We start from the raw sequence: 57,671 nt of genomic DNA, 5'->3' as shown, positions 1-57,671 counted from the left end.
TTGTCGGAAAAGCTTTCTTGATAAACTGCTGTTATACTTATCATAAATGAGCTGTAATGAATAATAATTGTACGTTGAGGGATGCTATTATTGAGGTGATAATAATGGCTAAAAAAGGGATGAGAAGACCAGACCCTAGAGAACCCCATGGCACAGAAAGCAATCATAAAATGCATTTACCTAAAAACGATATGCCGCCAGTTCCTGAAATTCAAGGAAAAGCTAAAAATAAGTAGGCTTTTGCTCTGAAATCACTAATTTATAACGGCATAAGAAAAGCTCTGCGCGTTTGTAAAACGGCAGGGCTTTTTATTATGTCTCATAGTCCTGTGCGGCATATACTTGCTGATTGGAACGTTTCCTTCTACATAGCTAGTCCGAATTAAATAATAGTTCTAGGTTTTTACATAATGCAACCTGTATTGGAAATACTATTCACATCATCCAATAGGAGGGATTATGTTGAGCAAAGAGCATGACGACCATTCGATGCTGACGAATCGTCAAGGGCATCCTGTAACAAACAATCAAAACGTCCGAACGGTGGGCAATCGCGGACCGACGACACTTGAAAATTATGACTTTTTGGAAAAAATCAGCCACTTTGACCGCGAACGTATCCCTGAACGGGTTGTACATGCTCGCGGTGCAGGAGCCCACGGTTACTTTCAGTCATATGGGACGGTGGATGGGAAACCGATCTCCCAATATACCAGAGCTAAAGTCTTTACGAATACAGAGGTGCAAACCCCTGTCTTTGTTCGTTTTTCTACCGTCGTGCACGGTGGACACTCTCCTGAGACGCTGCGTGATCCAAGGGGCTTCTCCATTAAGTTTTATACCGAGGATGGCAACTGGGATCTTGTCGGCAACAATTTGAAAATATTTTTTATTCGCGATCCATTAAAATTCCCGGATATGGTTCATGCTTTTAGACCAGATCCGGTGACAAACGTTTCCAATCCGGAGCGCATGTTCGACTTTTTAGGCAAAACGCCTGAAGCGACTCATATGCTAACCTTTTTGTTTTCACCATGGGGCATCCCGGCAAATTATCGACAAATGCAGGGCTCAGGTGTTCATGCCTATCGTTGGGTTAATGCGGAAGGGAAATCAGTGCTTGTCAAGTATCACTGGGAGCCGCTGCAAGGCATTCGCAATTTGACGCAAAAGCAAGCGGATGAAATTCAAAAGCACAGCTACGATCATGCTACACTTGACCTGTATGAGGCAATTGAACGCGGTGATTATCCTGAATGGGAGCTCTATGTTCAAATTATAGAGGATCATGACCACCCTGACCTTGATTTTGATCCGCTCGACCCGACAAAGCTGTGGTATAAGGATCAATTCCCATGGCATAAAGTAGGTAAAATGGTTTTGAACAAAAATCCTGACAACTATTTTGCTGAAGTGGAGCAGGTCGCATTTGGTACTGGGGTGCTTGTCGATGGCCTGGATTTTTCTGATGACAAACTACTTCAAGGCAGAACGTTCTCGTATTCCGATACGCAGCGTCATCGCGTAGGGGCCAACTACTTACAGCTCCCGATAAACCGTCCGAGAACTCATGTAGCAACGAATCAGGAAGCGGGTCAGATGGACTACCGTACTGATTTTGGTAAAGACCAGAATAAGCATGTCAACTACGAACCTTCCTTTATTGGCAGATTGGTGGAGGCCGAGAACCCAGGCAAGGAGTTTACGCCTTATATTGAGGGCAACCTGGTACGTGAGACGATTTCACGCGAAAACAATTTTGGCCAAGCTGGAGAAACGTATCGCCGCCTTAGCGATTGGGAGCGTGATGAATTGATTTCCAATCTTGTCGCGAATCTAGCCGTATGTCGGAAAGAGATTCAAGACGCACATATCGCCAATTTTACAGCTGCTGATCCAGAGTACGGCAGACGTATCGTAGAAGGGCTTAAAGCGCTGGGAGAGCAGCCAACGAAAAATGAGGTTGCTGTTCATGAAGCGATGGAGCTTGGCGAGCCTTCTGATCCATATTAATGATCATGGCGACATAGAAACTGACAAATACTTAGCTTAGGCGCCTTCTTGTAGAAATGGTGTATCCTTCTACAAGGAGGCTTTTTGATGTGAATATGTAATGCTATAAATTTGATCTTTTTTCGTCGGGCGCTAGGCACATGTGTAAAGCATGAAGAATACGATATTACGAAAGTGAGGATGATCGTATGACTTGGACGTTACCGATTGAAATAAAAACACGCAAGGCTCGTTTAAGGGAAGAGCTGGTCGTATATTATCCGCAGGTAGTTGGCTTAGCGGATCATGCATGGCAGAAAACCGTTAATACAATGATTGCAAGGCAAGCGCAGGAGCTTGTAGATGAGCAGACAGGCGGGGATTTCTCTTCTATCAGCTATATGCTCGGTTATTATGAGCTGAAAAATAATCAGCGCAATATATTGAGCTTAACGCAAATTAATGAAATATACCGCGAGCATGCTGCACATGGTATGAGGGTGGTGCGATCGTTAACCTTCGATACGAAGAAGAAGCGGGTATATAGTCTTTCCCAGCTGTTTAAGCCGGGAAGTGCATATGTGGAGAGGCTATCTGCACTAGTAGCAGAGCAAATCAAGCAGCGCGACATTGGGTTATTGGCTCCGTTTGAGGGAATATCACCCGAGCAGTCGTTTTATATTGCTGATAAATCGCTAGTACTGTATTTTCAGCTGTATGAGCTAACGCCATATGCGTTCGGCTTTCCGTTTTTCCCGATCTCGGTGTATGAGCTTGCAGACATAATAGACGAAGATGGACCGTTAGGAATTATGGCGGTTAATCAATAGTATGCATATAAAACAAGCCTCTTGCTGGAAAAGCAAGAGGCTTGTTTTATATGCATTATGGCAAAATATTGCCTGCAGCAAGGAAGATTGCATACCATTCCTCGCGCGTTAGTGTAATTTCGCTTGCTTTCGCGCAGTCTGCGATACGGCCAAGGTTCATTGTACCTGTAACTGGCTGCATGTTGGCAGGATGACGCAATAGCCAAGCGATTGCGATTGTTGTATTGCTCACGTTGTATTTTTCAGCAATCTCATTAATTTTTGCGTTCAGCTCAGGGAATTTCTCATTATCGAGGAATACGCCTTCGAAAAATCCGTATTGGAAAGGAGACCATGGCTGAATCGTAATGTCATTTAGTCGGCAGAAGTCTAAAATGCTGCCATCGCGGTTTACTGCAGCCGCATTTTCCATGTTAACGTTAAAGCCTTGGGAGATCATTGTTGCATTCGTGATGCTGAGCTGCAGCTGATTCGCTACAATCGGTTGTTTTACATACTTTTGCAACAGCTGAATTTGCATCGGATTTTGATTGGATACGCCGAAGTGACGAACCTTTCCAGTGCGTTCAAGCTGATCGAAGGCTTCTGCAACCTCTTCCGGTTCTACTAAGGTGTCTGGGCGATGAAGCAGCAGAACATCAAGATAATCGGTCCGCAAGCGCTGAAGGATTCCGTCTACGGATTGCAGGATATGCTCTTTCGAGAAGTCGAACATTCCTTTGCGAATACCGCATTTTGATTGAAGAATCATTTTTTCACGTACATCATCATTCATATGTACAGCATCAGCGAAGATGGATTCACAATTTCCACCGCCATAAATATCAGCATGATCAAAGAAATTGGCGCCAAGCTCCAAGGAAGTTTGAACAAAGCGTTCTGCTTCTTGTTTATCCAATGAATTAATACGCATGCAGCCAACAGCAATAACGGGTACTTCAAGATTTGAGGTGCCTAGCTTAATTGTTCTCATGTTACACACTCCCATTTTAGATATCCTGTACAGCATCGATCTATGCAAGATGAAGGTTTTACTGGACTGTACACTTGTATTTTGCCATATTGCAAACGAACCATGCAATGGCATGAACGATGGTTTGTATGGTATAAAACAAGCATATTTCCATCTTTGACGCATTTTTAAGCGTTATACAGTGTTTTATCAGTCCAACTCAGATATAGCGGAAAATGGTTAGGCTGGAAAATGTTTTTTTGAACAATATGGTGAAAATCCATTAACATCCTGCAAATTTTTGATATGCTGTATTGAGAAGTATTTTCAATTGGATGGAGTGATGGTCTCAGATGAAGGATGTATATGATGTAACAATTATTGGCGGTGGGCCAAGTGGTTTATATAGTGCGTTTTATGCGGGACTAAGAGATCTCAAGACGAAGCTGATTGAATTTCAGCCTCATTTGGGAGGTAAAGTACACATATATCCTGAAAAATTCATTTGGGATGTCGGAGGGCTTCCGGCAACCCCTGGTCATCAACTAATTGAAAATTTAGTTAAGCAAGGCTTGACGTTTCATCCGACGGTGCTGCTGAATACGAAGGTAGAGCATATCTCGAAGCAAGATGACTGCTATGTCTTGACTACCCAAACAGGGGAACTGCATTATTCAAAAACCGTTATTGTTGCTGTTGGCGGCGGTATTATTAAGCCGATGAAGCTCGAGCTGGAAGGCGCAGAGAAATTTGAAATGTCCAATTTGCATTATACGGTTCGCGGCATTCAGCGTTTCCAGGATAAGCGCGTGCTTATTTCAGGCGGTGGCAATGCAGCGATCGACTGGGCATGTGATCTGCTTGAGGTTGCTGCGCATATTACAGTGGTGTATCGCGGAGAGGAGCTTCCTGCCCATGAAGCGCATGTAAAGAAGCTTAAAGATCATGGAGTGCCGATCTATACACATTCCCAGATCAAAGCATTAGTCGCTCATCCTAATCGCAGTGAAATCGCAGAAGTGGTCGTAGAAAACCAGCAGACACAGTCGCTTATGACGGTGCAGCCAGATGAAGTGCTTATTAATCACGGGTATAATCGTGATCACTCGCTAAGCTACGATCAAGACATCGAGCCTGAGCGTGATGAGGCTTACAACTATTACATTATGACCAATCCAAAATGCGAGTCGAGCGCGCCTGGACTGTACGCAGTCGGCGATGCAGTCGAATATAATGGAAAGGTACACCTGATTGCAGGCGCATTTCAGGATGCAGTAAATGCGGTCAATTCAGCCAAACGCTATATTGAGCCGGAGGCGCTGGAGTATGGCATGGTATCTTCACACAATGAGCATTTCAAAGCAAAAAACAAAGAGCTGATCAAGCAAGCGCTTAAGGATAAGCAGCCACAATAATGGCGACCTATTAGGCAGTGCCGATAGTAGTGAGAGGGAAATCGTCTTGCTACTATCGGCACTGCTTTTTTAACATTACAAAGCTGGCGGGCTGTGTTACAATCATTAGCAGATATCTTTTAGCACTGAAATTTATGGTAGCGCATACATTTGGTATGGCAAGGAGGAGGTTTATGCATGACGAAGCAGCATATTGCAATGAATCAATTGGGGTACCGTCCACAGGATCGTAAGCTTGCCGTTATTCAAGAGCAGACAGGCGTATATCGCATCGTAAACGAGCAAACAGGCGAGGTTGCATGGGAAGGCGAGACGTCAGCTCTGCAAGCCGATCAGGCGAGTGGTGCAAAGGTATCCCAGCTTGACTTCACAAGTCTAAAAGAGGTAGGACAATACCGAATTGAAGGCAATGGAGATCGTTCATGGACCTTCACAATTGATGGCCGTGTATATGATGATGTTCAGGTTGCCGTGCTGAAAGCCTTTTATTATTTACGCTGTGGCGTAGAGCTTACTTCTGAATATGCAGGACCTTGGAAGCATGGGGCTTGTCATACATCTCCTGTTATTGTATATGATCAGCCAGACAAGACGATCGATGGTACAGGCGGATGGCATGATGCCGGAGATTATGGGAAGTATATCGTTGCTGCTGGCAAAGCTGTAGCGGATATGCTGCTTGCCTATGAGCTCTATCCACATGCGTTTGATCGCAAGGTTCCGTTGCCGGAAAGCGATGAGCGGATGGTGGATGTGCTGCATGAAGTCAAGGTCGAGCTGGATTGGATGCTGAAGATGCAGGATCAAGACACAGGCGGCGTCTACCACAAGCTGACAACATTGCAGTTCCCGCCGCTTGATACAATGCCTGAAGAAGATACAGCAGAATTGTATGCGCTGCCAATTTCGGCGTGTGCAACAGCAAGCTTTGCTGCAACGATGGCAATGGCAGCAAGAGTGTATCGCAGGCTGGATCAACCATATGCCGAACGCTGTCTTGATGCGGCGAAGCAAGCGTGGAAGTGGCTTGAAGCGAATCCTCAAACGCCTGGTTTCAAAAATCCAGTGGATGTTGGGACAGGTGAGTATGGAGATGAAAACGATTGGGATGAGCGCTACTGGGCTGCGGCAGAGCTGTATCGTGCGACAGGAGAAGCAGAATACCATCAGGTGTTGCTGCAAAGTGTAAAAGCTTTGGGTTTTAATCTTACAGCACTAGGCTGGAGTGATATGGGCGGTTATGGTACGATCTCATATTTGCTGTGCGAACATGAACGTGATGAAGCAATCGTTGGCGTGTTGAAGAAGGCGTTGTCGCAGCGGGCGGCAGAGCTTGCTCAAGTGAGTGAGAAGGACGGTTACGGTATATCGCTACTACCAGAGGACTATCGCTGGGGCAGCAATATGGACGTGATGAATCATGCCATGCTTCTGCTGCTGACACAGCATATAGAAGGGCATCATCGCTATGAAGGAATTGCAGCTGCGCATGTTCACTACTTGCTTGGTATGAATGTGAATGAGATCAGCTACATAAGCGGGTATGGTCATACTGCAATGGCTTATCCGCATCACCGTCCATCGGTAGGCGATGGCATTGAAGCGCCTGTCCCGGGAATGGTGTCGGGTGGACCTAACAAAAATTTGCAGGATGAATATGCGGCCAAGCACTTGCAGGGCAAGGCTCCTGCAGCATGCTATGCCGATCATGAGGATAGCTACGCTACTAATGAAGTGACAATCTATTGGAACTCGCCTGCCTTATTTGTACTTTCTCATTTTGTGCATAAATAGGATCACGAACCAGAACACAATTGATGTATTAACCAGCACAGCCGCGAATCACGATATGAAGTGAATCGCGGCTGTGTTGAACATTTACTGTATAAAAAGATAGTGAAAATAAACTTCTGGGACTATAAATCGACATCATATGACATATCCGTTAGCAACTGATTATGTATGCTATGCTAATTGAAGCGGACATTATGCTATTAGTCAGGCATCACTTTTATGATGGCTTTTCTAGTACGTGGTCCATCAAATTCGCAGAAGTAGATCCCTTGCCATACACCTAGAACGAGCTCGCCTTGGTGAAGGATTACAGTAGCGCTTGAACCTGTTGTAATCGCTTTAAGATGGGCGGCGGTGTTGCCTTCTGCATGCAGGTCAAGCTTATGATGCCACGGATATATCTCATCCAGTCTGCGCAGCACATCTGTCACAACATCAGGGTCCGCGTTTTCATTGATTGCAATTCCTGCTGTGGTATGAGGACAATAGATAAGTACTTGTCCTTCTGTTACGCCTGTTGAACGCACATATTGCTTCACTTGGCTGGTAATGTCGATCATTGCATCGTGCTTTTGGGTTGAAATGGTTAACGTGTGGATCATCGCCATAAATGAATGCTCCGTTCCTAGATACGAACAGCGGTTCCGCTAACGGCAACCATTAGCATACCTTCGCGAATAACTTCATAGTCAATATCTACTCCAATGATTGCATTCGCACCTACTCGCTCAGCCTTAGCTTGCATTTCCGCCATAGCAGCATCTCGTGCTTCTTGAAGCTTGCTTTCATAGGCGCCGGAACGACCTCCTACAATATCAGTAATAGAAGCTAAAAAATCTCGAACAACGTTAGCCCCCATTATGACCTCGCCAGTAGCTACGCCGAGATATTGCTTAACGGGATATCCCTCAATGATGGATGTTGTAGTAATAATCATCTTGACTCCTCCTTTATCACAATAATGGTTGATGTATGAATGAAAGTGCAACCTGATCTTACATTAATATAGCATAGGCAACCAAATATACCAAAAAACAATGGCATGATTGTATAGAGGTATAGAACGGAGTGGACAAGCATACATATAGGACATAAATCATGAGATAAGCATGCTTATGACAGTATAAATGTACGGAACGACACTATAGCTGGGTCGAAATGATGGATGATCGGAGAGTGGAAAGATGACAAAGCACGTCAAAAACAAACTTGGATATGAGTCGGCTAATACCGATTATTTGCGACAGCTAGAGCAAGAGAAGCTTAAATTGGCTCGAGAGCTGCATGATACTGCATTGCAGGAGCAGGTTATCGCGATGCGTGAGCTCGACGCCCTATTAGGCGAGCCGATTATGCAAGAGAGGCTTGAGCTGAAAAAAAGATTGATGCGAATTCGTGAGCAGCAAGCTAGCAGCATTTATCTACTGCGTGATTTTTGTCAGACGCAGTACGCGCCCAGATTAGCAGAAGGAGAGTTGAAAAGCCAGCTCGAATTTTTGCTCGACCGGCTTCAGCTTCGCACCAATATTGAGGTGGAGTACGTTAACACCTGGCAACAGGAAGGGCTTGGCGGAGAAAGAGCACTGCATGTATATCGCATTATACAAGAATTGCTCCACAATACAGAAAAGCATGCCAACGCCAAAAGAGTCGAACTGAAGCTGTCTCAAGATAATGGTTATTACAAGCTAGAATATCGCGATGACGGTGTAGGCATGGAACGGATCGATCTGGCGGCCATCGCTAAGCTCGGGTTGAAGGGCATATATAGCCGAGCAGAATGTCTTCATGCAGACATTAAGTTAAGAAGCGGGCAATATGCTGGATTTCATTGCATCCTTCACATTCCGATTTCAACGTTATCGGTTCATCTTGATCGAGCCTAGCTTGCTACAACGAATAGTGTGCGGATACTTGTCTGCGATAGTCGGTAGGAGGCATGCCATTATACTTCTTGAATACACGACTAAAATAAAAGCTATCATGGTAGCCAACGAGCTCGGCCACTTGAGCAACGGTGTAATGTTGAGCTCTTAGCAGCTCCCGAGATCGTTTCATGCGACAGCTTGTCATATAGTGATTCGGAGTCATGCCTGTATAGCGTTCGAATAAATAGGCAAAGCGCCTTCTTTCAATGCCGATGATCTGAGCAATTTCTGTGACAGAAATGGGCTGATGATAGTGCTGATGCATGAATTCGACTGCTTGCTGCATAAGCTCTGATTTTTTCATTCTGGCTTGTTGTTGTGCCGCCTGCAGCATATGCTGAAGAACAAGAAAGAAGCTTGCCTTCGCTTTTATTCTGGTGATCGGTGCAGGTTGTTGGTACAGATTCAACAATGCATCTAGCTGCTGCTGCAAGTCTGCCTGTTTGCCTGTATACAGCACGAAGCTTTGCTCGGATAAAGAAAAAGGATGATGGTTTGATTCCAGATTGCGGTAGTTCAATACGGTGTATTGCCAAGCGGTTATCACCTGGATATTCAACTTTCTTTTCGAAGGCGTATGCAAAATGAAGCCTGGCTCAAGCTTGTATAGTTCTCCATCAATCGTTACAACAGCGCTGCCACCTGAGGTTAATACAAATGAACAACTGTCCGCAGCGGTATAAGAAGGAGTCCAGTTAGAATCCATCGTAATGGAATTAGAATAGCTGTCCACGAAAAGCAGAGGGGCATCTGCAAAATAGTCTACTAGTTGATGAGCGGGTATATTCATCGTCACCTAACCTCCATAAAATCGGTGCGTTCTCAATGATACTGATAATTATTATCAATAAAAGTCTAGCAAATTGGATTCGCATTGTACATGGACTATTTACAAATTAGTACGAAGTTCAATGAAGGAAAAATCAGCACATTAACCTTGTTTGACTGTCTTTTTCATGAACAATTAACGAATAAAATGATTGTAAATCTCGGTGCATCATTGGATGACTCGAGATTTTTTTGTGAGCCAATATTTGCACTGGACTATAACTATTGCATACGAATATAACTATTGCTCTAAGTCATATTTTTTGTCCAACTAAAAAAATGTTGCACTAGTACAAAATTCAACATATACTAAGGGTAATACAAAATCAGGAAAGGGTGAAGGAGATGAAAACATTGCGCAGCAGCGTACTGCTGCTTATGGCGTGCATACTTATTTTATCTGGTTGTCAATCGAATGGCTCTGGCGGAGCTGAAAACAATGACAAATTAAAGGTGGTAGCGACGATCGCCCAAATTGGGGAGCCGCTGAATACAATTAGTGGAGATCTGATCGAGGTGACGAGTTTAATGGGGCCTGGCGTAGACCCGCATCTCTATCAAGCCACAACAGGGGATATTTCTAAGCTTGATCGAAGCGATGCTATTTTTTATAACGGTCTTCATTTGGAAGCTAATATGCTTGCTGTTTTTGATGAAATGAGTAAATCAAAGCCTGTCTTAGCGCTTGGAGAAACCTTGGCAGAGGATCGCTTGCTCAAGGATGAAACGGGTGCAATTGACCCGCATATTTGGTTCGACATTGATCTATGGCAAGCCGCGCTTGAAGCAGCGGTCGATCAATTAATCGAGTTGGTACCTGAACATAAGGAACAGCTAATCGCAAACCGGGATGCATATTTTGCTCAGCTGGCAGAGCTTAAGCAAGAGAGCTCCGAGAAGCTTGCGGCGATTCCGGAAGAGCAGCGCATTTTGGTAACTGCACATGATGCATTTGGATATTTTGGTGCTGCCAATGGTCTACAGGTAGTTGGCTTACAGGGATTAAGCACGGAGGATGAGATCGGTTTAAGCGACATTGAGGACACGATCGATCTACTGATTGAATACCAGGTTCCTGCTGTATTTATTGAAAGCAGCATCAATCCCGACAGCATTAATGCAGTCATTGAAGGTGCCAAGAGACATGGGCTTGAGGTTGCACTAGGCGGAGAGCTGTTCTCTGATGCAATGGGGGCATCAGGCACGGTGGAAGGGACTTATCTTGGTATGTATGCTCATAACGTCGAGACTATATCAAGTGCATTATTAGACAAGGGTGAAGAGTAATGAATGCAACGATTGTTGTTCATAACGTAAGTGCAGCTTATCGTAAAACCGAAGTGCTGTCTAATATCAGCTTTCAGGTCATGCCAGGGACGTTGACTGCAATTGTGGGGCCCAATGGAGCTGGAAAATCAACCTTGCTGAAAACAATGCTCGAGCTTCACTCCAAAACGACAGGGGAAGTCACCTTTCTAGGTCAGCCCTATCGCAGAGCAAAAACGAGCATTGGCTACGTGCCCCAGCGCGGATCAGTAGATTGGGATTTTCCTACCAATGCGCTTGATGTCGTTCTAATGGGGCTGTACGGGAAAATTGGCTGGCTAAAGCGACCGAGCAAAGCGGATCGGGAACAAGCAATGGAGGCGCTTCGTGCAATGGGCATGGAGCAATATGCGGATCGACAAATCAGCCAGCTGTCTGGAGGTCAGCAACAGCGCGTCTTTTTAGCAAGAGCATTAGTTCAGGATGCTGTGCTTTACTTTTTGGATGAGCCGCTTGCAGGTGTTGATGCGGCGACGGAACGAATTATTATGGAGACATTGCAGCAGCTGAAAAATAAAGGGCGCACGGTGATGGTGGTACATCATGATTTGCAGACGGTAGAGGACTACTTCGATCATGTTTTGCTGCTTAATCGAACTGTTATCGCACATGGTGCAACCTCTGAAGTGTTTACAGATGAGAAGCTGCATCGCACGTATGGCGGTACGTTGCGCTGGATGAGAGAGAGGGTGTAGAGATGAGCTGGCTTTCATACAATGCACAGTGGGTGCTGCTTAGCACATTGCTGCTCGGCATGGCGGCAGGGGTGGTCGGTGTGTTGTCTTACTGGAAACGGCAAAGTCTAATGAGTGATACGCTCTCTCACGCTGCACTGCCTGGCGTGGTGCTTGGTTTTATCGCAGCAGGAAGCAAGCAGCTGCCGATTATGCTGCTCGGCGCTGCGATCAGCGCACTTATTGGAGCGGGTCTCGTGCAATGGATTCGCAGCTCCTCAAGAGTAAAGGAAGATGCCGCTATGGGGATTGTGCTGTCCGTCTTTTTTGGGCTAGGCATTATGCTGCTAACGTATGCCAATCGAATGCCAGGCGGTGGTCAGAGTGGTCTTGATCATTTTATATTTGGGCAGGCAGCCTCTATGTTGCGCAGTGACGTCATATTGCTTACTGTACTGGCAGTAATCGTCTTGTTGCTCGTGCTGGTTTTATTCAAGGAATGGAAGCTTGCTCTGTTCGATGCAAGCTTTGCCCGCGGACTCGGCTTATCGGTTAATGCGATGAATGGACTATATACTGCACTGCTTGTCCTAGTTATTGTGATTGGTATTCAAGCGGTAGGTGTCATTCTTATCGCCGCACTAATGATTATTCCTGCTGTTAGTGCGCGGTATTGGACGGATTCGTTCGGCAAAATGGTTATGCTATCAGCTTGCTTTGGCGGAGGGGCGGGGATGTCGGGCACATTGCTTAGTACGTTCGGCAAGGGATGGCCGACTGGTCCGTTTATCGTCATTACTGCAGCAGCTATGTTTATCGTTTCTCTGTTACTGGGCTCAAGCAAAGGTCTGCTCGTAATCGCATATCAGAGAAAGCGTGCGCAATTAAGAAAAGAGAATAGTTTGCAAGCAGGGCAAGTTGTGGAAGGAGGAAGAGGATGAGTTATGCAGCATGGATATTGTTAACCGCTTCGTTAGTCGGAGTGTGCTGTGGTCTTGTCGGCGTTCTGCTCATTCTCAGGCGAATGGCGATGATGGCAGATGCAATCAGTCATACTGTGCTGCTTGGCATCGTCGTTGCTTATCTCATCACCCTGCAGCTAAGCGGCATTCATATGTTCATTGGTGCGATTATCGCTGGCTTGCTGACTGCCTTGCTCGTACAATGGTTTCATCAGCTGGGCGTGCAGCAGGAGGCATCAATCGGGATTGTTTTTACGACGTTGTTTGCGATAGGTGTGATCTTAATTGCGACTAAGGCAGGCAATGCGCACTTGGATGTGCAGCATTCGTTAATGGGTGAAATCACCTTTATACCATGGAATAAAACCGATCTGCCGTTTATTGGGGAGGTTCCGAAGGCGGTAGTGAGCCTGGTGCTTGTTTTAATCGTTATTCTGCTTGTCCTACTGCTGTTTTATAAGGAATGGAAGCTAACGAGCTTCGACCCTGTTTTTGCAGCGAGCATTGGAATTCCTGTCGGGTTGATGCATTATGTATTTATGTCACTTGTTTCGATTACGAGTGTTGCTGCGTTTGACGCTGTAGGGGCAATACTGGTCATTGCAATGCTGATAACACCTGCAGCAGCAGCTTATTTATGGACGGATAAGCTATCCATGATGCTTCTGCTTAGCAGCGGCTTCGGCATCATTGCTGCTTTTCTTGGTTATTATATGGCGGTATGGCTCGATACCTCCATATCTGGCGCTATGGCGCTGTCTACCGGGATTATCTTTATTATCAGCTTCCTGATGGCGCCGCGTTATGGACTGCTAGGCAAATTCATAATCGGAAAAGCAACACGCAACGAATCTAACGCGACAGCAGGCTGATACCGATCATATACAGCAGGAAAAGGCGCTGGCATTCGTATGCCAGCGCCTTTTCCTGTAATGAAGTATGCAATTATCCCTTTGCCCAAAGCGTTTCGATCTGCTCGAGCGGAACGTCCTTTGTTTCCGGAACCTTTTTCCAGGTGAAGAAGAACGTGAAGACAGATAATATTGCAAATATAATAAACGTGGACGATGCGCCGATCGAAGACAGCAATGTCGGGAAAAACTGCGAGATAATATAATCCGCAATCCACAGCGACATGGAGCCAATCGCGGTTGCAATTCCGCGTACGTGGTTAGGGAATAGCTCGGACATGATGACCCATACGACCGGTCCTAATGAAATGGCAAAAGAAGCCACGTACATAAGCAAGAAGATTAACAGCACAACACTATTGGTTTCTTCCATATTAAATGCAATCGAGATTACAAATAGACTGATCGCCATACCAGCAGAACCATACATAAGCAGCTGCTTGCGCCCTACACGATCGATTAGCCATATGGACAAGATCGTAAAGGCGAAGTTGATAAAGCCGATTGCAATGGTTTGGATCAATGCTGCATTAGTGCCTGCGCCAGCAGTTTTGAAAATTTCCGGGGCATAGTACATAACAGCATTAATGCCTGTGAATTGCTGCATCACGGCCAATACAACTGCTACAGTAAGCGCTGCTCTTAAAGCAGGGCTCTTGAACAACACAGAAAAAGTTCCTTTTTTCTGCTTGAACGATTGCTCAATATCCACGATTTCCTCATTGGCAAGCTGCTCGCCGTGGATTCTGTTCAGTGTAGCGTAAGCTTCGTCACGGCGACCCTGCTTCATCAGCCAGCGAGGACTTTCCGGGACGAAAAATAAAGCAATAAGGAAGATAAGGCCAGGGATTGTACCGACCCCAAACATCCAGCGCCATGCGCTTTCAACCTGCCAAGTTGAATCACCGCTGTTGGAAATCCACAGATTGACAAAGTAAACAAGAAAAATACCTGTTACGGTAGCCAGTTGATTTAATGCAACAAGGCGGCCGCGATATTTCGTTGGTGCAATCTCGGCATTGTATAGCGGGCATAGCGTAGACGTGATCCCGATTCCCAAGCCTCCGATAATACGGAACATAACGTAGGTGCTAAAGCTTTCGGGTAGTGCAGAGCCAATACAGCTAATGATAAATAATAATGCAGCAGTAATTAGCACGCGCTTTCTACCGAATTTATCGCTCAGGATGCCAGAAAAAGCAGCACCGATAATACAACCGACAATTAGACTGGAAACGGCCCATCCAACCTGAAAATCATTCAGATCGAATTTCTCACCCATAAAACCTATTGCTCCAGATACAACTGCGGTGTCGAAGCCAAACAATAAACCGCCAATAGCGGCAATAATAGAGACAAGTGTAACAAACTTTAGGCTAGAAGCCTGTTGTGATTGTGTTGTAGTCATCGTGCATCCCTTCCAGCAAATCATGCTTGATTCTATGTTCGAATGTAATTCTAGCATGATGATCGCTGCTTTAGAGACAGAGATTCCTTCACTAATTTGTGTTATTCTAGCACATTTTTAAGTGTGGTCTTCACGATGTTGCGGTTGAGGCGCGATACTCTGAAGGTGTGATGCCTGTAACCTTTTTGAAAACACGGCTGAAGTAGTTCGGGTCGTTATAGCCGACAAGATAGCAGATTTCCTTCAGGCTCATATCCTTATTGCTCATCCACTGCTTGGCATGCTCAATTCGTATGCGCGTAATGTAGTCAATAAAAGTTTCTCCAGTCTGCTGCTTGAACACCTTACTGAAATAATAAGGATTGAGGTGAACCTGCTCTGCGACCTCTTCAAGCGACAGCTCGCGCTGGTAATTGCGTTCGATGTAGGAGGCAGCTGCATCAACAATCGAAAAGGCTTGCTCCTCGCGCTCTTGTCGTATAAGTGCAATCGCCTGCTGTACATAAGCGTATTGCTCAGCTTTGCTTATCAATAGCGGCTGTGTGTTGATCGACTCCATATGCTGGAATTGACTAATGGCATGCTGCTCGGTTGCTGTTGTAGATGCGAATACCGCTTCATAGTAAGAACGCCGTGCCCCATGGATGCCAGTATGAACATTGCCGATTCCTATCAATACAGGTTGGTCAGGCATGGCTTTTTTACAGCTGGAATATATAGAAGCACTGTACGTGTTAGCATAATGCAGAAGCTCCTCGGGCTGGAGTTCTTCCTTGCCCGAAATGAATAGCACGATATGCTCCTTTACTAATGGGCTGCTGAACAGGAAGGTGCGATCGTTGGAATGCCTCTCATGCAGCTGCTGGACATGCTGCTCCAGCTCTTTACGGTCCAGCTTGATTTCTGGAAAGGCAATAACGACAGCACATGCTTGCTCAAGCGGTAGCTGCAGCGATTCTGCTATGCTTAACAGCTCCTGCTCATTTATCGATTCAGCTATGAGTCCGAGCGCAAGCTCAGCTTTAACGAGCGGCAACAGCTTGCTTAGCTGCTGCTCGCGTCCCTTGAGAGCGCTGGTCTCCTGCTGCTCTTGCTTGATGTTGGTCAGTAATCGCTCAATAAGCTCGACAATCTCCTGGCGCTTCGCTGGCTTAACGATGTAATCCTTGGCGCCAAGACGAATGGCCTCTCGCGCATAGTCGAAATAGTCATAAGCGGTTACGAGCACAAAGCGAGCGGTTGGAAGCTCCTGTCGAATGCTGCGTAGGGCGAGCAATCCATCCATGCCAGGCATACGAATATCCATGAACACAATGTGAGGTTTATGAATGCTTGCTTTCTGAAGGGCTTCCCGTCCATTTTCAGCTTCAATAATCTCAAATTTTTCGTCAACCATATTGGAAATGATCCAGCGCATTCCTTCGCGTTCGAGCGCTTCATCATCAGCGATTAAGATGCGATACATGACTGTCAATCCTCCTTGTGCCGTGGTATTCGCAGTGTAATGGATGTACCTGCGCCCGGGCTGCTATTGATGTGAACCTGGTGCTGCTCGCCGTACAGCAGCTGCAACCGACGGAATACATTTCGCGTTCCTAGTCCTGTTGATTGATGGGATTCAGGCATAGCGGTTGATGCAAGAGGGCCTTGCTCATAGAGCAGCAGCTGATTTTTAGTCTGCTCATTCATGCCAATACCGTTATCGATTATTGTAACCCATGTGTACTGGTCATCCCCTTCAATGCGCAGTGTGATTTCTGCGTCTTGCTCCAAGCTTTCTATACCGTGTACAAAAATGTTCTCCAGCAATGGCTGCAACGTGAGTACCGGGACGGTAGTATCTAATTGCTGCTCATCAATTTCAGTATGAAACTGTACGCGATCCCGATAGCGGGCCTGCTGGATATAAAAATAATCGTTGGCATGCTTGACCTCATCTCGCAGTGGAACGGGGGTGTCAAGCTGCTTAAGGTTGTATCGAAGCAAATTTGCCATCGCCACCGTTAGATCACTTGTTCGCTCCGCACCTTCAATTAGAGCGAGCTTGGACATCACATTTAACGAATTAAATAAAAAGTGAGGGTTGATTTGCGATTTCAGTACTTCAAGCTCCATTTCCTTGATTAGCTTGTCCTTTTCAAGTGCTTCTCTTTCGGTTGCAATAACGTTCTTCAATTTATTTTGCATATGCTGGAACGCAGCTCCAAGCACGTGAAAATCACTATGCTTTGGATATTGTACAATGGGTCGTTCCAAGTCGCCTCGAGAAATATGCTCGGCCGTATGGACAAGCTGGCGAATTGGCTCTGATATGGTTTTGGAGATGCCGTAGGCAAACCATAAGCAGAGCAGCGTCACGCCAACAAGCAGTGCAATGCCTGAAGCTCTCAATCGTGCTGCTTCCTGCATTATCGTTTCGTAGCGCTGCTCAAAGCTAGCCAGCTCCAGACTGTTCATCCGGTAGCTTTCCTCAGCAATATAGGAAGAGAGAAGCTCAGCCTCGTCCACATATGCGGCGTATAACAGTGCTTCTTCTACCGACACCTCGATAAATTGCTTTTCAATTTCCATATAACGCTCAATCAATGCCCAAAAGCTTAATGCCTCGGCTTCATGCTGGAGCGGTGGGCCATAGCTGATAAGATGATTGAGCTGTGTGTCTAGCTGAATAGCGCCCTCTTGCATCGCGATGAAAACCTCTGTTGATTGCGTAGACAACCATTGATCGGCCAATTGAATGTTTTGCTGGACGCGTTCGTTGATATGCTCGTACACAAGCAAGCGTTCCTTCAGCTTGGCGAAGCTCTCATTTATTTGGTGGCTGCTGCTTAGCAATAATAGACTGATTGCGCTATTTATCAAAAAAAGCAGCGGGATCACAAGAAAGAGCAAATTTCTAATCCTCATGATCGGCCTCCACTTCTTTTGCCGTCAGCACAGTGGTAGCAATATGCATGTGTTCAGCGAATGGGGCCTTCTCATAGTAGCTATGCAGCGTATCAATCGCTTGTTTCCCGATTTCGACCGGCTGTTGAACGATGCTGCCAAGCATGCGGCCCTCAGCGATCAGCGTTTCTGTATGCAGTAAATTATCAAAGCCGAACACGCTGACGTGCTGATTGTTCAGAGCGTCAAGTCCGTCTACTATTCCTACAGCGTCAAGTCCGCTTAGCCCTACAATAACGTCTATGTCGGGCCTTTTCTCCAGCATGTCAATCGTTGCTTGAGCAGCCTGTACTCGTGATATATTCGATAATCGCACATCCACGACATGGAAGCTTGGAGCTTCCGACAACGCACGTTGAAAGGAGTCTAGACGTTCTGTCTGGTTTTCGGCTGAGCTGCCCATAATCACTCCGATATTCGTGTTGTTATGTGGCAGCTGTGAGAGCAGCAAGCTTGCGAGCTGCTCGCCTGCTAGCTTGTTGTCTGTACCGATATAAGCAATACGCTCACTGCTTGGGGCATCGGTGTCAATTGTAATAACAGGAATTCCTAATTCCTTCGCGCTGGTAAACAGCTCTTCCTGACCAATTAATCCTTGCGTGATAATGGCGTCAGGCTTCGCTGATAAGGCTTTATGCAATAGTCGCCGCTGCTGGGCTGGATCATGGCGAAGAGGTCCTACGTATTGCAATAAATAGTCATATGTATCAGCTTGCTCTCTTGCACCTTGCTCCAACAGCTTCCAATAAGGAGTGTTAAGCTCTTGTGCGATCAAAACAATCCGCTTTTGGTTGATTGCTTCTGAGCGATGATCGAGCTCTGCGACCCATGCATCGATTTTAATAGCAGAAGCAATAAAAAAAAGTAAGGAAACAAGCACACATAGGGATAAAAGTATCGAAACAATGCGCTTGAACATCGTGCTTCACCTCTTGAACATGTCTTCTCGAATTTCCTCTTCCAGGATCATAATGATGCCGTTGCCGTTTCATGTAAACAGACGATGATGATTATACATGGAACGAGGGGAGATGACAAAAGTTCGTTTTCCATACTATGTCCGACTCTGGAAAAGTCATGCGCTAATTGAATAATGGAGTTGGTTGGAGGATTTTTCAAGAACTTGGCAACACAAATAACGCTTTGCCCAAGATAGGCAAAGCGTTATTTGTGTGCTCAAATTATTCTTGAAGGGGGTTGGAAGACAGCTTGTAAAAAACCAATGCTAACCTTAGCTGCATGAGGTGGCTAAGCTTTTTGAAATCCAGACCGAGCAGCTCGCTAACTTTATCGATGCGATATAGCACCGTGTTGCGATGGACGAATAAAGCGTTAGCTGTTTTTGTTACACTTGCTTCGTGTTCAAGGTAAGCGTCAAGTGTTTTTAGAATTTCCGTTCGATAGTGTTCATCCTTATCAAGCAAAGGCTGCAGTAAATTGGAACAAAACTGCGTACGAATGCTGATAGGGATATGCTGAAGCAAGGCATTGAATTCAAGATCAGAGAATTGAACGAATGGCGTTGAAAGTTTGAGCTGCTCGCAGAGTTCAAGGGCTTGAAGGCATTCTTCATAAGCGACTTGCAGCTGCTGCAAGCGCTGCTTCGGCTTACTAATCGCAACTTGCATGGGCAGCAGATGCTCCTGATTATTCGTTAATTCATAGATGGCTTGTTCAGCGTCTTCTAAAAAAGAAGATAGATTCACTTGCTCCACCTGATTGGAACGCTGCATAATAATAGTAGTCAAACGATCATCATCTGCAATATGCGTGCATACCAGCTGATAACGATCACTGATCTGTCTTATTGCATGACCAAGCAGCTGCAGCTGCCCTTGTACCATCGCTACTTGCGGTATGGATCTCGTAACGAGACATATAAAGGATGCGGAACGTAATTCGTCTACAGCTGTGGTCATGAATCCCTCATAGTTTAATTGTTTATGAAGATGCTGCTGTAAAGCGAGCGTCCAGAGATAGCTTTTTTTGGTGAAGTCAGGGTTTAGATAGCGTGCAAGGTGCACGGTTACAATATCTGCCGCTTGGAAATATAACAGCTCTTCCTGAGGATACAATAATTCTCGCTCATGTATAATAAGTACATACCCTAGGCATTCATGATGGTTCATCAATCCGATAAGGAAACAGCCCTGCTCATTTTTGGCATACATATCGGCTGGCGGCTTTGCAGGAATAAAAGCTGTTAGCTTGGCAGTTGACCAATTGCTCGTTGAAAATAGCAGCTCTTTTTTACGACTGAAAACCGCAATGGGCATATTTAATATATAAGCCAATTGATCAAACAACGCGGCTTCCTCGGTTTGCATGGCAAGCTTGATGAGCTGTCGTTGCTTTTCGATAATCGTGAGCTTTTCCGTATGGGATCGAATAGTTTGCTGCAATTGATGCTCCAACACGTCAAGCGGAGCTTCGGTGTTTAGCAGAATGAGTGGAAGCTGCAGTACGTTGCATTGTTCAATTAGTTGCTCGGAAATACCGTGACCAGCAATAACCAATGCGGCTGCATGTTGTTCATCCAATGCGTGTATACAGTGTTCGAGCTCGATTGGGTCCTGAAAAGAGGTAGAAGGAAGAACAATGAGCTCACCGTAGTTAACCTGCTCATGCTCATGATAAGCAGGAAGCGATCGCACATGAACGTCGCATATGCTTCGGTGCAAGCCTTCAGCACCAGCAACAAGCTGTCCGTGTGCTAAAGGAGACAGTTTCAATGCTTCTCCAATAGATAGCGTCATAACTAGACCTCCTCCGTTGTGAACTAGCGACTTATGTATATTTTATGTGATGTTTTCTAACATATCAACAGGAAAATGATTAGATTATTGAATTGTGTTGTGTGTTAACACAAATTCGGATTGTACTTATGTGAGTGTTAACTAATTAGTGTTAATTATTTTGACATATGAAAAGGGTGGAGATTGGAAGATGGCCAGTCAATATATACAATTAATGTGGAGTATGGCTAAGACCGGAACAATTGGATTTGGTGGAGGTCCTTCAGTCGTTCCGCTTATTCGTCATGAAACAGTACAACAATATGGTTGGATGAGTGATGAGGAATTCGGAGAGATTTTCGTGCTGGCGAATACATTGCCGGGTCCGATTGCTACGAAAATGGCGGGTTATATCGGCTATCAACTGAAAGGTGTGCCAGGTGCGATTGCGGCAATCATTGCCCATATATTGCCTTCCTCGCTTGCAATGATCGTATGCATGTCGATGGTTAATTTCTTTAGCAACTCTCCTATTGTTCAGGGGATGATCAGTGCTGTCGTGCCTGTAGTGGCGGTTATGCTTGGTATGATGGCTTATGAATTTGCCGAAAAAGCAGTGAAGGGATTAGGGATAGCTGTAGGGGTGGTTTGTTTTATTATTGCACTGGCACTGCTGCAATGGGTTGATCTTCACCCAGCGATTGTTATTGTCCTATTCATTGGCTATGGTACGGTCCATTTTCGATTGAGGGCTCGCTTGGCTGCTGATAAGCGAAAAGGAGGTCGATCATAATGGATTGGATCGAGCTCATTTGGCTACTGCTTGGTTTTTTAATTGCAAATATATTAGGCTACGGCGGCGGACCAGCTTCAATCCCGCTTATTTACAAAGAGGTTGTAGATCGATATGTATGGGTTACACCTAATGACTTTTCCAATATTATTGCGTTGGGAAATGCGCTGCCGGGTCCAATTGCGACCAAAATTGCGGCTTATGTTGGCTATGATGTAGGGGGTGTGGCAGGTTCGATTATTGCGCTGGCTGCAACGATCGTGCCTTCCGCTGTTGCGCTGATTGTGATGCTCAAACTTCTGCAAAAGCATCGTGAATCCAAAGTCGTAAAAGGAATAAGCTTGCTAGTACAGCCGGTTATTGCAGTGCTTATGGTGATATTAACGTGGGACATGTCGAAAGATTCCATCGCCGATATTGGCTGGCTGCAAACGATCATCATTGCAGCTGTAGCTTGGTGGGCGATGGCAGTGAAAAAGCTGCACCCTGCATTTGTTGTGCTTGCAGCTTTTGTGTACGGGGGGATTGTAATTCCGTTGCTTTCCTAAATCAGGTGCGAGAAATGGATAGTAGCTAGCAGTTAAGGGAGAAGGAGAGGGGAAGCAGAATGAAAGAAATACGCGGTTTTATCATCGATTTGGATGGTACGGTCTATACTGGTCAGCATGCGATTGAGGGGGCGGTTGAGGCAGTGAAAAAGCTGCAGTCGCTTCATATTCCGTTTGTCTTTTTGAGTAATCGCGGTAATTACTCAAGAGAAATGTGTCGAGCGAAGCTGGAGCAGATGGGACTCTCGGTTGCAGCGGATCAAATCCTGCTTAGTTCTACAGTTACCGCGCGTTTTTTGCAAGAGCATTACCCGCAGCAGGCTGTTTGGCCGTTTGGTGATCCAGGGCTGGAGGAGGAGCTTCGTTCTTATGGGATCAATGTTGCGTCGGCTCCTGAGCTGGCGCAGTGGCTTATCATTACATTGCATGAAAGCTTGACCTATGAGCAGCTTAATCAAGCGTTTCGCGCAGTGAGACATGGAGCAGGCATCATTGCAACAAACGAGGATAAAATGTTTCCGACAGAAGCGGGAGATTGTATTGATGTAGCGGGCATGATAGGAGCAATCGTCCATGCAACAGGAGTTTCTGTTTCGCATGTTATGGGTAAGCCTTCGACACTGATGGCACATGCCGCCCTTTCTGTTCTGGACTTGCCTGCAGAGAGCTGCATCGTTGTTGGTGATAGCCTGACCTCAGATGTTGGACTGGGCAAGCGGCACGGCATGACAACTGCGCTTGTACTAACCGGAAATGCAACTGAACAGGATGTGATGAGTGCTGAACTGCAGCCCGATTATATAAGTGAAAATTTGCTTCAGCTTGTAGACTATTATATGGCTGAGCGAGATTCAAGAGAGACTTAAGATATGAAAAAACAGCAACCCCCTGCCAGGTGAAGTGTAGCTTGATACAGGTGGTTGCTGTTTTTATGTTCGATTAAGGATTAGAAAAGGTTGACTGACAAGTTACATGCCTCGTTCGTATTGTGCCGGAGGTGTAATATGTCCAGTCACTTCCTTGATGGCATGAAGTGTCCAGTAAGGATCGTTCAGCATACCGCGGCCGATGGCGATCAGATCTGCCTCTTGGTTTTCAAGCACTTGCTCAGCGATAGCTGCATCTTCGAGCTTGCCTACTGCAATAATTGGCACGCCAGGAAATGCTTCCTTGAACGCCTTGGCAAGCGGGACTTGATAACCTGCATGGTTGCCAGGCTTTACAACAGAAACAGGTCCTTCGCCGCCTGATGAGACGTGGAAGCAATCCACTCCTGCAGCGTGATAGCGTTTTGCGACCTCAATCGCGTGATCGACTTGGTAACCATCCTTCATATATTCCATAGCAGAGATACGGAACAATAATGGCATCGTTGGCGGTATGACGCTGCGAATCGCTTTCACGACCTCTTCGCCGAATAATGCCAGATCTTGTCCGTATTGATCTTCGCGTCTATTGATTCCTGGGGAGTGGAATTGGTGAATCAAGTATCCGTGTGCGCCGTGAATTTCGATGCAATCAAAACCTGCATCAACAGCTCGTTTAGCAGCTTCTTTGAATTTTAGCACCATTTCTTGAACTTCCTCGGTTGTTAGAGCATGCGGCTTCGGTGTCGTGTCATCATGTGAAACGGAAATGCTGGAAGGCGCAACAGGCATCTCAGCATCCTGTGCCTTGCGACCAGCATGCGCAATTTGAATACCAATCTTAGAGCCATAGCGATGAACGGTATCCACGATTTGCTTAAATGCTGGGACATGCTCATCGGACCATAGTCCAAGGCATTGGTTGGTAATACGCCCGCGTGGCTCGACGTTAGTCATTTCCACAATGATTAGTCCTGTTCCGCCGATCGCGCGTGAGGCATAATGAATGTGATGCCACTCAGTAGGAATACCATCCTCGGCTTCCACAGAATATTGGCACATTGGTGCCATAACGACTCGGTTTTTCAGCTCCAAGTCTTTGATATGAAAAGGTTGATCGATATAAGTCAAGCTGTATCAGCCTCCTAAGTGAAATAGTTGGGAACATTTTTACTATAAGCTTTGTTGTTATTAAACGCAATGGAGGGAGGTTGACAGTATGCTTGCTTTGTAAATTCGTAAAGTAGCAAAATTTGAAAAAAATGCGAAACGTGATACAGGCTTGTTCGTAAAACATGAACAGGAGTGTGAACGTGAGAGAGGATTAACATGCTCTAGCACATGCAGCATTAGCATGCGCTAGACATTGGGGAGATTATACGATGTTAATCGAATTGCTGCTTGTGTCGCTGCTTCCTATGCTCATAGCGCTGGATAAGGAGAGCAACAGAACGGCTGCTAGGAAACTGCATAAGATTCGCAAGCATGCCTTGTTTAATGGCATAGCTAGGCTGCTCACTAATTAATTGTTCTCTGAGAACATGCAACGATTCCCTTTCAAGCTCGTTATTGGCGAATTGTATGGATGTAGTGATTTCGCGCATAATATCATCAATTGTGATCTCGTGGGCATGATGATTAAGGTCAGCTTCATTCCTTAAAAACACTGCTCGGGCATGCTCAGCCATGACATTGGTTTTGTCTACAAGACTTTGCGTAAGTGCCACGATATCCACTGGCGTGTCTCGAAAAAGAATGTACTCGCTGTACGTTTTGATAAAGCCCTTCATACATAAGGTTAGATCATACTTGGTTTGGCTGATGCGATCGCCGTATATGGATTCCAGTAAAGAAAGCAATGAATGACTGAATTGCTCATCATAAAAGCTGAATTTTCGAAACAGCTCTTGATTGACATTCCGCATATGTCCTGCCTGATGAATATTCTCCGATATAAAAATCATCGCAAAGCTTCGTTGGGAAGCGATGAATTCAAATATACTGGCATAGTACAAGAATAGCTTGTGCTTGTGATCGACCTCGCTTCTGACCACTCGGTCAATAATGCTTCCGAATTTATTAATGATATAATCAACAATCGCTAGTATGAGCTCGTCCTTTGATTTGAAATGAAGATAAAAAGCGCCTTTTGATATGCCGCATCGTTCTGTTATTTCTTGTATTGATGTGGCTTCATAGCCTTTTTCTGAAAAAAGCTCAATGGCGGCATCGATAATAGATTGTTTCTTAGACATTGCTTTCACCTCGACTTAGGTCCAAGTTGACAACTGACTTGTCGGTCATTATTATAAAAAACAGATATAAAATAGTCAAGAAAGGATAGGTGTGTAAGTGAATTCGATTGTAAACTTCGTTGTGAAAAATAAGCTGGCTGTTTGGCTACTTACGTTAATCGTACTTTTTTCTGGTATGTACTCTTCAACTAAGATGAAGATGGAAACGATTCCGGATATCTCAATTCCATACTTAATGGTAATGAGTGTATACCCGGGTGCAACTGCTGAGCAGGTAATGGAGGATGTAACGATACCGCTCGAGAAAACATTGGAAAACTTGAGCGGTGTTAAGACGGTTATGTCTAACTCATACTCCAGTGTTGCAAGTATTCAAGTTGAATACGATTATGGAACAGATATGGATGAAGCTAACCGTGAAATGAAATCTGCGCTTGATGGTATCAAGCTGCCAGAACATGCACAGGCACCAACGGTTTCTGCAATCAGCATGAACATGATGCCAGTTCTTGCGTTAAGCGTTAGCAGCACCTCTGAGGATATTGTCGAGCTGACAGGCACGGTAGAGGAAGTATTGCTGCCGAAGCTGCAAAAGATCGACGGCGTTGCTTCAGCTTCTATTACAGGTCAGCACATTGAAGAGGTAGAGCTTACCTATAATGAAGAGAAGATGGCTAGTCTTGGTGTAACGCAAGAGACGATTAAAAATCTTATCCAGGCAAGTGATCTATATACATCATTAGGGTTGTTCGAGTTTTCAGAGGCAGAGCAAGCAATTGCAGTAGACGGCAAATTCATGTCGATGGATGAGCTTGCTAACATGATTATTCCAGTGACCCCTACAGAAGATTTTCCTTCGCCAATTGCAAAGCTCAGTGATCTAGTTGATATCGAGCTTGTTGGTAAAGTGCAATCCGTTTCCCGTACGAACGGTGAAGACGCAATTGCGATTCAAATTATTAAAGCACAGGACGCCAATACGGTAACAGTTGTCAAAGCTGTGCAGGATCTAATGAATGAAGAGCAAGAACGTCTTGGTGATCTTGTTGTAGAAACAACGCTTAACCAAGGAAAACCGATCGAAGATGCAGTTCTAACAATGGTCGAAAAAGCTCTATTCGGTGGTCTTATCGCTGTTATTATTATCATGTTATTCCTGCGTGACTTTAAGTCAACGATTATCTCAATTGTATCGATTCCGGTTTCAGTGTTCATGGCATTGATGATCCTTAACTGGATGGACATTACGTTGAATATTATGACGCTGGGTGCCATAACCGTTGCAATCGGGCGTGTTATTGATGACTCCATTGTCGTTGTCGAAAACATTTATCGAAGATTGCATCTGAAGGAAGAGAAGCTTACGGGTCGAGCGCTTATTCGTGAAGCGACGATTGAGATGTTCAAGCCAATTCTGTCCTCTACGTTAGTAACGGTAGCGGTATTTGCGCCGCTTGTATTTGTAGGCGGCATGGTCGGTGAAATCTTTGTTCCGTTTGCTTTAACGATGAGCTTCGCGCTAATTTCATCCTTGATTGTAGCGATTACCATCGTTCCAGCACTTTCTCATTTCCTATTTAAGAAAAAGCTATATGCACCAAAATCAGAGTCCAAGCATAAAGAAACAGGCGCGCTAGCGAAAAAATATCGCGGCATGCTAGAGTGGACGCTAAATCATAAGCTCATTACGATTATCGTTTCGCTTGTCCTGCTTGGAGGAAGTATTGTAATTCCAGTTGCAGGGTTGGTTGGACTGAGCTTCCTTGGAAGCGATGAAGAAAAGGTTATGTATCTCACGTATTCTCCTAAAGCAGGTGAATTGCGAGAGGATACAATCAACTATGTATCTGAAGTAGAGCAAAAACTGCTTGAGCGTGAAGATGTTGATATTGTCCAGCTTTCCATTTCATCAGCAGAAAGTGCAGATATGCAGACGATGATGATGGGCGGAGCAGGCGGCTCGCTTATGTACGTCATCTTCGATCCAGATATGAAAAACTTCCCTAAGGTACGCGAAGAAATTGAGCAGTATGTAGAAGAGATTGGTCACCCAGGACGTTGGTCAAGCCAGAACTTCTCCATGTCTGCACTATCTAGTAATAGCGTAGGCTACACCTTGTATAGTGAAAGCCTGGATGATCTTGAGCAATCTGTGCTAATGGTGGAAGAGGTTATGTCGGACAATGCTCAGCTTGCAGATGTTTCGTCAACACGTGAAGAAAGCTATGAGGCGTTCACATTCCATGTTGATCAAGCAGAACTGCTGCAGCATGGATTGACGACGGCACAAATTGTGATGATGTTGTATCCGGACAACTCGAAGGAAGTACTGACTACAGTTGAAAATAACGGCAACAAAGTAGAGGTTATTGTACAAAAAGAGGTAATAACACCGGAATCTGTAGAAGATTTGCTTGCTTTGCCCGTCCCATCCGCAACAGGTGCGACGATTACACTTGGTGACATCGTAGAGGTTGAGGAAGGCTATGCGCTTAATACTTTAGCGCGCAGCAAAGGTCAATACTATGCAAGTGTATCAGGAACGATTACTGGCGATGATGTATCCAAAGTATCTAATGATGTAGACAAAGCGATCAAAGAGCTTGATTTCCCTAGAGGTGTAGAGCTTGGCAACAGTGGTGCAATGGCTGATATTATCGAAACCTTTACACAACTTGCCGTAGCGATGTTGGCTGCCGTAGCGATTGTATACTTTATTCTTGTGGTAACCTTCGGTGAAGGGCTTGCTCCTTTCGTTATCCTGTTGTCACTGCCGTTTACGGTTATCGGGGTATTTGCTGGTCTGTGGATTGCTAACGAAACGATCTCTGTATCTGTTATGATGGGTCTGCTCATGCTGATCGGTATTGTCGTCACGAATGCGATTGTACTCGTCGACCGCGTCATTCATATGGAACGCGATGGTTTGTCATTGCGCGAGGCTATTCTTGAGGCAGGAACGACGCGTTTGCGTCCAATTCTTATGACGGCGATTGCTACAATTGGTGCAATGATTCCACTAGTATTTGGTGGAGCCGGCGCAGGCTTGATTTCGAAAGGCTTAGCGATTACGGTTATTGGAGGATTAACGAGCTCGACACTGTTGACGCTTGTTATCGTACCAGTCGTTTACGAGATCTTATCGAAAATGCTTAAGAAAAATCGTCGTGAAGTACTGGATAACTAAGTGTATCAACATATAAACAGCATGAGATGCTCATAACGGTAAATTAACTACAAATAAGGCGATCACTTTCCGAATTGCAGCGGAAGGTGATCGCCTTTTGTGCATCATGAATAGGATTAAGCCGGTGGTGCCAAGTGAGAAAACGCAGGCAGGTTTCTAATAATGCCAAAGCTGATTGCAAGAACAAGCATAGCGACAAGCATTCCCTGCGCCAGCTTTGTTTTCTTTTTTCGCTGAAGCAGCCAGTAGCAGCCGTATAGCGGCAGCAATATATAAATCAGGCTGTTGTAACGAAAAGCATCGGCCAAGTCAAGCTGTAAAAGAGCGCTCAATGATCGCGTGCTTCCACAGCCGGGGCAATACAAGCCTGTTGCGGCATGAATCGGACAAGGAATGCTTAGTCCTGTAAGCGGGATCCACACCTTTAGGTAAGCCACTGTCCCGATAGCCAAGAAAGAACCCCACATAAGCTTAGGATTCTTTCTTAACAAATTAGACGATAGAGTTGATTTCATTTTGTACAAGCGCATACGTAACAATTCCGAGGCCGAATATTCCTAATATTAGATAGATGGTCGAGTTGTCATTGACTAATCTACCGCGTTGATATTGTATCGCAGAAACATGCTTCCCGATTTGGTATGCCCATACTAAGGACCAGATCCCGCATGTCACTAGCGTAAGCAAGAAATGCTTTAGTCCTGTAAAGTCAGGGTCTCCGCTTAATGTGCCTACCTCATCGGTAAGCACGATAAACCAATAAATCCCGTAAATACCGCAAGTAATTAGCGTCAAAATAATACTTAATGGAATATTGCGTGGTTGAATCATTCGTATTCTCCTATAACCAAGATTGATTTTATGCCTACTAGTATAGGAGAAGATTGCTCTGTCTGGCAAGATACAAATTTCCTGTTTTTACAAGTGTCCTATGTACGGTACATCATTCATAAGCATGTATTGCATTAATAGAAGGACTTGGGACTAGCTTACAAGGGTATGCCTTTCTTCTTCGCAACGTTGCGAATATAGGCTGCGGCTTCTGCGACCTGTTCATTAGTGGACAGATGTTCAATGATAACAGGGATGTCACGTTTCAAGGCTTGAAGCTGCGTTAGAAGAACGTCATACCGCAAGTTGCCTTGACCCGGTACAACTTCGTCGAGATGAAGTGTTAGCTTTGGTTGAAGCCATATATCTTTCGCGTGGACATTGACAATATGTTCACCTAGTTTTTCGATAAAGTCTTTAATAAGAGCGTCATTGTGATAGTAGCTGTGCGGACTGTTAATAATGTTGACAGGATCGAAGTGAACGCCAAATTGAGGTCGATCGATAGCTTTGAGCAGTGCGGCATAGCTGTCTGCGCTGTTAGGAAAGACCCAAGGCATCATCTCTAATGCGTATTTGGTCTGAGTAGGCTTGACTTGGTCAATGATGGTGCGAACGGTATCGACAATCAGCGCGAAGGTGTCATCAGTCAGATTCAGCTCATGCGGACCATCCCATACCGTACCTCTTGAGCCTGCTATGTTGACGCAGACACGCGCACCGATTTCATCTGCCAGTTGCAGCCGTTCTGCGCAATAGTCGATTGCTTGCCTTGCAATAGATTGATCGATACTGATAGGATTGCTCCAAGCCCCGACTTCTGCAATGACAATATCGTGCTTGCTTGCCTCTTCAAGATAAGCCTGCATCAATGTCGTATCTTTTCCATCAAATGGGCAGGTTGCAGCGCGAAAGCCAGCCTGCTTCATCGCGTGGGCCCACAATGCAGGTTCATTATTCTCCAAGAATACTTGACCGCCTAAACGTAGCATAGTATCATTCTCCTCCTTTAACATGGATTAGCCACAGATTATCATGAACGCGCGTTAATGTAAATGACCGATTATATTCCATCATATAAAGTCATATAGTAGTTGACAAGAGTTTTGGCACATGACTATGATAGAGATATGAACACGTGTTTATGTGAAAGTAGGGTTTTTATTGAAAAAAGTAGAAATCAATAGTATTGAAGTTGCGCGGTTGGCTGGTGTTTCAAGAAGCACGGTCAGTCGAGTCATTAATAACTATTCAAATGTGCCTCAAAAAACAAGAGAAAAAGTGATGAAAGCCATTAAAGAGCTGAATTACTTTCCAAATGTTTCAGCACAGATGCTGGCAGGCAAAAAATCACGTACGATTGGCTTATTTATGGTCAGCTCGGGAGAGATTGCAGTAGACGTACTGACGAATATGATGATTGTTAGTGTCATTGAGAATGCGTCTGATCTTAACTATTATGTGCTGACCTATATTATTCGCGACGTATCAGATGAGGCAGCAATTAATAACGTTCGAGAAATTTTTTATCAGCGAAGAATTGATGGTGGTATTTTCATAGGTACTAAACAGGATGAACCTTTTGTTGATGAGCTGATTGCCGAAGGATTTATTGTAGGGATATTCGATCAGGAGCATACAGGTACCCCGGCTCCAAATCGAATTGTTGCTAATTTCAATAATGAATCCGGTATGAAGCAGGCTATTGCATATTTGCTTGGTCTTGGACATCGTCAAATTGGACTCATTAATGGTGACCGGAGTCGATTGTCCGGAATGGCGAAATATGAAGGCTTCCATGGAGCGATGCGTCAACACGGACTGGAAATTCAACCTGATTGGATAATAGATGGAGATTTCACAGAAGATGCAGGCTATAACGCTATCAAAGAGCTCCTGCAACGTGCGGAGCAGATTCCAACAGCTATCATCGCTGCCAATGATAGTGTAGCGTTTGGAGCGGTTCGCGCCCTGCGCGAGCATGGTATGAAAGTGCCTGAACATATGTCTATTATCGGCTTCGATGATCACGTGCTTAGTGAAAAGCACAGTCCTCCTCTAACAACGGTTCGTGTCGATTTCAAGCATTTATTCAAAGAGCTGATGCAAGCGGTTATTGAACAGATTGAACAGCAAAGTGATTCCATAAAAGAAGTGAGGTATGATTGCACGCTAATCATTCGCGACTCATGCAGACGATTGGATTAATGGCTCGTGGCGCGCGTGCTTATACAATAAGTGGCTCATATAATGATTTGGAGGGATGAACATGTCAGGTTTGTTAGGTACGAATGTAGTTACTCAAATTGGGATTCTGGTTCATGATATTGAGAAGGTAAGCGAAGCGTATGCAGCATTTTTTGGTGTAGAGAAGCCAGCTATTTTTTGGACAGATCCAATGGAGCAGGCTCAAACGGAATTTGAGGGCAACCCTAGTCCAGCACGTGCCAAGCTAGCGTTTTTTGATATGGGGTCATTGCAGATTGAGTTAATTGAGCCAGATCATCATGAAAGCACATGGCGTAATTATTTGAATGAACACGGAGAAGGGCCTCATCATATTGCATTCGGCATTAAAGGAATGAAGGATAAAGTTGAACTGCTTGCTAAGTCAGGATTTCCGCTTCAGCAGAAAGGCGAGTATACAGGCGGCAGATACGCGTATATCGATACCTTTCCTCAACTGAAGGTGCTCGTTGAGCTGCTGGAAAATGATTGAAAACAATAGTTAATACATCTAGGAGGAGAACGTGATGAATGTACTAATTACTGGGGCTAATCGCGGATTAGGCTATGAGCTTGCTGTAGAATCGGTTCGCCGAGGTCATCATGTATTCGCGATGGTGCGTGATGCTGCGGCCAAGGAGCAATTGGAGGCTGGTCTTCATATTCAGGGTTTGTCTGCAAAGCATATTAGTGTACTGCTGGCTGATGTGCGAGATGAACATGCAATTGAAAAAGCGGCTCAGGAGCTGAAAAGGAAAAACGTAAAGCTTCATAGCATTATTAATAGCGCTGCAGTATTGGTAGGAAGACAAACGCCAATTGAACTGCTTGATCTGGAGGATGTTCAGCTAAGCTTCGATGTTAATGTATATGGACCGATTCGGGTAATCAAGCATATGCTTGAGCTGCTTGTAGATGAAGAAAGCTGCATCCTCAATATTTCGTCTGAGGCGGGCAGTATTCATAACGCCTATGCAGGGGATTATTCATATTCCTTAAGCAAATGTGCGCTAAATCTATTAAGCGAGCAGCTTAAACGCTTGTTAGGATCACGTGGCATATATGTCTGGAGCGTACATCCTGGTTGGATGCGTACCGATATGGGAGGGGCATCGGCGCCGTTGTCTCCCCAACAAAGTGCTGTTGGTGTAGCCAACATTATGGAAAGAAAAGTTGCAATCGATACCAATTTCTGCTTTATCGATTACCGCGGAGAGGCAATGGATATCTGATGTTTTTAACGGTTTGTTTTATTCAGTAAAAACAATGACGAAAAGAGGTTTTATGATAGCGAGCTAGAATAAGACAGTATTCGACAAGTATTTTTTTACAATATCTAAAAGTAATCGCTTACAGTTCATTTTTTTGCCTATAATTCGCGCAATACCATTTGTAATTCCACTGCAAAATGGATATGATAAGTAGGTATAGTTAATGGAATCGTATTTAGGAGGAATTATAATGGCATTGGTTTCAATGAAAGACATGTTAAACAAAGCGCTTAAGGAAGGCTATGCTGTTGGTCAATTCAACATCAACAACCTTGAGTGGACTCAAGCTATTCTAGCTGCTGCACAAGAAGAAAATTCCCCAGTTATTCTAGGTGTTTCTGAAGGTGCTGCTCGTCATATGGGCGGATTCAAAGTTGTAACAGCTATGGTTGCTGCTTTGATTGAAGAAATGAATATCACAGTTCCAGTTGCTACTCATCTTGACCATGGTTCCAGCTTCGAAAAATGTAAAGCAGCAATTGATGCTGGCTTCACATCTGTCATGATCGATGCTTCTCACCACCCGTTTGAAGAGAACGTTGAAACAACGAAAAAAGTTGTTGAATACGCTCATTCAAAAGGTGTTTCTGTAGAAGCAGAGCTTGGTACTGTAGGCGGACAAGAGGATGATGTAGTTGCTGAGGGCGTTATCTACGCTGATCCTCAAGAATGTCTTGAGCTTGTAAAACGTACAGGCATTGATACGTTAGCACCAGCTCTAGGTTCTGTTCACGGTCCTTACAAAGGCGAACCAAACCTTGGTTTTGATGAAATGGAGGAAATTTGCAAGCTTACAAATATGCCTCTAGTTCTTCACGGCGGTACTGGTATTCCAACTGAACATATTAAAAAAGCAATCGCTCGCGGTACTTCCAAAATCAACGTGAACACAGAGAACCAAATCGCGTTCACAGCTAAAGTTCGTGAAGTATTGGCTAACGATGCAAATGCATACGATCCTCGTAAATACATCGTTCCAGGTCGCGATGCAATTAAAGCTACTGTTATCGGAAAAATCCGCGAGTTCGGTTCTTCCAACAAAGCTTAATAACACATATCAGACAAGCTGTATAGTCTAGGTGGACTGCCCCTTAATGGTTCGAGATAAGTGATCCGTTAAGGGGCAGTTTTTTTGTGATTACATTCGCATGTACTGAATCGTAGGGGTAATAGGCATGATTTTCGCTAGAAATTGGTAGTTGGCATAATGAAAAGCGGACAATTTGCGTATAATAAAACGTATGCTATATCCGTTCTCGAGTATTGCTTGTAAGAGCGTACACACAAATAATACTTAGTGCACAATGAAGGTTTAGGTTACAATAGAGAAAGTAGCATAAAGGAGTGTTTGCAATGGGAAATGAAGAGTTTGTATTAACGCAAGAAGGCTATGACAAGCTTGTGGAAGAGCTTGAACAGTTGAAAGGTCCAAAACGCCGCGAGGTGGCGGATCGTCTAAAGCAGGCCATCAGCTATGGGGACCTGAGGGAAAATAGCGAATATCATGCTGCTAAAGATGATCAGGCTTTTATGGAAACGAAGATTAAACAGCTTGAAACAATGCTTCGTAAAGCAAGAGTTGTGAAGGTAGAGCGTGCTTCAGGCGTTGCAATTGGCTCCAAGGTTGTGCTTTATGATGAAGAGTTTGATGAGGATGTTGAGTATACGATTGTCGGACAAGCGGAAGCTGATGTGGCGAACAACAAAATTTCCTACGAGAGCCCGTTAGGCAAAAGTTTGATTGGAAAGCAAGTAAACGATGTCATTCAAGTGGAAGCACCTGTCGGTATTATCACATACAAGCTTTTGGAAGTGAAATAGTAACCTGGGCATATACATACCATTTTTCTGCGTTGAGGTGACGTGGAGAAATGGTTTTTTTTGTGCTCACCAATCTATTGTTTGGATGAATAATTAATTTTAATGTTAATGATAAAATTTATGCACATAAGTCCTATGTTTTCGGTTGACTATAGATAAAACTTTGGATATATTAACATTAATAAGTTGACTAATAATTAATAATATAGTTAACTTATTGGTGAGTCAACAAGATGCAACATACAGCAAGAATAAGCTTTATGCAAGCGTTTACTGAAAGCGTTATCAAATGGTGAAGTCAGTAAAATGCTTGCAATATCATGATAAGGGAGGAATTTGCTACATGCAGCGCAAGTCATTGAAAGTCATGCTATGCACGTTTTTAGCAATTGTGATGCTTGTTCCAAGCGGCGCATTTGCAGCAGCTCAAGCAAGCAACCAGCATTGGGCTTCAGAAAGACTAAATGAGTGGGAGCGACAAGATCTGCTTCTTCCAGACTACGGTCCGGATCAGCGTCTGACGAGATTGGATTTCGTTATGCTGCTCAATCATGTATTAGGTCTTCGTGAGCAAAGCGGGGCTACATTTTCAGATGTTGCCGATGAATACGCAGGGGTAATTGATATTGCCGCTACAGCTGGTTACATAAAAGGCTACGCGGACGGCAGCTTTAAACCAGCACAGCCGATTACACGTGAAGAGGTAGCTGTTATTTTATCGAGAGTCTTTGAAGTGACGAATGCTGACCAGACGGTTTCTGTAAAGGACGGCGATCAGCTGAAGTCCTGGAGCAGAGCTTCTATCTATGCGTTGCTAAGCGAAGGCTATCTCAATGGCTATCCAGATGGTCAGTTCAAGCCGCAGCGCAGTATTACAACTGCAGAGTTTGTCACTATGATTAGCAATATTGTTGATGTGATTATTACTGAACCAGGAACATATCGTGAGCTTCACGCTAAAAATATTCTCGTGACGATTTCCGACGTTGTCATTATCGGAAGTGTCGTTGAGCGCAACGTTTATATTAGCAGTGGAGCAGCAGGAGGGCCGATTACGATAGAAGATACCACAATCGGAAGAAGAATCATTGCTGATGTAGATGAAGATGCGATTTCCTTGATTAATACCAGCTTCGGTGAAGGCCCTGCTTCAACCCCTACACCTAGTCCAACACCAACGCCTTCAGCAGCGCCAACTAATCCGCTGCCACCAAGCAACCCACCTAGTCAACCACCAGTAAGTACGCCTGAACCAAACACTCCCGAGTTTAAGGAGGTTTCCGTTCATGATCCAGCAATAGTGAAGCATGACGAGATGTACTATGTATTTGGAACACATGGCAGTGCCGCTGTTTCAGATGATCTAATCAGCTGGAATGCATTCGGCAACGGCTATGCAACAAGCGATAATGTGCTCTACGGTGAGCTGGCAGAAAACTTGAAGGAATCCTTTGCCTGGGCAGGCCAAGATGATTCTGACAGCAAGGGCGGCTTTGCGGTATGGGCACCAGACGTAATCTGGGTGCCAGAGTTTGAACATGAGGATGGAAGCTTGGGTGCGTACTTACTGTACTATTCTGTGTCCTCCACATATATTCGTTCCGCTATTGGAGTTGCGGCATCGAAAACAATTGATGGTCCATACCAATATGTCGATACGATTGTATATTCAGGCTTCACGAACATCGAGGCCTATGATGAAGATAGCGTGATCGACAAGCACTGGGAAAATACGAATATTAAACAGTTGATAGACAATGGTACTTTGAAAGGGGTTTCCTCTAGTTGGTTCAGAGGGAATGGGGATTATAACAACACCATGTATCCGAATGCCATTGACGCTAATTTGTATCGCGATACGGACAACAAGCTATGGATGAACTACGGATCATGGTCAGGAGGCATTTTTGTTCTTGAGATTGATCCAAAAACGGGAAAAGCAATCTACCCCGGTGAGGATGCAACAACCGAAGATGGTCGCATAATTGATCGCTATTTTGGCATTAAGATTTCCGGCGGTTATGCCAAATCAGGCGAAGGTCCATATATCATTTACGATGAAGACACGCAATATTATTATCTATTTATTACGTATGGCTGGCTTGGGATAGACGGTGAGTACAATATGCGTGTATTCCGTTCTACGTCGCCTACAGGGCCTTTCTTTGATGCAAGCGGTCAAAATGCTGTACTTTCCAGTACCGATGCTTCGAATGCTCCTTTCGGAAATAAAATAATGGGTCATTTTTCATTTGATCGTTATGTAGGGGAGCCAGGAAGTGGTTCAGGCATTCAATATGTATCGCCTGGTCATAACTCTGTGCTGTTTGATGAGGATGGCAAGCGCTTCGTCGTATTCCATACTCGCTTCTCTCAACAGGTAGATGGATTCCAGCTTCGCGTTCATCAACTCGTAATGAATGAGGATGGCTGGCTTGTGGCAACTCCGCATCGCTATAGTGGTGAGACCTTGGCGCCTGCAGCAGCATCTGAAATCATAGGCGAATACCGCTATATTAACCATGGCAAGGACAGCTCAAGAACGGTGCATCACTCTGATTTTATTGAGCTTAAGGCTGACGGTTCGATAAGTGGTTCGGTAAGCGGACAATGGAAGCTGATTGATGATTATTATGCTGACCTTACGATAGAGGGCCAGCTGTATAAAGGTGCATTCTTACAACAATGGGACAGCATCTCTCAAGAAAATGTTATGGTGTTTACAGCAATGAGCAACCAAGGCGTAACGATTTGGGGAAGCAAGCTGGAGGTAGAGGTCAGCATTGGAGAGGACATTGTCAATGATCTGTCGCTAGGCAATACAGAGCTGATTGTGACGGATCTAAACCTGCCTACTCGTGCAACACGTGGCGTTGAAATCACTTGGACTTCTTCTAATCCGGCAGTCATTACGAATACCGGAGTCGTGACTCGTTCCTATGCAAGCGAGCCTGAGGAGGCAACGTTGACTGCATCCTTTACAGTCGATGGTGAGCAATATAAGAAGCAATTCAATGTAACGGTTAAGCCGATCCCTCCTGCAGAGGAAAAAGCGCGCTACAGCTTTGAAGGTGATCTTGTTGATTCACTTGATTCAGCGAAAGCAGGTACAGTAGTTGGCGTACGAATTGATGATCAGGATAACGTTGGCAACGCTGTATATCAATCTGGCATATCTGGGCAAGCGCTGTACTTGGATGGCGAGACGGGAGTAGTGCTTCCAGGCGACTTAATTGATAGCTATAACTATTCTGTGGCGCTATGGTTGAATCCGGATGAGCTTAACAGCTACACAACGGCGTTCTTTGGCGCTGCAGATGCCGAGCATTGGATCAGCGTACTGCCAGGCGGAAATGCACTAGCCGATACACAGCTTTGGCATCGCAATGCTTCAACAGATGTATGGTTCGATGCTAAAGGTAAAGGAAGATTGCAGGCTGGTGACTGGACGCATGTAGCCTTCACCGTAGAAGAAGGAGTCATGAAGCTCTATATTAATGGAACCCTTACCTTTACAGGGAGCAGTGTAGCAGATTTATTCTCGGATGGGGATTCTATCTTCTCATTGGCGGTCAATTACTGGGATAAGCCATACAAGGGCTTTGTGGATGAATTGATTGTGTACAACGGTATTTTAACAGAGTCTGAAATTTTAGATCTCGTTTCAACATCTGTAGAAGTGACGGATATTGTTATGCCGATCACCAGCAAGGTGCTATCGCTTGGTCAATCCTATACACCACATCAGGTTACAGTAAAGCCAAGCTTGGCTTCGAATCCAGCTCTTGAGTGGAGCTCAAGTGATGATGCGATAGCTGCAGTGGATGCAGAGACGGGGAAGGTTACGGCCAAAGCAACGGGCGAGGTTACGATTACGGCTACTTCTGTCAGCAACTCTGCCATTTCTCGTTCCTATACGCTGCATGTTGTCGATGGAGCGATCGCTCATTATAGCTTCGACAATGATCTAGGTAATAAAGCGGTAGCCAGCGGTGAGTCAGCCGTATATGTTGGCGATCGCATATCAAGTACAACAGCTGATGCTCCCGTGTTCGACAGCTTCGATGACGGTACAGAGACGCATACAGGTATTGTATTGGATGGCAGTCATGGGTTAGTGCTTCCAAAACACTACTTGAGTGATCAGACGTATACAATCTCGCTGCGTGCATCGCTCGAGACGCTTCCTGAGTTCAGCACACTGTTTTTTGCAGAAGATCCAAGCGGTAGCTGGATAAGCATTGTGCCTGGAGGCATGAGTGCATTCAATCATCGTCTTATGCTGTGGTCCAACCATACGGATGGTTGGTTTGACGGTGTAGCAGAAGCTAATTTATCAGCCAATACATGGACGACTATTACAATTGCAGTAGATAACCATCACTTAAAAATATACGTTAACGGAGTGCTGGCGGGCGAGCACACGAATATGCCGCTGCTGTTTAACTATGATACAGCTAACATGGCAATTGGCGTAAATCATTGGGACCAACCGATCAAAGGCATTATTGATGAGCTTTATATGTTTGATTATGCATTAACTGAGCAAGAAATCGCAGCTTTGCATTAAGCTGAATAACGAAAAGCCCTGCTGAGACAGACTGTATGAACAGTCAGCCTAGCAGGGCTTTCTATATGAAGGATCTGTTACAGCTTGGAAGCTAGCAGACGGAATGCCTTGAATAGCTGAAAGCGAGAGAATCTGACATAAGTACGCAGCCACCTAGGCACGGTGAGTGCTCCGCCTTGACTTAATGTATTGTGTACAATTGCGGCAATGATGATAAGCGTTCCGCCAATTTCAAAGGCGTGAATGCTGTAGCCTTGGAAGGCCACAATAATAAAGGTTGTAATCGGCACAGCGTTAATAAATAGGACGCCATGAGTTGAGGATAGCAGTTGTAAGCCCTTATTCCAGCTAAGCAATGCGATTAATCCAGGTACAAGGCTCATAAAGGCCATTTCCAGTTTAATCGAAGACAATGTTTCTAAGCTTGGAACGTCCAACCAGCCAGCAACAGTGCCTGTTGTAACGACGATGAAGGCTACACCATTGCCAAGCAGACAGGTTAAAGTGGAGTAGCGCAATATCGACCAATCCTTAAAGCGTGCACCGCCCAATGAATAGACGACCCAGCCCGTTACACCGATAAAAATAAGAAGCAGCGGCAATAGTTGACCGTCCTTCATTGCAAAAAAACTAAAATCTCCTCTAGTAATGACTAGCACTGCTCCGATAAACGCAAACACGACGTTGCGAATCGTTGTTAAGCCTGGTTTGCGGCGTGTCGTCAGCCATATGAAAACAATTGTAATCATCGGCATAAGGACCTCCATGATCGAAGCGACGATCGTGCCAGCCTCTCCCATTTGATGCTGACCAAGAAACACACACATATTATAGACGACAAAGGCCATTGAACCGAAAAAAACGAGTGATAGCCCCCGACCCTCCAAGTGAAAGGCTTGCTTGCCTTCCTTAACAAGCAGGATGATCGACAACAGCAAACCTACAATAAAATAACGTATAAATGAGAAGTAAAACGGATCAATATGCTTTAGCGCCTCATGTGCTACAGGAAACATAGCTCCCCAGGACATGCTAGCTAGTAAACAAAGAAATGCACCAATCAAAATGTTTCTACGTGCCACGGTTTACACTCCACCTATCTGATCTTTTCTTTATGTAAAATAGCTCTGTCATTTATATTAGTATGGTGTATTCAACATGTAAAATGATTGAAAATAAACTTAAGTATCATTTATAGTGATATTATGGAGATAGGTTATGAACGATACGGACAAAATTTGACCAGTTAAGGATGAGTGAGATGGAGCTAAATGATCTTATAATCTTTCAGAAGGTAGTGGAATGTGGCAGCATCAGCAAGGCGGCTGCTGAGCTTAATTATGTGCAGTCCAATGTAACAGCGCGCATTAAGCTGCTGGAGAAGGAGCTGCACACCCCTTTGTTTAGTCGACATAAGCGTGGGATGATCATTAACTCGGAAGGAGAACGCCTGCTTGAATATGCAAAAGAGATTACAAGCAAGGTGGAGGAGCTGAAAATGAGCTTTCAGGATAAGGCTGACGCGGTCGGCATGCTCAAGATTGGAATTGTCGAAACCGTCAATGCGCTGCCTGTTATTCTGTCGTCCTTTAATGATCGCTTTCCGAATATTGAAATCTCGCTTATGGCAGGCGTTACCGATCAGCTTGTTCAGGATGTGCTGGATATGAAGCTGGATGGCGCATTTGTAACAGGACCGATCCGACACCCTAATGTTGAACAGCTGTCCGTTATTCAGGAACGGCTCGTGCTGGTATCGAAGCGGGACAGCTTTACGATGGATCAGTTGACGACAACGCCCTTTCTGCTGTACCACAAAGGCTGCGGCTATCGCGGCAGACTGGAAAGCTGGATGAAGGTGGAGGGGATCATTCCGCGTAAAATTATGGAGTTTGGCACATTTGGTACGATTATCGGAAGTGTAGCGGCTGGAATTGGCGTTACGGTCATTCCACAATCAACGGTAACTGATTTGGTAGAGAAAGAGGTTGTTGAGGAGCATCAGCTGCCAGAGCCTTACTGCGATATTACAACGATCTTTATATGGCGCAAGGATGCGTATATTACGAGATCGTTGAATCACTTTATTGAAGAAATTCAAAAGCATGCTGATGCTTTTATTATGGATTCAGATGATCTTAGTGAACGCTAACAAGCAGGAGGAAGTTTCCCCCTGCTTGGATATGCTTCAGTAAATTATTAGTTTACAGATATGAGCTGCCATTGCTGATTTAGATTTCCGCGATACAGGTTTTGCTGGATTAATGCTCCGTTCGCTGTAGATGAATTGGCAACTTCTACAGCCTTCCTGCTGTTTACATTAATAATACTCCAGTATCCGTTGCTCAGCCTAATGATATGAAACCGTTGCGCCGAGTTGGAAAAGTCCTGCATTAATTGGATGGCTTCTCCGTTGTTGGCAGTTCCGTTACGAACATCCATCACTTTTCCATCCGATGAGCTGACACTCCTTAAACGATAAATGTTCGTGGCTGTACCCATATCTGTTAGTAGCCACTGCTGGGCGGTAGTACCGATATCTGTATATTGCTGCAATTGCAAATGACTCGTATTTTGCCCGCCTGGAACCTCCAACACCTTTCCAGATTGACGATTGACTAGCTTATAGGTTGAGCCAGACATAATACCATTCCATATGCCATTCCAAGGATTTAACTGCGCCCGCTCATAATACCATTCAAAAATAAAGCGAGCCATACCGTCGCGCGCGGCGTTGCCATCATAGAGTAGGCCTGCTGTTGGATCGGCAAATGAGCTTCTTGGCCCTGGCTGAAGCAAAAATCCATTCATGTGGACCGCGATGCTTACATTGCCCGCAGCTGTAAATATAGCCTTCGTGTTTTTACCAAAGCCTTCATTGCTGCCGTTAAAAAGATTCCAATATTCCGGATCTCCAGGGAGTCTATTAAACCATGTCGTTTCAGTAATGTTGATCGGGTAATGATCAGCGCATGGCTTAATATTAGTATCCCATTGCTGCTGCAAGGCGGCATAGTTGTTGTTAGCGCCATAGCCCGGATACCAGTGAACGGCGTAACCTATGTTGTTTAACGGATCAGTGAGCGGATTCGTTGCGCACAGCTGATAGTATTGATCCCAACCAAGTCCTGCGGCCCAGATTACATTGTCAGCTCCATTGTTGCGGATCGTTGCTATCATAGAGTTTTGGAAGTCTCGCAATGCGTTCCAAAAGGCTGGAAACTGCGGATCGGAAGGATGCCCGCCCCAGCGACCGTTGGCATAGGATAGGACAGGCTCATTAACGAGTTCGAACATGACATTATCAGCACTTTTAATTTCAGGGAGCGATGAAAGATAACCCCAAATTTCGTTGAACTTGCTTAAATTAGACGGGGTTGTCGCTTGATTGTCGGTAAATGTGAAGTCCAGGCCTAGTGTGACGTACAGTCCTTTCGTTCGAGCATATTGAATATAGGGAATGATGACATTTTGAGTAACCGCTTGCAAGCCGGCAAAGTTGTAAGTTCCAGCTGCCACATCTCCCATATCCTCACGGTCGATAAATAGTCGGACCTGGTTCATATACCAGCCGTGGTTATTGCCGTATTTTGGTGAGGTGTCGGTAAATGTATCCGTTATATCCTTCAGATACTCTAAAATTGCTGCATGACGATTGCCGCCATTGCGATTCAAATAGTAATTACTGCTTTGATACGTCCAGTACGAGCCTGATGGTTGATGCCAGCCACTCAACAGAACGGGTTGTCCATTGCCGTTAACCAACTGATTGCCGCTTACATGAAGCTTTGACATGGGCATGCCTTGCCATGCGTAAGTAGTATCGGGGGCTGGCACTACTAAAACCAACAGCATGGTCATCATAATCAATACCTTTAACCAATTTTTTGTCTTCAACATTTCATATTCACTCCTTGTTAAATTTTTTATTACAATTCCGAGCTATCATTGATATAGCTTGGGGTTGCAATCACAAGAAATTGAATCATTGTTGATAGTCAAGTAGGCAGGCAATCTATGCACTCTTAGTATGACAGCGCTTTCTTTATATAACAATATCCTTTTCTTTACATTTGTAACCATATTTTGTCTTTTGTCTTACGTAGCTTAATTAACTATTAAGTAAATATGAAATATTTATTGTTATATTACTCTATCATTTTTATAATAGATTAATGCATTACATGACTAAAAAGAGCCAACTCAGACTAAGGAGTGTCAGCAATGAAAGTGGCAATTATAGGAAGCAGCGGAGGCAATTTATTTAATCTGGGCGGAAGGCAGCCAGATAAGCTTCTTGGGGAAATCATTGCGCAATGTCAAAGTGCGCAAGTACATATTGCAGCTATACAATTTATTGCTGCAAGTGAATCGATGGATATAGCCAAAGGCAAAACAAGCGCCTCTATGTACAGTTATGATCAAGAGACGATGCGCATTGTACAAAGTGATGTGATGACGCTTGCAGACATTAACGTATTGGCTAAGGATAGCGATCAAAATCTTGCAAAGCAAATCGAGGCAGGCTCTGTTGATGGTTTAATTATAATGAGCGGCGATCCAGAAGGTGTTAATGCTGCTTCAGTTGCAGCAGCTGCGGCAAAAGGCATTCCGGTTGTTGGTACGGGAGGAACCTCAATGGCACATGTCAGCGCGAAGGGCGCAAATGTGATCTCGACATCCGGTACGACAGGAACGACGAACAGGACTCGTGCAGTATCCTTCCTGACAGCATTATGCAAGCATTGGAACATAAAATATATGCCAGTGATCGGTTTGCAATCTGCTGGAGCACAAGCAGATGATGAGAAGTCGAATAACGTATGGAAACGAGTTAATTTTAAAGGCATTATGCAAGCATCATTGCCAGGGTTTATCGCCATGGCGCTTGTATTAGCGCTTAGCAAAATTCCATTTCTCTCGTCCTTATCGGGCGTATTTGATCTTATTATTGGAGCATTGCCAGTGCTTATAGCTGTAATAGCAGCCAAGCAAGTGGCTGAGCTTGATGAAGTTTCGATTGTAGCGGGTGTGATCGCTGGTATCCTGTCCACGGGCGGTGGCATTATCGGCGGAATGATCGGTGGTATTTTGGCAGGTATTCTGGTCCATTATCTGTTTATCAAATGCGTTCAGTGGCGTTTCCCGATGACGACAGTCAATATTGTAGCAGGTGGAATTGCAGGTTTGGTTTCAGGCTTGCTCATGTATTTCCTTGTCTCACCAATCGCGCTGCAGCTAGGCGAATGGATCAAGCAACTCATTAATATGACGATTGCCTTCAATCCTATCTTAGCAGGTATCATTGCAGGACTTTTAATATGGCCAGCTATCATCGCCGGGATCTATCATGCAGCGATTTTACCTATCGTATTGCTTGAAATGGAATCCACAGGCAACAGCTTTTTAGGTGCCGTAGATATGGTTGGGCTTGTGATGGTATCGGCAGGAATTACACTTGCCAACATTATTGGTCCGCGTAACAAGGGTGAGGCAGCAGTGGCGACACCAGGCTTTCTGATCAATGTGGGCTTTGGTACATTTGTCGAGGCAGCCTATCCATTTATGTTTTCCAATAAAGTCGTATTTGCCGGTGCGATTATTGCTTCGGGGATTGGCGGCGGCTTAGTTGGTTTATTCGGTGTTAGAGGTACTGCTTATGTGCCGTCTGTTGCAGCTCCGTTCCTTTCGGATAATGCATTAGGATTTACGGCGGCAATGCTTATGTCATTGATCGTAGCTTTTATCTTTACGTTGATTGCCAACAAAACGGCGAGACAGGCGACCAATGCGTAGATGAAGGATAGCTTATCATTAACATATTCATAGCTTAAATTGGTATGGAAAAACTTGTTTTCAATGCTACAAAAGCTCCGCAAATTGTGATTTGCGGAGCTTTTGGTTTATAGCAGTCAACGCTACGTACAGGAAAGCTTAATGATCATTTATAGATGTTATCGTCTCATTTAAACAATAAAAAGGTAAGTTACTTGCAATTTTATTGCTAATTAGGCACAATGTGTAGTAGAGCTTTAATTATTTTTGGGTAGGATAAGGGTGAATGAAGTAGACGCCTTGCCATATGGTCTACTCAAAAAGTAAGGATCAAATTGTGATGAAATAGACGATAGGAGATGATGATAGATGGAGCTAGGGATATCAACATTTGTAGAAACGAATCCAGATCCGAAGACTGGAGAGCTTATTTCCCATGCGGAGCGTATTAGACAGGTTGTAGAGGAAATTGTGCTTGCTGACAAGGTGGGATTGGACGTATATGGCGTTGGGGAGCATCATCGCAAGGACTATGCAGCTTCCAGCCCGGCAACGATTCTGGCTGCTGCGGCGGCACGTACAACCAATATTCGCTTAACGAGTGCCGTAACTGTGCTTTCAAGTGATGACCCGGTGCGCGTCTACCAGCAGTTTGCAACGGTTGATGCGATCTCGAATGGTCGTGCAGAAATTATGGCAGGCAGAGGCTCCTTTATTGAGTCGTTCCCGCTGTTTGGCTATGATCTGTCCGATTATGATGAATTATTCGATGAAAAGCTGGAGCTGCTGCTCAAGCTTACAAAAGAGGAAATTGTGAACTGGGAAGGTCATCACCGTCCTAGCATTAAAGGTCGCGGTGTCTACCCTCGACCTGTGCAGGATCCGCTCCCGGTATGGATAGGCAGTGGAGGAAATCAACAATCAGTCGCCCGTGCGGGCATACTGGGCCTGCCGCTTGTGCTGGCGATAATAGGGGGTAGTCCGTATCATTTCGCGCCTCTTGTAGAGCTATATAAGCGTGCTGCCGATCGCAGCGGACATGATGCGAAGAAGCTGCCTGTTGCTTCGCATTCACATGGCTTTATTGCAGATACGATGGAGCTTGCTGCAGAACAGTTCTATCCGTCTACAGCAGCTGTTATGAATCAGCTTGGCAAGGAGCGCGGCTGGAGTCCTTATACGCGACAGACCTATGATTATGCTCGAAGTGTAGAAGGGGCATTGTATGTCGGTGATCCGGAGTATGTGGCCAAAAAAATTATCAATTTGCGCAAGCATGTAGGCATTACGCGATTCATGCTGCATATGCCGCTTGGCACGATGCCGCATGAACAAGTGATGCATGGCATCGAGCTATACGGCAAAGTGGTTGCGCCGATTGTAAGAGAAGAAATAGCGAAGTGGGAAAAGGAACAAGGAATCTCTGAACAATAGTTGAGCGATTACAGATGCTTCACCATATGCCAATAGGGCTGCTGGTGAAGCATTTTTTGTCCGGCTTGAACAAAGCCCTTGCGCTCGTACACGTTTAAAGCATGCGTATTATTAACATCAACGAGTAAACTAATCTTTTTAATGCCTGCAATAACCGCATCTTGCTCGGCTTGGAGCATAAGCTTTGCTGCAATGCCTCTGCCTTGATAGCTGCTCGATACAGCCAGCGCATCGATATAGTATTCATCGTACTCAGACTCGACCTGGTGTTTTACGGGCTGCTGTAGATGATCAGAACGATATTGCTCAATCGGGGCATATAATGCTTCCGCTTGTTGTCCGCTGTAGCATAGAATCATGCCAGCAATCTCGCCATCTTGCTCATACACCTTAATAAGCTCTTTGCTGAAACGATTGCCAGACTGCATAAAAAATGTCTCGAGAATAGGTGCGGCTTTTTCTGGTAAGGATTCACCTGTATAGACGACAATCAGCTCTCCGATTGCCGACATAATAAGCGAAACGACTTCTTTAGCATCGCCTGCAACTGAAGTTCTAATCACTAATCGTACACTCCTTTCTGCATACAAGAAGAAGCGCAGGCTATGAGGTGCTATGCCTCAGAACATACGCTCTTCACTAATTATATCAAAAATGCTACGACCACATAACGAGCAGGTGCTACTTTTTGGGAGTAGCCAGGATCAGCACTTCATATGGAGCAAGCGTCCATTGCTCCTTCGTAAGCTCAGGACGTGTACGTGCTACTAAGCTGTATGCCTCGCCAAGCATCGGAATAGGCGCAGCTTCGTTGCTGAAGTTGTGAACGAAAATATACTTAGTTGATTCATTCTCACGAGCAACGGCGTACACAGGCGTTGGAAGCTGAACGGGTAGTGCCGCTTCAAGCTCCAGCTTATGTGCGAGTTCGCTATAGAAATCGTCATAGAAGCCATCTTCAAAATGACTGCCGATATGATAGGCTTCCCCTTGACCAAATGCGTGACGAGTCAATACAGCGCGTCCTGCGTAGAAATCATCACGGTAAGTCATAATGGCTTCCGCACCATCAAGGTGTACAAGATCACACAGCATGCTGCAGCTGTAATTGCCTGATAGAGCGCCTGCAGCCAGAGACTGCTGTACAACGCCATAATTGCGTTCATGGTCGTACAGGCCATCAATTTCTTCGCTAACAAGCCCTAGAACATCTGTTAGCGCATGTGGAGTATCGCCCATGAACATAAGATCGTTTTCGTTAATAACGCCTGTCCAATACGTTGTAATCAGCGTTCCGCCAGCCTCTACAAATTTACGCATCTTTTGCTCGAAGCCTGCGCGAAGCATATAAAGCATTGGCGCAACGAGTACTTTGTAGCCGTCCACATCGCATTCCATATCTACAAAATCAACGCTAATGCCCTTCTTGGCAAAGGCACGATAATGCGCCTGTACTTCCTCAATATAACCCATGTCCTTATTGCGCGGACCTTGAGAGTCCTCCACCGCCCATTTGTTTTCCCAATCATATACGATTGCAACCTCGGCGCGTGCATTCGTTGCTGCGATTTGCGGGAGCTGAGCAAGCAGCTCACCTAGCTGAGCAACCTCCTTAAATACACGAGTGTCGGAACGATCGTTATGGGACACAACAGCACCATGCAGCTTCTCAGAGGAACCACGGCTTTTTCTCCATTGGAAATATTGCACGGAGTTGGAGCCGTGTGCAATTGCCTGCATAGACGACAAGAGGTGCATGCCTGGCTTTTTAAGCTTGGATACGCTTTGCCAGTTTGTGCTGGAAGGCGTGCTTTCCATAAGCAAGAACGGTTGCTTTTTAATAGAACGCATCAGGTCATGCATCATCGCTGTATCTAGTCCAATGGAAAGATCATCGGATTTGTGCCACACCGGATAGTTGTCCCAAGAAATAATATCCACATCGTTTTTGAACTTGAAGTAGTTCAAGCCGTTAAAATAATACATGAAATTCGCCGTTACAGGCAGGTCAGGTGTATAAGGCTTCACCGAAGCGATTTCATGTCTCATAAAGTCCTGCGTTTGATCAGATACGAAGCGTTTCCAATCAAGGTTCATGCCATGAATCGCATTTTCACCATGCGGAGCAGGAGACTCGATTTCAGAAAAGTCGCTGTACGTATGGCTCCAGAACGTCGTCCACCACTGCATATTCAGCTCTTCAATCGTTCCGTATTTGTCCTTAAGCCAGCCGCGGAATGCTTCCTGACACAGATCACAGTGGCATTCACCGCCGTACTCATTAGAAATATGCCATAGCTTTACGGCAGGATGGTTACCATAGCGATCTGCCAGTTTGGCATTAAGAATACCAATTTTCTCGCGATATACAGGTGACGTATAGCAATGGTTGTGGCGGGCACCGAATAGATTGCGCTGACGGTTAGGGGCAACGCGCAGTACCTCCGGATATTTTTTAGCAAGCCAGATCGGTCTGGCGCCTGAAGGCGTTGCCAAAAAAATTGAAATGCCGTTCTTGTGAAGCGAGTCAATGACCTTATCCATCCATTCAAAATCAAACACGCCCTCCTGCGGCTCAAGCTTGGCCCAAGAGAAAATACCGACAGACATTACATTGCTGTTAGTTGCCTTCATATATTCAATATCACGAGCTAAAATTTCAGGGTCATGCAGCCATTGTTCAGGGTTGTAGTCGGCGCCATGCAGCAAACGATCAGAAAATAATTGTTGCATTTGTAATCTCCTCTTCCTCATTGTAATGGAATAATGGACAAGCCGTACTTCAGAAGAAGGACGGCTTGTTTGAAAGTTACAGAACGACTTAGCACTACTTTACAGAACCAAGCATACCTTGAACGAATTGCTTTTGCAGCAAGAAGAAGATCAAGACAGTCGGCAATGTAGATATGACAATCGCTACCATAATAATACCATAGTCTGGATTATACGACGATGCAAGAGAAGAGACAATCAGCGGTAACGTCTTCTTCTCAGGCGATTGCAGTGCGATCAACGGCCATAGGAAGTTGTTCCAATTCGCCATGAAAGTAATGATTGCTGCAGCAGCATAAGTTGGCTTCATGGTTGGGACATAAACGTGCGTAAACAGCTTCCATTCGTTAAGTCCATCCACACGTCCTGCTTGTAGCAGCTCGCGCGGGAATGATTTGGTGTTTTGTAAGAAAAAGAAAATCATAAACGCGGTTGTCATCGTAGGTAGAATGACAGCAATTGCAGAGTTAAGCATGCCCCATTGGCTAAACATTTTGAACAATGGGATCATAATCGCAGCAAAAGGCATCATCATTGATAACAGTAGAAAAGCGAATAGACGGTCTTTTTGTTTAGAACGATAAATTTCAAAGCCGTAGCCAGCTGCCGAGCATAGCAGAAGCGTTAGCAGCGTACCGACAACAGCGATCATTAAAGAGTTCATAAACGCTGCGCCGATATTGGAGCCCTCGAATAATTTCGTGATGTTAGCTCCAAGATTCGTACCAAAAGTGAAGCGTCCCTTCACAATATCACTAGATGTATTCGTCATCCCGATGAGCATCCAAAGGAAAGGAAATAGGGAGACGATTGATGCCAAAATAAGAAATGCGTGTTTACCGATTGACGCAAGTTGTCTCATTATTTCTTTTCACCTCCGATTTTCATTTGGATGAATGCCAGTACAGCTACAATAATTACGATCGCATACGATACTGTTGCAGCGTAACCGAAGTTAGGCGTGTATACGAAGGATAAGTTGTAAATGTATTGCGAAATTGTCATCGTTGAGTTACCAGGACCGCCGTTCGTAATGTTGACAACCTCGTCAAACAATTGCAGCGTACCATTGGTAGAAATAATTGCTGTAAACAAAATAATCGGTTTCACCATAGGGATGGTGATAGAGAAAAATTGACGAATTTTGGAGGCGCCGTCAATGGACGCTGCTTCGTATACGCTTGGATCAATATTTTGCATAGCGGACAGATAGAAAATCATATTATAGCCCGTCCAACGCCATGTTATAGCCGCAATTATGACAACACGAGCCCAAACAGGGTCCATCAGCCACGCAATAGGCTCGTTAATAATATGCAAATTCATAAGCATTTGATTGAAGATACCATCAACTGCAAACATACTCTTGAAAAGAATTGAGTAAGAAACGAGAGAGGTTACACAAGGTAAAAAGATCGCCGTGCGATAAAAGCCTTTGAATTTCAAATTCGGTTGATTTAACAGATGGGCAATAACCAAGCCCAAAAATAACATGATCGGTACTTGAACAATTAAATAAAGAATGGTGTTATATAATGCTTGTCTAAACATTGGATCAGACAACAGTCTGGAGTAATTAGCTAGTCCAACGAATTCAGATACATTTCCTCTTCCAGATTCAAAGCTCAGTATAAACGATTGAATCATCGGATAAAAACTGAACAATAGAATTAATGCGGATGGCAGTAGTACAAACTGCCATCCGATTAGAGAGGATTTATTTAACTTGCCTCCCATTTGATCACCTGCTAACTGTTTATTTATTGAACTTGTTGTTCAAAAAGCTTTTGAATGTTAGCAAGACTCTTCTCAAGATCTGCGCCATTCAAGATGTTAGGAAGTTCATTTTTAAGTGCGTCTTTCGCTTCTTGTGTGTACATGCCTAGAGAAATACCAGGAACTTTTGTAGACCATTCCGTGAAATCAGCGTAGATTGCTTGATTATTAAAGAACTCAGAAGTTTGTTGGTATGCTTCGCTGGAGAAAGCAGGAATGAAGGAACCAACACCGCCAGCTTCCGTTAGGAAACGCTCATAGAACTCGCTGCTGCCGCCAATCGTAGTACCAAGGAAGTCCATTGCTAGGTCTTTGTTAGCAGAATTTTCAAGAACAAACCAGCTAGAACCGCCTTCGTTAGAAGCGTTCACGCCGCCTTCAACGTTCAAGCGAGGTGTAGGAGCTACAGCCCAAAGTCCTTTTTGATCTTGTGCATCCATGATGGAAGCGATTTGCCATACGCCAGATACTACAGTTGCTACGTCACCAGAGTTAAAGCTTCCGACGAATTCGCTCCAGCCCGTAACAGGTTTTGCGATACCAGAATCAGAAATCGCTTTGTAAATGCGAAGTGTTTCAGTCATAGCAGGGTTATCAACAAAGTTGCCTTTGTTGTCAGGTGTAATGTACCAGCTGCCAGCAGATTGAAGCATAACAGATGTTAGAGCCTCATCATTAGGGTTAATCGTAGACATGTATTTGCCTGTTTTTTCTTTAACGACTTTACCAATTTCGATGTATTCGTCCCATGTAATGTTTTCTAGATCTTCAGCTGTAAAACCAGCTTCAGTTAAAAGATCAGAACGGTAGAACAAACCAGTAACACCGATATCGAATGGAATACCGTAAATTTTGCCGTCTACTGTAGCCGCGTCAACTTTGTATTGGGAAAATTGGCTGTAGTCGACAGAGCTGTTTGTAAAGTCAGCGAAAGTTCCAGGGTAAGAATTCACATACTTTTGAACGTTAGGATCATTTACCAAAATGATATCTGGAAGACCTTCTGTTACACCAGCAGCCAAATTCGTATTCAGCTTTTGTTCAAGGTCTGTTTTTGACATATCTACAACTTCAAGCTCAAAATCGGGATGCTCTTGTTGATAAAGCTCAGCTGCAATGTTTAGCGCTTTGCCGTTAAAGGAAGGGTCCCATGCCCATGCTACTACTTTTTGTTTGCCGCTAGCGTTATTTCCGTCAGCTGTGTTTCCTGAATTGCTTGTTGCATTGTTGCTGCCGCATGCTGCTAGAGCGGAAACCATTAGCGCAGAAACGACCAATGTTGAAAGTGCTTTCTTCTTCAATTGTTACAACCCCTTGTCGTTATGTTTTTAGATTACTTCTACATTTTAGAGAAATCAGTTCACACTGTATAATAACTATTTTGTCCTTCTGTGCTACAAATTATAGAGAAATGAAATCGCTTTACTTATGGATAGTATTTATTTTGTATGGTAGTAAAAAATTTGGATAACATGATTTTGCAAAGGTTTCTTATGTACTTGGCTCACGAAATGAATTATGTTAAAGGAATGAATTACCCTATAAAGAAGGTGTTGCAGTTGACCGCATTCCGAGTAATGATCGTAGATGACGAGGCGATTTTTCGGACAGGGCTGACCCATTTGCACGATTGGTCCAAGGAAAGTATAGAAATCGTGGCACAGGCCTCTAACGGTGCAGAGGCGCTTGAACTCATTGAGCTCGTTTCGCCGCATGTCATCATTACTGATATTATGATGCCTATTATGGATGGCATCGATCTTGTAAAAAATGTACGGAAGAAATACCCGGACATCAAAATGATCATTTTAAGCAGTTATAGTGAATTTGAGCTGGTGCGCGAAGTTTTCAAATACGGTGTGGACGACTATCTTTTGAAGCCGAAGGTTACGGTAGAGGAGCTGGTCACGTTAATTCATAGCTCCAGTGAGCCGACAGCACTTAAACGCGAATATTCAGCTCCTCTTTTAAAGGAGCCTTCTATAATAGTAAGTCAATGGTTTGAGCAGGAGGAGCTCGCGCTTACTGATCGACACGAGCTGCTGACGCAGCTGCCGAAGCAGCAATTCAGTCTGCTCGTCACAAGCATTACGATGCTGCAAAGCTTGACGAATGCCAGTCAATACGAGCTGGAGCAGTATATGCTGCAGCAATGCTATGAGCATTTTTCGAAGATCTCGCATATTGCTGTTTTCACGAAGCAATATGTATCGGTTGTACTGAACGTTGATGCGGAAGAGGAATTGCAGCTAAAGCCGCAGCTGGTTGCCTTTATTAAGGCGGTAAATGAGAAATACGATAAGCTGAAATTTGTACACTCCAATAGCATGTACAGCATTGATGAGCTGCAAGCAAAATACGCCAAGCTGCAGCAGCTGCTGACGAAGGCAATCTATTTTAATCAGCGTAGCTTGATTTTAGAAAATGAAGTGAAGCTTGAGCATACCGAGGTGCATTTCGATCACGACGCATTTGTCAATTCGATTAAATGGTTTACCTTCAATCATGCTCGCGAGCAGCTTCAACTATATTTTGAAAACTTAAGCGAAGTTCAAGGGCTGGACGAGTATTCGCTTAAACGATTTATTCAGCACATCATTTATACAATGATGAGTGCGCTGGAGCATTTACGGCTGCCATTTACTGAGCATAGTACGGAAAAATTGTTCTGGTTTAAGCGCATCGATCAGGCCGCTACTCTAGGAGAGCTGCAGCATATCATAAATGAATTTATCGATATGGTTGAAAAGCAAGTAAGCGAGCACAATGAACAAGGCGAGGTCAACACGCTAAATCAAATTATTGATTTTATCCATGCGAACTACGAGCAGGACATATCATTAGCTGAGCTTGCAGAGAAATTTCATATGAATTACAGCTATTTGTCGTGGTATTTCAAGCAGCGGACGAGTGAAAATTTAACAGCCTACATTAATAAGGTACGGATCGAAAAAGCGAAGGAGCTTCTTAAATACACGGATGACTCAATTTCTCTAATTAGTACGAAGATCGGCTTTTCCGAGCATAACTACTTTTCCAAGGTGTTCAAAAAATTTGTTGGGATGACGCCTCTTGAATATCGTCATCAGCAGACTAGGTGAGTTTATGTTTAAGCGCAATAGCATTTTTATGAAGTTTTTTATTGTCGTGCTAGCAGCAACGCTTATCATTTCGGTGCTGTTGACCATCGCTGCATCGCAAATTTCCGAGCGAATATTGCTCGGTCAAACTACGCAGCATGCAAAGGTTGGTTTACAGCAGGTGCAGGGCGAGCTGCTAAAATACAATGAACAAATCGTCAATACAATGGTGCAAATCAACGTTAGCGATGCATTCAAGCAATATTTGACAAAGCCGGCAGACTCAACGCTGGAGCAGCTGAATATTGTGATTAATCTTGGGCGTTATATCGAGACCTACAAGGATTTTTTAAGTCCTGATAATACCCATTTTATTGTAGCTGGCGTTGGTCAAAACAAGTCGCGCAATTATTCCAGCAACGCGCTTAAGTGGGATCAGGTACCACCTAATATTATCGAGGATTTTATGATTGAGGATGGATTGGTCGCTCAGAAGGTCAAGTACCATGGCAGCCAGTATCTGTTTAATGCAACAGTGCCATACGATCATTATATTTTTGCGACGAAGCCGCTCATGGATCGCCGTTCGATGTACGGATATGCGATTGTAATTATGGATGAAGCAACGATCTATGATCGCTATAGCTCCTATCTGACGCCAGGGACGAATATTTCATTCCTTTCGTCGGATGGCTATATCCTTTCCAGCAGTCAACGTGAGCTAATCAGCACGTCTTCCGATGAGCTGCTGCAGCATGCATCAATCGCAGATAATGAGCAGTATTATGGATTGAGTTCAAAAGCAGGATATACGTATTTGTCCTTATATATTCCTGAATTTGATGCCTATTTGCTGCAGGTTATTGATCAGAATGTTGCTTTTGCGGCGCTGAACAATATTGGTCTGCGCATTGCTGTATTTGTAGCGGTGCTTAGCGTTGCTATTATGATTGCTGTGTATATGATTACGCGTCGTATTACAAAGCCGCTGTATGAGCTGGTGGATACGATGCAATCCGCTAAGGTGGATGCTTTGAAGCCCCATCCGCTGCAGGAGAAAACCAGCTATGAGATTAAAGCGGTTACGAAAACGTACAATCATCTTGTGAAAGAAATCGACAACTATACCAATCAGATTATATACGAGCAGAATGAACGCCGAAAGGCCGATCTCAGTGCTCTGCAGATGCAAATAAATCCTCATTTCCTATATAATACGCTAACCTCTATTAAGTATTTGGCTAAAATGAATCGGATTGACGATGTTGATCGTACCATTACAAGTCTAAGCGCCATGCTGCAAAATACGATTGGGACAACAGAGGATATGATTACGGTTCAACATGAAATTGAAAATCTGAAGCACTACGTCTATATTAATCAAATTCGTTATGGCGATCAGATTCAGGTGCATTTTGATGTACAACCAAACTGTGCGAAATTGTATATCCCGAAACTCATAATCCAGCCATTTGTAGAGAACGCCTTCTTTCATGCGTTCCCTGGCGTTACAAAGGGGAATATTTATGTGTTCGTAAGGCAGCAGGAGCATAACCTGCTGATCGAGGTGCTGGATGATGGCGTTGGTGCAGAAGAAGCGGCTAGGACTGCGAAAAAGCGGCCGGTATCGGGCATTGGCATAGAAAATGTGCATCATCGAATCGTGCTGCTGTATGGGCCGAAGTATGGTGTGACCATAAGCAGCAGCAGCGGGTATGGCACGGCGGTTAATATAAGTTTGCCGATCATGAAAAATCCAAAAACTTAGCATCGAAGAACAGTGTGTTTTGCTGTATAATGATAAGGTTGTTAAAAAATTTAGATTAGGGCATGTCTGAAAACCCGTTGAGTCATCACCGCCTGTTCGCCCCTGCTTCGTTCCGCTTGCTTGACGTACCCCCGGTACGCCTTCATAAGCGCGCCTTGCATGGTTTTCGGCAAAATTTGCTGTCTTCTCAGACACGCCCTAGTATTGTATTTCATATATAGATAAAAAAGTGGAGGTTATTATGAATCCTAGATCTCAACAGTTTACAATGCCTGCGGAGTGGGCTAAGCACGAGCGCACCTTTATTTCATGGCCGATTCAAGACTCAATGTGTTATCCAGAGCAATATGAGGACGTATGTGCAGCATATGCTGAAATTATAACCGCGATTGCGGAGTTTGAGCCTGTAACGGTGCTTGTCAATGCAGACGATCAGGCTTCAGTATTAGCGCAGCTTGGAAGTGGACATCCGTGCCCAATTGAGCTGCTTGTGGTTGAGCATAATGATGCATGGCTGCGTGACAATGGCCCAACCTTCGTAACTTCACCAGACGGCAAGCTGGCTGGGGTGAACTGGGGCTTTAATGCTTGGGGCGGCAAGTACAGCCCTTGGGATCTGGACGATGCGGTAGCTCCACAAATTATTCAGCATGTGGGTGCTGTTCAGTTTGATGCACCGCTCGTTATGGAGGGCGGTTCGATTCATACCGATGGCGAAGGAACATTGATTACGACAGAGGAATGTTTGCTTAACAAAAATCGCAATCCTGAGCTAACGCGCGAGCACATTACAGAGCTGCTCAAGCAGTATGTGAACATCGATACGATTATTTGGCTGGAGCGTGGCTTAAGCGGTGATGAGACAGACGGTCACGTCGACAATATCGCCTGCTATGCGGCACCAGGCAAAGTGATCTTACAGGTATGTCATGATCCGGCAGATGAGAACTACAGCATTACGCAGCGTAATCTGCAAATTTTGCAGGACGCAGTTGATGCCAAAGGACGCAAGCTTGAGATTATCCAAATCGAGCAGCCTCCAGCGGCTTACTATGAAGGAGAGCGCTTGACGCTTAGCTATATTAATTTTTACTTCGTGAACAACGGTATCATCCTGCCAGTGTTCGGCGGAGAGGCAGCTGAAGCTGACCAAAAGGCCATCGACGTATTGGCAGCAGCATTCCCGGATCGCCGCATTCGTACCGTTAACGGTATGGGGATTATTCGGGAGGGGGGCAACATACATTGCGCAACCCAACAGCTCCCTTCTGTAGAGGTAGGTTAAACTCTGGACTTTGATGACGATGTAATGCGCTGTAGCTTAGTCGACGTCGAATCTTGAACGCTAGCGAAAACTGCGGTGCTCACGTAGCTTGTGCCTACGCTGCGCTCCTCGTTTTCTACTAGCGTCCAAGCTTCTTGGTCCTGAAAGCCCAGATTTTACACCTTTATTGGAAGCGGAAGTGTAAAAAGTCCGAAGTTGATGACGATGCTGGGCGCTGTAGCTTGTACGACGTCGAATATGACACGCTACCGAAAGTTCCGATGCTCACGTACCCAAAACCGTACGCTGCGCTTCTCATTTTCTAGTATCGTGTCATCTTCTTGGTCCTGAACTCCGAACTTTTTACACCTCGATTGGAAGAGGTAGGTTAAAAGCTGGACTTTGATGACGATGCTGGGCGCTGTAGCTTGTACGACGTCGAATATGACACGCTACCGAAAGTTCCGTTGCTTACGTACCAAAACCGTACGCTGCGCTTCTCACTTTCTAGTATCGTGTCATCTTCTTGGTCCTGAAAGCCCAGATTTTAACCCCTTATTGGAAGAGTCGGTTAAACCCTGGACTTTGATGACGATGTACATTCGGCGTAGCTTAAACGCTAGAGACAGACTTAGCTTACTAATATGTAGCACCCAAGCGAAGCATATCCGTCTCTAAAAGCGACCCTCATTCCAAAAGAATGTTCGAGCGTTAGAGAGGGAAATGCGCAGCG

The 57,671-nt window shown here is 44.7% G+C and carries 47 protein-coding genes and 1 pseudogene (1 of these 48 cut by a window edge); 27 read left to right on the top strand and 21 right to left on the bottom strand.

Annotated features, from left to right (window positions below):
* From ACFP56_RS15615 to ACFP56_RS15600, 4 genes and pseudogenes are all read left to right on the top strand, one after another.
* A protein-coding gene (locus ACFP56_RS15615; protein ID WP_379236193.1) for a diguanylate cyclase crosses the window boundary here: on the top strand, nucleotides 1–21 show its 3' end. It extends 1,014 nt beyond the left edge of the window; the window shows 21 of its 1,035 coding nt (coding positions 1,015–1,035); its start codon lies off the left edge, out of view; its stop codon occupies nucleotides 19–21.
* An 83-nt stretch (nucleotides 22–104) separates the two neighbouring features.
* A complete protein-coding gene (locus ACFP56_RS15610) occupies nucleotides 105–236 on the top strand; it encodes a hypothetical protein (RefSeq protein WP_379236191.1) in 132 nt (43 codons plus the stop codon).
* 229 nt (nucleotides 237–465) lie between these two features.
* Nucleotides 466–2,013: pseudogene (locus tag ACFP56_RS15605) on the top strand (catalase); the annotation flags it as partial.
* Between the two features lie 188 nt (nucleotides 2,014–2,201).
* A complete protein-coding gene (locus ACFP56_RS15600) occupies nucleotides 2,202–2,822 on the top strand; it encodes an RsiV family protein (RefSeq protein ID WP_379236189.1) in 621 nt (206 codons plus the stop codon).
* 55 nt (nucleotides 2,823–2,877) lie between these two features.
* On the opposite strand, the gene ACFP56_RS15595 is transcribed toward ACFP56_RS15600, so the two are convergent.
* The gene (locus ACFP56_RS15595; protein WP_379236187.1) at nucleotides 2,878–3,795 is read right to left on the bottom strand and encodes an aldo/keto reductase; all 918 of its coding nucleotides are present in this window, start codon (nucleotides 3,793–3,795) and stop codon (nucleotides 2,878–2,880) included.
* Nucleotides 3,796–4,127: 332 nt separating this feature from the next.
* Here ACFP56_RS15595 and ACFP56_RS15590 point away from each other — a divergent pair, with 332 nt between their 5' ends.
* The gene (locus ACFP56_RS15590; protein WP_379236185.1) at nucleotides 4,128–5,189 is read left to right on the top strand and encodes an NAD(P)/FAD-dependent oxidoreductase; all 1,062 of its coding nucleotides are present in this window, start codon (nucleotides 4,128–4,130) and stop codon (nucleotides 5,187–5,189) included.
* 177 nt (nucleotides 5,190–5,366) lie between these two features.
* Complete coding sequence (locus ACFP56_RS15585; RefSeq protein WP_379236183.1) at nucleotides 5,367–6,983, top strand: glycoside hydrolase family 9 protein; 1,617 nt, start codon at nucleotides 5,367–5,369, stop codon at nucleotides 6,981–6,983.
* A gap of 200 nt (nucleotides 6,984–7,183) precedes the next feature.
* Here the strand turns inward: ACFP56_RS15585 and ACFP56_RS15580 are convergent, their stop codons facing one another.
* Together ACFP56_RS15580 and ACFP56_RS15575 are read right to left on the bottom strand one after the other, a co-directional pair.
* Complete coding sequence (locus ACFP56_RS15580; RefSeq protein ID WP_379236769.1) at nucleotides 7,184–7,585, bottom strand: secondary thiamine-phosphate synthase enzyme YjbQ; 402 nt, start codon at nucleotides 7,583–7,585, stop codon at nucleotides 7,184–7,186.
* A gap of 23 nt (nucleotides 7,586–7,608) precedes the next feature.
* Entirely contained in the window at nucleotides 7,609–7,920 is a 312-nt protein-coding gene (locus ACFP56_RS15575; RefSeq protein ID WP_379236181.1) for a YbjQ family protein, read from the bottom strand.
* A gap of 247 nt (nucleotides 7,921–8,167) precedes the next feature.
* Here ACFP56_RS15575 and ACFP56_RS15570 point away from each other — a divergent pair, with 247 nt between their 5' ends.
* Complete coding sequence (locus ACFP56_RS15570; protein WP_379236179.1) at nucleotides 8,168–8,869, top strand: sensor histidine kinase; 702 nt, start codon at nucleotides 8,168–8,170, stop codon at nucleotides 8,867–8,869.
* A 4-nt stretch (nucleotides 8,870–8,873) separates the two neighbouring features.
* Here ACFP56_RS15570 and ACFP56_RS15565 read toward each other — a convergent pair whose 3' ends face one another.
* Entirely contained in the window at nucleotides 8,874–9,701 is an 828-nt protein-coding gene (locus tag ACFP56_RS15565) for a helix-turn-helix domain-containing protein (protein ID WP_379236177.1), read from the bottom strand.
* Between the two features lie 383 nt (nucleotides 9,702–10,084).
* Here ACFP56_RS15565 and ACFP56_RS15560 point away from each other — a divergent pair, with 383 nt between their 5' ends.
* The 4 genes from ACFP56_RS15560 to ACFP56_RS15545 are packed head-to-tail and all read left to right on the top strand — an operon-like array spanning nucleotide 10,085 to nucleotide 13,573.
* A complete protein-coding gene (locus ACFP56_RS15560) occupies nucleotides 10,085–11,026 on the top strand; it encodes a metal ABC transporter solute-binding protein, Zn/Mn family (protein WP_379236175.1) in 942 nt (313 codons plus the stop codon).
* Entirely contained in the window at nucleotides 11,026–11,760 is a 735-nt protein-coding gene (locus tag ACFP56_RS15555; protein WP_379236173.1) for a metal ABC transporter ATP-binding protein, read from the top strand. Before ACFP56_RS15560 ends, ACFP56_RS15555 begins: the two co-directional genes overlap by 1 nt.
* Before the next feature lie 2 nt (nucleotides 11,761–11,762).
* Nucleotides 11,763–12,680, top strand: coding sequence for a metal ABC transporter permease (locus tag ACFP56_RS15550; protein WP_379236171.1), 918 nt, complete (start codon nucleotides 11,763–11,765; stop codon nucleotides 12,678–12,680).
* Complete coding sequence (locus ACFP56_RS15545; RefSeq protein WP_379236169.1) at nucleotides 12,677–13,573, top strand: metal ABC transporter permease; 897 nt, start codon at nucleotides 12,677–12,679, stop codon at nucleotides 13,571–13,573. The genes ACFP56_RS15550 and ACFP56_RS15545 overlap by 4 nt, the downstream gene beginning before the upstream one ends.
* A 73-nt stretch (nucleotides 13,574–13,646) precedes the next feature.
* Here the strand turns inward: ACFP56_RS15545 and ACFP56_RS15540 are convergent, their stop codons facing one another.
* From ACFP56_RS15540 to ACFP56_RS15520, 5 genes are all read right to left on the bottom strand, one after another.
* Nucleotides 13,647–15,020 (bottom strand): sugar porter family MFS transporter, encoded by a 1,374-nt coding sequence (locus tag ACFP56_RS15540; protein ID WP_379236167.1) that lies wholly within the window; start codon nucleotides 15,018–15,020, stop codon nucleotides 13,647–13,649.
* A 130-nt stretch (nucleotides 15,021–15,150) separates the two neighbouring features.
* A complete protein-coding gene (locus tag ACFP56_RS15535; RefSeq protein ID WP_379236165.1) occupies nucleotides 15,151–16,485 on the bottom strand; it encodes an AraC family transcriptional regulator in 1,335 nt (444 codons plus the stop codon).
* A 5-nt stretch (nucleotides 16,486–16,490) separates the two neighbouring features.
* A complete protein-coding gene (locus tag ACFP56_RS15530) occupies nucleotides 16,491–17,927 on the bottom strand; it encodes a sensor histidine kinase (protein ID WP_379236163.1) in 1,437 nt (478 codons plus the stop codon).
* Nucleotides 17,917–18,885 carry a substrate-binding domain-containing protein gene (locus ACFP56_RS15525; protein ID WP_379236161.1) on the bottom strand — a complete coding sequence of 323 codons (969 nt, stop codon included), beginning with the start codon at nucleotides 18,883–18,885 and terminating at the stop codon, nucleotides 17,917–17,919. Before ACFP56_RS15525 ends, ACFP56_RS15530 begins: the two co-directional genes overlap by 11 nt.
* Nucleotides 18,886–19,147: 262 nt before the next feature.
* Entirely contained in the window at nucleotides 19,148–20,722 is a 1,575-nt protein-coding gene (locus tag ACFP56_RS15520) for a helix-turn-helix domain-containing protein (protein WP_379236159.1), read from the bottom strand.
* Between the two features lie 190 nt (nucleotides 20,723–20,912).
* Between ACFP56_RS15520 and ACFP56_RS15515 the strand changes: the two genes are divergently transcribed.
* Genes ACFP56_RS15515 through ACFP56_RS15505 form a run of 3 tightly spaced genes read left to right on the top strand, consistent with a single transcriptional unit; the run spans nucleotide 20,913 to nucleotide 22,908 of the window.
* Nucleotides 20,913–21,494 carry a chromate transporter gene (locus ACFP56_RS15515; protein ID WP_379236157.1) on the top strand — a complete coding sequence of 194 codons (582 nt, stop codon included), beginning with the start codon at nucleotides 20,913–20,915 and terminating at the stop codon, nucleotides 21,492–21,494.
* Nucleotides 21,494–22,042 carry a chromate transporter gene (locus tag ACFP56_RS15510; protein WP_379236155.1) on the top strand — a complete coding sequence of 183 codons (549 nt, stop codon included), beginning with the start codon at nucleotides 21,494–21,496 and terminating at the stop codon, nucleotides 22,040–22,042. The genes ACFP56_RS15515 and ACFP56_RS15510 overlap by 1 nt, the downstream gene beginning before the upstream one ends.
* Before the next feature lie 59 nt (nucleotides 22,043–22,101).
* Nucleotides 22,102–22,908 carry an HAD-IIA family hydrolase gene (locus ACFP56_RS15505; RefSeq protein ID WP_379236153.1) on the top strand — a complete coding sequence of 269 codons (807 nt, stop codon included), beginning with the start codon at nucleotides 22,102–22,104 and terminating at the stop codon, nucleotides 22,906–22,908.
* Nucleotides 22,909–23,010: 102 nt separating this feature from the next.
* Here the strand turns inward: ACFP56_RS15505 and ACFP56_RS15500 are convergent, their stop codons facing one another.
* Both ACFP56_RS15500 and ACFP56_RS15495 read right to left on the bottom strand, forming a co-directional pair.
* A complete protein-coding gene (locus ACFP56_RS15500) occupies nucleotides 23,011–24,039 on the bottom strand; it encodes an NADH:flavin oxidoreductase/NADH oxidase (protein ID WP_379236151.1) in 1,029 nt (342 codons plus the stop codon).
* Between the two features lie 254 nt (nucleotides 24,040–24,293).
* Nucleotides 24,294–25,163 carry a TetR/AcrR family transcriptional regulator gene (locus tag ACFP56_RS15495; RefSeq protein ID WP_379236149.1) on the bottom strand — a complete coding sequence of 290 codons (870 nt, stop codon included), beginning with the start codon at nucleotides 25,161–25,163 and terminating at the stop codon, nucleotides 24,294–24,296.
* A 97-nt stretch (nucleotides 25,164–25,260) separates the two neighbouring features.
* On the opposite strand from ACFP56_RS15495, the gene ACFP56_RS15490 reads away from it, so the two are divergent.
* A complete protein-coding gene (locus ACFP56_RS15490) occupies nucleotides 25,261–28,350 on the top strand; it encodes an efflux RND transporter permease subunit (protein WP_379236147.1) in 3,090 nt (1,029 codons plus the stop codon).
* Nucleotides 28,351–28,466: 116 nt separating this feature from the next.
* Here ACFP56_RS15490 and ACFP56_RS15485 read toward each other — a convergent pair whose 3' ends face one another.
* The 3 genes from ACFP56_RS15485 to ACFP56_RS15475 form a co-directional block, all read right to left on the bottom strand.
* A complete protein-coding gene (locus ACFP56_RS15485; RefSeq protein WP_379236145.1) occupies nucleotides 28,467–28,802 on the bottom strand; it encodes a DUF2752 domain-containing protein in 336 nt (111 codons plus the stop codon).
* Between the two features lie 40 nt (nucleotides 28,803–28,842).
* Nucleotides 28,843–29,181 (bottom strand): DUF4234 domain-containing protein, encoded by a 339-nt coding sequence (locus ACFP56_RS15480; RefSeq protein ID WP_379236143.1) that lies wholly within the window; start codon nucleotides 29,179–29,181, stop codon nucleotides 28,843–28,845.
* A gap of 158 nt (nucleotides 29,182–29,339) precedes the next feature.
* On the bottom strand, nucleotides 29,340–30,173 hold the full coding sequence (locus ACFP56_RS15475) for a sugar phosphate isomerase/epimerase family protein (protein ID WP_379236141.1): 834 nt from the start codon (nucleotides 30,171–30,173) through the stop codon (nucleotides 29,340–29,342).
* Nucleotides 30,174–30,345: 172 nt separating this feature from the next.
* Between ACFP56_RS15475 and ACFP56_RS15470 the strand changes: the two genes are divergently transcribed.
* From ACFP56_RS15470 to ACFP56_RS15445, 6 genes are all read left to right on the top strand, one after another.
* Nucleotides 30,346–31,389 carry a LacI family DNA-binding transcriptional regulator gene (locus ACFP56_RS15470; RefSeq protein WP_379236139.1) on the top strand — a complete coding sequence of 348 codons (1,044 nt, stop codon included), beginning with the start codon at nucleotides 30,346–30,348 and terminating at the stop codon, nucleotides 31,387–31,389.
* A gap of 61 nt (nucleotides 31,390–31,450) precedes the next feature.
* Nucleotides 31,451–31,900 carry a VOC family protein gene (locus tag ACFP56_RS15465; protein ID WP_379236137.1) on the top strand — a complete coding sequence of 150 codons (450 nt, stop codon included), beginning with the start codon at nucleotides 31,451–31,453 and terminating at the stop codon, nucleotides 31,898–31,900.
* Between the two features lie 34 nt (nucleotides 31,901–31,934).
* Nucleotides 31,935–32,639, top strand: a complete 705-nt coding sequence (locus ACFP56_RS15460; RefSeq protein WP_379236135.1) for an SDR family NAD(P)-dependent oxidoreductase — start codon at nucleotides 31,935–31,937, stop codon at nucleotides 32,637–32,639.
* 229 nt (nucleotides 32,640–32,868) lie between these two features.
* Nucleotides 32,869–33,726: a class II fructose-bisphosphate aldolase gene (locus ACFP56_RS15455; protein ID WP_379236133.1), complete on the top strand. Its 858-nt coding sequence runs from the start codon at nucleotides 32,869–32,871 to the stop codon at nucleotides 33,724–33,726.
* Nucleotides 33,727–34,031: 305 nt separating this feature from the next.
* Entirely contained in the window at nucleotides 34,032–34,499 is a 468-nt protein-coding gene (greA, locus tag ACFP56_RS15450) for a transcription elongation factor GreA (RefSeq protein ID WP_379236131.1), read from the top strand.
* 343 nt (nucleotides 34,500–34,842) lie between these two features.
* Complete coding sequence (locus ACFP56_RS15445) at nucleotides 34,843–39,069, top strand: LamG-like jellyroll fold domain-containing protein (RefSeq protein ID WP_379236129.1); 4,227 nt, start codon at nucleotides 34,843–34,845, stop codon at nucleotides 39,067–39,069.
* A gap of 77 nt (nucleotides 39,070–39,146) precedes the next feature.
* On the opposite strand, the gene ACFP56_RS15440 is transcribed toward ACFP56_RS15445, so the two are convergent.
* Nucleotides 39,147–40,151, bottom strand: a complete 1,005-nt coding sequence (locus ACFP56_RS15440) for a DMT family transporter (RefSeq protein WP_379236127.1) — start codon at nucleotides 40,149–40,151, stop codon at nucleotides 39,147–39,149.
* A gap of 179 nt (nucleotides 40,152–40,330) precedes the next feature.
* Here ACFP56_RS15440 and ACFP56_RS15435 point away from each other — a divergent pair, with 179 nt between their 5' ends.
* On the top strand, nucleotides 40,331–41,221 hold the full coding sequence (locus tag ACFP56_RS15435; RefSeq protein ID WP_379236125.1) for a LysR family transcriptional regulator: 891 nt from the start codon (nucleotides 40,331–40,333) through the stop codon (nucleotides 41,219–41,221).
* A gap of 47 nt (nucleotides 41,222–41,268) precedes the next feature.
* On the opposite strand, the gene ACFP56_RS15430 is transcribed toward ACFP56_RS15435, so the two are convergent.
* Entirely contained in the window at nucleotides 41,269–42,969 is a 1,701-nt protein-coding gene (locus ACFP56_RS15430; protein ID WP_379236123.1) for an RICIN domain-containing protein, read from the bottom strand.
* A 324-nt stretch (nucleotides 42,970–43,293) separates the two neighbouring features.
* On the opposite strand from ACFP56_RS15430, the gene ACFP56_RS15425 reads away from it, so the two are divergent.
* Both ACFP56_RS15425 and ACFP56_RS15420 read left to right on the top strand, forming a co-directional pair.
* On the top strand, nucleotides 43,294–44,865 hold the full coding sequence (locus tag ACFP56_RS15425) for a PTS sugar transporter (RefSeq protein WP_379236121.1): 1,572 nt from the start codon (nucleotides 43,294–43,296) through the stop codon (nucleotides 44,863–44,865).
* A gap of 348 nt (nucleotides 44,866–45,213) precedes the next feature.
* The gene (locus ACFP56_RS15420; protein WP_379236119.1) at nucleotides 45,214–46,278 is read left to right on the top strand and encodes an LLM class flavin-dependent oxidoreductase; all 1,065 of its coding nucleotides are present in this window, start codon (nucleotides 45,214–45,216) and stop codon (nucleotides 46,276–46,278) included.
* Between the two features lie 8 nt (nucleotides 46,279–46,286).
* Here the strand turns inward: ACFP56_RS15420 and ACFP56_RS15415 are convergent, their stop codons facing one another.
* From ACFP56_RS15415 to ACFP56_RS15395, 5 genes are all read right to left on the bottom strand, one after another.
* Nucleotides 46,287–46,841 carry a GNAT family N-acetyltransferase gene (locus ACFP56_RS15415; protein ID WP_379236117.1) on the bottom strand — a complete coding sequence of 185 codons (555 nt, stop codon included), beginning with the start codon at nucleotides 46,839–46,841 and terminating at the stop codon, nucleotides 46,287–46,289.
* A gap of 118 nt (nucleotides 46,842–46,959) precedes the next feature.
* Complete coding sequence (locus tag ACFP56_RS15410; RefSeq protein WP_379236115.1) at nucleotides 46,960–49,011, bottom strand: beta-galactosidase; 2,052 nt, start codon at nucleotides 49,009–49,011, stop codon at nucleotides 46,960–46,962.
* Between the two features lie 94 nt (nucleotides 49,012–49,105).
* Nucleotides 49,106–49,912, bottom strand: coding sequence for a carbohydrate ABC transporter permease (locus ACFP56_RS15405; protein ID WP_379236113.1), 807 nt, complete (start codon nucleotides 49,910–49,912; stop codon nucleotides 49,106–49,108).
* Nucleotides 49,912–50,787, bottom strand: a complete 876-nt coding sequence (locus ACFP56_RS15400) for a carbohydrate ABC transporter permease (protein WP_379236111.1) — start codon at nucleotides 50,785–50,787, stop codon at nucleotides 49,912–49,914. Before ACFP56_RS15400 ends, ACFP56_RS15405 begins: the two co-directional genes overlap by 1 nt.
* A 23-nt stretch (nucleotides 50,788–50,810) precedes the next feature.
* Complete coding sequence (locus tag ACFP56_RS15395; protein WP_379236109.1) at nucleotides 50,811–52,127, bottom strand: ABC transporter substrate-binding protein; 1,317 nt, start codon at nucleotides 52,125–52,127, stop codon at nucleotides 50,811–50,813.
* A gap of 258 nt (nucleotides 52,128–52,385) precedes the next feature.
* Between ACFP56_RS15395 and ACFP56_RS15390 the strand changes: the two genes are divergently transcribed.
* The 3 genes from ACFP56_RS15390 to ACFP56_RS15380 all read left to right on the top strand — a co-directional run bounded on the left by ACFP56_RS15390 (nucleotide 52,386) and on the right by ACFP56_RS15380 (nucleotide 56,959).
* Nucleotides 52,386–53,927 carry a response regulator transcription factor gene (locus ACFP56_RS15390; protein WP_379236107.1) on the top strand — a complete coding sequence of 514 codons (1,542 nt, stop codon included), beginning with the start codon at nucleotides 52,386–52,388 and terminating at the stop codon, nucleotides 53,925–53,927.
* Nucleotides 53,899–55,674 (top strand): sensor histidine kinase, encoded by a 1,776-nt coding sequence (locus ACFP56_RS15385; RefSeq protein ID WP_379236105.1) that lies wholly within the window; start codon nucleotides 53,899–53,901, stop codon nucleotides 55,672–55,674. The genes ACFP56_RS15390 and ACFP56_RS15385 overlap by 29 nt, the downstream gene beginning before the upstream one ends.
* A 241-nt stretch (nucleotides 55,675–55,915) precedes the next feature.
* The gene (locus ACFP56_RS15380) at nucleotides 55,916–56,959 is read left to right on the top strand and encodes an agmatine deiminase family protein (RefSeq protein ID WP_379236103.1); all 1,044 of its coding nucleotides are present in this window, start codon (nucleotides 55,916–55,918) and stop codon (nucleotides 56,957–56,959) included.
* Nucleotides 56,960–57,671 lie beyond the last annotated feature (712 nt).

This window comes from Paenibacillus septentrionalis (assembly GCF_042659865.1).
Taxonomy (GTDB): Bacteria; Bacillota; Bacilli; order Paenibacillales; family Paenibacillaceae; genus Pristimantibacillus; species Pristimantibacillus septentrionalis.
This window is presented reverse-complemented; position numbering and strand designations above follow the sequence as displayed.

Bases quoted from the DNA above. Each gene is read 5' to 3' on its own strand.
- ACFP56_RS15610 (WP_379236191.1), top strand. From the start codon at position 105: ATGGCTAAAAAAGGGATGAGAAGACCAGACCCTAGAGAACCCCATGGC.
- ACFP56_RS15600 (WP_379236189.1), top strand. From the start codon at position 2,202: ATGACTTGGACGTTACCGATTGAAATAAAAACACGCAAGGCTCGTTTA.
- ACFP56_RS15595 (WP_379236187.1), bottom strand. From the start codon at position 3,795: ATGAGAACAATTAAGCTAGGCACCTCAAATCTTGAAGTACCCGTTATT.
- ACFP56_RS15590 (WP_379236185.1), top strand. From the start codon at position 4,128: ATGAAGGATGTATATGATGTAACAATTATTGGCGGTGGGCCAAGTGGT.
- ACFP56_RS15585 (WP_379236183.1), top strand. From the start codon at position 5,367: ATGACGAAGCAGCATATTGCAATGAATCAATTGGGGTACCGTCCACAG.
- ACFP56_RS15580 (WP_379236769.1), bottom strand. From the start codon at position 7,585: ATGATCCACACGTTAACCATTTCAACCCAAAAGCACGATGCAATGATC.
- ACFP56_RS15575 (WP_379236181.1), bottom strand. From the start codon at position 7,920: ATGATTATTACTACAACATCCATCATTGAGGGATATCCCGTTAAGCAA.
- ACFP56_RS15570 (WP_379236179.1), top strand. From the start codon at position 8,168: ATGACAAAGCACGTCAAAAACAAACTTGGATATGAGTCGGCTAATACC.
- ACFP56_RS15565 (WP_379236177.1), bottom strand. From the start codon at position 9,701: ATGAATATACCCGCTCATCAACTAGTAGACTATTTTGCAGATGCCCCT.
- ACFP56_RS15560 (WP_379236175.1), top strand. From the start codon at position 10,085: ATGAAAACATTGCGCAGCAGCGTACTGCTGCTTATGGCGTGCATACTT.
- ACFP56_RS15555 (WP_379236173.1), top strand. From the start codon at position 11,026: ATGAATGCAACGATTGTTGTTCATAACGTAAGTGCAGCTTATCGTAAA.
- ACFP56_RS15550 (WP_379236171.1), top strand. From the start codon at position 11,763: ATGAGCTGGCTTTCATACAATGCACAGTGGGTGCTGCTTAGCACATTG.
- ACFP56_RS15545 (WP_379236169.1), top strand. From the start codon at position 12,677: ATGAGTTATGCAGCATGGATATTGTTAACCGCTTCGTTAGTCGGAGTG.
- ACFP56_RS15540 (WP_379236167.1), bottom strand. From the start codon at position 15,020: ATGACTACAACACAATCACAACAGGCTTCTAGCCTAAAGTTTGTTACA.
- ACFP56_RS15535 (WP_379236165.1), bottom strand. From the start codon at position 16,485: ATGTATCGCATCTTAATCGCTGATGATGAAGCGCTCGAACGCGAAGGA.
- ACFP56_RS15530 (WP_379236163.1), bottom strand. From the start codon at position 17,927: ATGAGGATTAGAAATTTGCTCTTTCTTGTGATCCCGCTGCTTTTTTTG.
- ACFP56_RS15525 (WP_379236161.1), bottom strand. From the start codon at position 18,885: ATGTTCAAGCGCATTGTTTCGATACTTTTATCCCTATGTGTGCTTGTT.
- ACFP56_RS15520 (WP_379236159.1), bottom strand. From the start codon at position 20,722: ATGACGCTATCTATTGGAGAAGCATTGAAACTGTCTCCTTTAGCACAC.
- ACFP56_RS15515 (WP_379236157.1), top strand. From the start codon at position 20,913: ATGGCCAGTCAATATATACAATTAATGTGGAGTATGGCTAAGACCGGA.
- ACFP56_RS15510 (WP_379236155.1), top strand. From the start codon at position 21,494: ATGGATTGGATCGAGCTCATTTGGCTACTGCTTGGTTTTTTAATTGCA.
- ACFP56_RS15505 (WP_379236153.1), top strand. From the start codon at position 22,102: ATGAAAGAAATACGCGGTTTTATCATCGATTTGGATGGTACGGTCTAT.
- ACFP56_RS15495 (WP_379236149.1), bottom strand. From the start codon at position 25,163: ATGTCTAAGAAACAATCTATTATCGATGCCGCCATTGAGCTTTTTTCA.
- ACFP56_RS15480 (WP_379236143.1), bottom strand. From the start codon at position 29,181: ATGATTCAACCACGCAATATTCCATTAAGTATTATTTTGACGCTAATT.
- ACFP56_RS15475 (WP_379236141.1), bottom strand. From the start codon at position 30,173: ATGCTACGTTTAGGCGGTCAAGTATTCTTGGAGAATAATGAACCTGCA.
- ACFP56_RS15465 (WP_379236137.1), top strand. From the start codon at position 31,451: ATGTCAGGTTTGTTAGGTACGAATGTAGTTACTCAAATTGGGATTCTG.
- ACFP56_RS15460 (WP_379236135.1), top strand. From the start codon at position 31,935: ATGAATGTACTAATTACTGGGGCTAATCGCGGATTAGGCTATGAGCTT.
- ACFP56_RS15455 (WP_379236133.1), top strand. From the start codon at position 32,869: ATGGCATTGGTTTCAATGAAAGACATGTTAAACAAAGCGCTTAAGGAA.
- greA (WP_379236131.1), top strand. From the start codon at position 34,032: ATGGGAAATGAAGAGTTTGTATTAACGCAAGAAGGCTATGACAAGCTT.
- ACFP56_RS15445 (WP_379236129.1), top strand. From the start codon at position 34,843: ATGCAGCGCAAGTCATTGAAAGTCATGCTATGCACGTTTTTAGCAATT.
- ACFP56_RS15435 (WP_379236125.1), top strand. From the start codon at position 40,331: ATGGAGCTAAATGATCTTATAATCTTTCAGAAGGTAGTGGAATGTGGC.
- ACFP56_RS15430 (WP_379236123.1), bottom strand. From the start codon at position 42,969: ATGTTGAAGACAAAAAATTGGTTAAAGGTATTGATTATGATGACCATG.
- ACFP56_RS15425 (WP_379236121.1), top strand. From the start codon at position 43,294: ATGAAAGTGGCAATTATAGGAAGCAGCGGAGGCAATTTATTTAATCTG.
- ACFP56_RS15420 (WP_379236119.1), top strand. From the start codon at position 45,214: ATGGAGCTAGGGATATCAACATTTGTAGAAACGAATCCAGATCCGAAG.
- ACFP56_RS15410 (WP_379236115.1), bottom strand. From the start codon at position 49,011: ATGCAACAATTATTTTCTGATCGTTTGCTGCATGGCGCCGACTACAAC.
- ACFP56_RS15405 (WP_379236113.1), bottom strand. From the start codon at position 49,912: ATGAGACAACTTGCGTCAATCGGTAAACACGCATTTCTTATTTTGGCA.
- ACFP56_RS15400 (WP_379236111.1), bottom strand. From the start codon at position 50,787: ATGGGAGGCAAGTTAAATAAATCCTCTCTAATCGGATGGCAGTTTGTA.
- ACFP56_RS15380 (WP_379236103.1), top strand. From the start codon at position 55,916: ATGAATCCTAGATCTCAACAGTTTACAATGCCTGCGGAGTGGGCTAAG.